The 55923-nt window shown below is 64.2% G+C and carries 59 protein-coding genes, 1 tRNA gene and 2 pseudogenes (2 of these 62 cut by a window edge); 40 read left to right on the top strand and 22 right to left on the bottom strand.

The window, feature by feature from the left end; all coding sequences use genetic code 11:
• The 5 genes and pseudogenes from AC1MH0_RS18430 to AC1MH0_RS18410 all read right to left on the bottom strand — a co-directional run.
• Window positions 1-922 (bottom strand): annotated as a pseudogene (locus tag AC1MH0_RS18430) (DUF885 family protein); its annotated part reaches 89 nt to the left of the window's first position; the annotation flags it as partial.
• A gap of 50 nt (window positions 923-972) precedes the next feature.
• On the bottom strand, window positions 973-3096 hold the full coding sequence (locus tag AC1MH0_RS18425; protein WP_480963963.1) for a prolyl oligopeptidase family serine peptidase: 2124 nt from the start codon (window positions 3094-3096) through the stop codon (window positions 973-975).
• A gap of 48 nt (window positions 3097-3144) precedes the next feature.
• Complete coding sequence (locus AC1MH0_RS18420) at window positions 3145-4155, bottom strand: DUF2891 domain-containing protein (RefSeq protein WP_480963962.1); 1011 nt, start codon at window positions 4153-4155, stop codon at window positions 3145-3147.
• A 30-nt stretch (window positions 4156-4185) separates the two neighbouring features.
• On the bottom strand, window positions 4186-4608 hold the full coding sequence (locus AC1MH0_RS18415; RefSeq protein ID WP_480963961.1) for a YybH family protein: 423 nt from the start codon (window positions 4606-4608) through the stop codon (window positions 4186-4188).
• A gap of 7 nt (window positions 4609-4615) precedes the next feature.
• Entirely contained in the window at window positions 4616-6289 is a 1674-nt protein-coding gene (locus AC1MH0_RS18410) for an EAL domain-containing protein (protein ID WP_480963960.1), read from the bottom strand.
• A 124-nt stretch (window positions 6290-6413) separates the two neighbouring features.
• On the opposite strand from AC1MH0_RS18410, the gene moaA reads away from it, so the two are divergent.
• The 3 genes from moaA (at window position 6414) to AC1MH0_RS18395 (ending at window position 8366) form a co-directional block, all read left to right on the top strand.
• Window positions 6414-7427, top strand: a complete 1014-nt coding sequence (gene moaA / locus AC1MH0_RS18405; protein WP_480963959.1) for a GTP 3',8-cyclase MoaA — start codon at window positions 6414-6416, stop codon at window positions 7425-7427.
• The gene (locus tag AC1MH0_RS18400; RefSeq protein ID WP_480963958.1) at window positions 7424-8203 is read left to right on the top strand and encodes an NAD kinase; all 780 of its coding nucleotides are present in this window, start codon (window positions 7424-7426) and stop codon (window positions 8201-8203) included. The genes moaA and AC1MH0_RS18400 overlap by 4 nt, the downstream gene beginning before the upstream one ends.
• A gap of 88 nt (window positions 8204-8291) precedes the next feature.
• A tRNA-Asn gene (locus AC1MH0_RS18395) sits at window positions 8292-8366 on the top strand.
• A gap of 81 nt (window positions 8367-8447) precedes the next feature.
• Here the strand turns inward: AC1MH0_RS18395 and AC1MH0_RS18390 are convergent.
• Window positions 8448-8600 carry a DUF3164 family protein gene (locus AC1MH0_RS18390; RefSeq protein WP_480965788.1) on the bottom strand — a complete coding sequence of 51 codons (153 nt, stop codon included), beginning with the start codon at window positions 8598-8600 and terminating at the stop codon, window positions 8448-8450.
• A gap of 179 nt (window positions 8601-8779) precedes the next feature.
• On the opposite strand from AC1MH0_RS18390, the gene AC1MH0_RS18385 reads away from it, so the two are divergent.
• The 8 genes from AC1MH0_RS18385 to AC1MH0_RS18350 all read left to right on the top strand — a co-directional run bounded on the left by AC1MH0_RS18385 (window position 8780) and on the right by AC1MH0_RS18350 (window position 16461).
• Complete coding sequence (locus AC1MH0_RS18385; RefSeq protein WP_480963957.1) at window positions 8780-9082, top strand: hypothetical protein; 303 nt, start codon at window positions 8780-8782, stop codon at window positions 9080-9082.
• 762 nt (window positions 9083-9844) lie between these two features.
• Window positions 9845-9994 carry a hypothetical protein gene (locus AC1MH0_RS18380; protein ID WP_480963956.1) on the top strand — a complete coding sequence of 50 codons (150 nt, stop codon included), beginning with the start codon at window positions 9845-9847 and terminating at the stop codon, window positions 9992-9994.
• Window positions 9995-10447: 453 nt separating this feature from the next.
• On the top strand, window positions 10448-10636 hold the full coding sequence (locus AC1MH0_RS18375; protein ID WP_480963955.1) for a hypothetical protein: 189 nt from the start codon (window positions 10448-10450) through the stop codon (window positions 10634-10636).
• 1172 nt (window positions 10637-11808) lie between these two features.
• Window positions 11809-11958, top strand: a complete 150-nt coding sequence (locus AC1MH0_RS18370; protein ID WP_480963954.1) for a hypothetical protein — start codon at window positions 11809-11811, stop codon at window positions 11956-11958.
• A 38-nt stretch (window positions 11959-11996) separates the two neighbouring features.
• Window positions 11997-12185, top strand: coding sequence for a hypothetical protein (locus tag AC1MH0_RS18365; RefSeq protein WP_480963953.1), 189 nt, complete (start codon window positions 11997-11999; stop codon window positions 12183-12185).
• A 2143-nt stretch (window positions 12186-14328) separates the two neighbouring features.
• Window positions 14329-14544, top strand: a complete 216-nt coding sequence (locus AC1MH0_RS18360; protein WP_480963952.1) for a hypothetical protein — start codon at window positions 14329-14331, stop codon at window positions 14542-14544.
• A 223-nt stretch (window positions 14545-14767) separates the two neighbouring features.
• Window positions 14768-15028, top strand: a complete 261-nt coding sequence (locus AC1MH0_RS18355; protein WP_480965810.1) for a hypothetical protein — start codon at window positions 14768-14770, stop codon at window positions 15026-15028.
• A complete protein-coding gene (locus AC1MH0_RS18350) occupies window positions 15025-16461 on the top strand; it encodes a mannitol dehydrogenase family protein (RefSeq protein WP_480963951.1) in 1437 nt (478 codons plus the stop codon). Before AC1MH0_RS18355 ends, AC1MH0_RS18350 begins: the two co-directional genes overlap by 4 nt.
• On the opposite strand, the gene AC1MH0_RS18345 is transcribed toward AC1MH0_RS18350, so the two are convergent.
• Window positions 16458-17300, bottom strand: coding sequence for an amidohydrolase family protein (locus AC1MH0_RS18345; RefSeq protein WP_480963950.1), 843 nt, complete (start codon window positions 17298-17300; stop codon window positions 16458-16460). The genes AC1MH0_RS18350 and AC1MH0_RS18345 overlap by 4 nt on opposite strands.
• Before the next feature lie 90 nt (window positions 17301-17390).
• Window positions 17391-18218, bottom strand: coding sequence for a response regulator (locus tag AC1MH0_RS18340; protein ID WP_480963949.1), 828 nt, complete (start codon window positions 18216-18218; stop codon window positions 17391-17393).
• Window positions 18219-18315: 97 nt separating this feature from the next.
• Here AC1MH0_RS18340 and AC1MH0_RS18335 point away from each other — a divergent pair, with 97 nt between their 5' ends.
• Window positions 18316-19176 (top strand): hypothetical protein, encoded by an 861-nt coding sequence (locus AC1MH0_RS18335; protein ID WP_480963948.1) that lies wholly within the window; start codon window positions 18316-18318, stop codon window positions 19174-19176.
• Window positions 19173-20273, top strand: coding sequence for a glycosyltransferase (locus tag AC1MH0_RS18330; protein ID WP_480963947.1), 1101 nt, complete (start codon window positions 19173-19175; stop codon window positions 20271-20273). Before AC1MH0_RS18335 ends, AC1MH0_RS18330 begins: the two co-directional genes overlap by 4 nt.
• Window positions 20274-20332: 59 nt before the next feature.
• Here the strand turns inward: AC1MH0_RS18330 and AC1MH0_RS18325 are convergent, their stop codons facing one another.
• Entirely contained in the window at window positions 20333-21199 is an 867-nt protein-coding gene (locus AC1MH0_RS18325; protein WP_480963946.1) for a glycosyltransferase family 2 protein, read from the bottom strand.
• Entirely contained in the window at window positions 21196-23289 is a 2094-nt protein-coding gene (locus AC1MH0_RS18320; protein WP_480963945.1) for an HAD-IIB family hydrolase, read from the bottom strand. The genes AC1MH0_RS18325 and AC1MH0_RS18320 overlap by 4 nt, the downstream gene beginning before the upstream one ends.
• 141 nt (window positions 23290-23430) lie before the next feature.
• On the opposite strand from AC1MH0_RS18320, the gene AC1MH0_RS18315 reads away from it, so the two are divergent.
• A complete protein-coding gene (locus AC1MH0_RS18315; RefSeq protein ID WP_480963944.1) occupies window positions 23431-24675 on the top strand; it encodes a glycosyltransferase family 4 protein in 1245 nt (414 codons plus the stop codon).
• Here AC1MH0_RS18315 and AC1MH0_RS18310 read toward each other — a convergent pair.
• From AC1MH0_RS18310 to AC1MH0_RS18300, 3 genes are all read right to left on the bottom strand, one after another.
• On the bottom strand, window positions 24591-25538 hold the full coding sequence (locus AC1MH0_RS18310) for a glycosyltransferase family protein (protein WP_480963943.1): 948 nt from the start codon (window positions 25536-25538) through the stop codon (window positions 24591-24593). The two genes, AC1MH0_RS18315 and AC1MH0_RS18310, sit on opposite strands and share 85 nt — an antisense overlap.
• Before the next feature lie 109 nt (window positions 25539-25647).
• Window positions 25648-27288: an inorganic phosphate transporter gene (locus AC1MH0_RS18305; RefSeq protein WP_480963942.1), complete on the bottom strand. Its 1641-nt coding sequence runs from the start codon at window positions 27286-27288 to the stop codon at window positions 25648-25650.
• 274 nt (window positions 27289-27562) lie between these two features.
• On the bottom strand, window positions 27563-27892 hold the full coding sequence (locus AC1MH0_RS18300; protein ID WP_480963941.1) for a UrcA family protein: 330 nt from the start codon (window positions 27890-27892) through the stop codon (window positions 27563-27565).
• A gap of 218 nt (window positions 27893-28110) precedes the next feature.
• Here AC1MH0_RS18300 and AC1MH0_RS18295 point away from each other — a divergent pair, with 218 nt between their 5' ends.
• Window positions 28111-30393, top strand: coding sequence for an ATP-dependent helicase (locus tag AC1MH0_RS18295; protein ID WP_480965787.1), 2283 nt, complete (start codon window positions 28111-28113; stop codon window positions 30391-30393).
• Between the two features lie 20 nt (window positions 30394-30413).
• On the opposite strand, the gene AC1MH0_RS18290 is transcribed toward AC1MH0_RS18295, so the two are convergent.
• On the bottom strand, window positions 30414-30755 hold the full coding sequence (locus AC1MH0_RS18290) for an L-rhamnose mutarotase (RefSeq protein ID WP_480963940.1): 342 nt from the start codon (window positions 30753-30755) through the stop codon (window positions 30414-30416).
• Between the two features lie 111 nt (window positions 30756-30866).
• On the opposite strand from AC1MH0_RS18290, the gene AC1MH0_RS18285 reads away from it, so the two are divergent.
• Genes AC1MH0_RS18285 through fucP form a run of 5 tightly spaced genes read left to right on the top strand, consistent with a single transcriptional unit; the run spans window position 30867 to window position 35789 of the window.
• Complete coding sequence (locus AC1MH0_RS18285) at window positions 30867-31607, top strand: SDR family oxidoreductase (RefSeq protein WP_480963939.1); 741 nt, start codon at window positions 30867-30869, stop codon at window positions 31605-31607.
• A 10-nt stretch (window positions 31608-31617) separates the two neighbouring features.
• Entirely contained in the window at window positions 31618-32463 is an 846-nt protein-coding gene (locus tag AC1MH0_RS18280; protein ID WP_480963938.1) for a fumarylacetoacetate hydrolase family protein, read from the top strand.
• Window positions 32460-33737, top strand: coding sequence for an L-fuconate dehydratase (locus AC1MH0_RS18275; RefSeq protein ID WP_480963937.1), 1278 nt, complete (start codon window positions 32460-32462; stop codon window positions 33735-33737). Before AC1MH0_RS18280 ends, AC1MH0_RS18275 begins: the two co-directional genes overlap by 4 nt.
• The gene (locus tag AC1MH0_RS18270; RefSeq protein ID WP_480963936.1) at window positions 33734-34486 is read left to right on the top strand and encodes an L-fucose dehydrogenase; all 753 of its coding nucleotides are present in this window, start codon (window positions 33734-33736) and stop codon (window positions 34484-34486) included. The genes AC1MH0_RS18275 and AC1MH0_RS18270 overlap by 4 nt, the downstream gene beginning before the upstream one ends.
• A 25-nt stretch (window positions 34487-34511) precedes the next feature.
• A complete protein-coding gene (gene fucP, locus AC1MH0_RS18265) occupies window positions 34512-35789 on the top strand; it encodes an L-fucose:H+ symporter permease (RefSeq protein ID WP_480963935.1) in 1278 nt (425 codons plus the stop codon).
• A 207-nt stretch (window positions 35790-35996) separates the two neighbouring features.
• On the opposite strand, the gene lldD is transcribed toward fucP, so the two are convergent.
• Window positions 35997-37130: an FMN-dependent L-lactate dehydrogenase LldD gene (lldD, locus tag AC1MH0_RS18260; protein WP_480963934.1), complete on the bottom strand. Its 1134-nt coding sequence runs from the start codon at window positions 37128-37130 to the stop codon at window positions 35997-35999.
• Window positions 37131-37321: 191 nt separating this feature from the next.
• On the opposite strand from lldD, the gene AC1MH0_RS18255 reads away from it, so the two are divergent.
• The 11 genes from AC1MH0_RS18255 to AC1MH0_RS18205 all read left to right on the top strand — a co-directional run bounded on the left by AC1MH0_RS18255 (window position 37322) and on the right by AC1MH0_RS18205 (window position 45803).
• Window positions 37322-38128 (top strand): IclR family transcriptional regulator, encoded by an 807-nt coding sequence (locus tag AC1MH0_RS18255; protein ID WP_480963933.1) that lies wholly within the window; start codon window positions 37322-37324, stop codon window positions 38126-38128.
• A gap of 2 nt (window positions 38129-38130) precedes the next feature.
• Entirely contained in the window at window positions 38131-38910 is a 780-nt protein-coding gene (locus AC1MH0_RS18250) for a GDSL-type esterase/lipase family protein (RefSeq protein ID WP_480963932.1), read from the top strand.
• 244 nt (window positions 38911-39154) lie between these two features.
• A complete protein-coding gene (locus AC1MH0_RS18245; RefSeq protein WP_480963931.1) occupies window positions 39155-39520 on the top strand; it encodes a hypothetical protein in 366 nt (121 codons plus the stop codon).
• A gap of 89 nt (window positions 39521-39609) precedes the next feature.
• Window positions 39610-41043 (top strand): mechanosensitive ion channel, encoded by a 1434-nt coding sequence (locus AC1MH0_RS18240; protein WP_480963930.1) that lies wholly within the window; start codon window positions 39610-39612, stop codon window positions 41041-41043.
• A gap of 33 nt (window positions 41044-41076) precedes the next feature.
• Window positions 41077-41361 (top strand): CsbD family protein, encoded by a 285-nt coding sequence (locus tag AC1MH0_RS18235; RefSeq protein WP_480963929.1) that lies wholly within the window; start codon window positions 41077-41079, stop codon window positions 41359-41361.
• Window positions 41362-41474: 113 nt separating this feature from the next.
• Window positions 41475-42338 carry an aquaporin Z gene (aqpZ, locus tag AC1MH0_RS18230; RefSeq protein ID WP_480963928.1) on the top strand — a complete coding sequence of 288 codons (864 nt, stop codon included), beginning with the start codon at window positions 41475-41477 and terminating at the stop codon, window positions 42336-42338.
• A gap of 304 nt (window positions 42339-42642) precedes the next feature.
• Window positions 42643-43842, top strand: a complete 1200-nt coding sequence (locus tag AC1MH0_RS18225; protein WP_480963927.1) for a LuxR C-terminal-related transcriptional regulator — start codon at window positions 42643-42645, stop codon at window positions 43840-43842.
• A 95-nt stretch (window positions 43843-43937) separates the two neighbouring features.
• The gene (locus AC1MH0_RS18220) at window positions 43938-44126 is read left to right on the top strand and encodes a hypothetical protein (RefSeq protein WP_480963926.1); all 189 of its coding nucleotides are present in this window, start codon (window positions 43938-43940) and stop codon (window positions 44124-44126) included.
• A gap of 16 nt (window positions 44127-44142) precedes the next feature.
• The gene (locus AC1MH0_RS18215; RefSeq protein ID WP_480963925.1) at window positions 44143-44286 is read left to right on the top strand and encodes an entericidin A/B family lipoprotein; all 144 of its coding nucleotides are present in this window, start codon (window positions 44143-44145) and stop codon (window positions 44284-44286) included.
• Between the two features lie 331 nt (window positions 44287-44617).
• Entirely contained in the window at window positions 44618-44824 is a 207-nt protein-coding gene (locus AC1MH0_RS18210; protein ID WP_480963924.1) for a hypothetical protein, read from the top strand.
• Window positions 44817-45803: a sensor domain-containing diguanylate cyclase gene (locus tag AC1MH0_RS18205; protein WP_480963923.1), complete on the top strand. Its 987-nt coding sequence runs from the start codon at window positions 44817-44819 to the stop codon at window positions 45801-45803. Before AC1MH0_RS18210 ends, AC1MH0_RS18205 begins: the two co-directional genes overlap by 8 nt.
• 39 nt (window positions 45804-45842) lie before the next feature.
• On the opposite strand, the gene AC1MH0_RS18200 is transcribed toward AC1MH0_RS18205, so the two are convergent.
• Window positions 45843-47591, bottom strand: coding sequence for a recombinase family protein (locus tag AC1MH0_RS18200; protein WP_480963922.1), 1749 nt, complete (start codon window positions 47589-47591; stop codon window positions 45843-45845).
• Between the two features lie 36 nt (window positions 47592-47627).
• A complete protein-coding gene (locus AC1MH0_RS18195) occupies window positions 47628-48167 on the bottom strand; it encodes a hypothetical protein (protein WP_480963921.1) in 540 nt (179 codons plus the stop codon).
• Window positions 48168-48251: 84 nt separating this feature from the next.
• Here AC1MH0_RS18195 and AC1MH0_RS18190 point away from each other — a divergent pair, with 84 nt between their 5' ends.
• Window positions 48252-48506 (top strand): hypothetical protein, encoded by a 255-nt coding sequence (locus AC1MH0_RS18190; protein WP_480963920.1) that lies wholly within the window; start codon window positions 48252-48254, stop codon window positions 48504-48506.
• Between the two features lie 27 nt (window positions 48507-48533).
• Here the strand turns inward: AC1MH0_RS18190 and AC1MH0_RS18185 are convergent, their stop codons facing one another.
• The 4 genes from AC1MH0_RS18185 to AC1MH0_RS18170 form a co-directional block, all read right to left on the bottom strand.
• On the bottom strand, window positions 48534-48935 hold the full coding sequence (locus AC1MH0_RS18185) for a hypothetical protein (RefSeq protein WP_480963919.1): 402 nt from the start codon (window positions 48933-48935) through the stop codon (window positions 48534-48536).
• On the bottom strand, window positions 48935-49342 hold the full coding sequence (locus AC1MH0_RS18180) for a hypothetical protein (RefSeq protein WP_480963918.1): 408 nt from the start codon (window positions 49340-49342) through the stop codon (window positions 48935-48937). Before AC1MH0_RS18180 ends, AC1MH0_RS18185 begins: the two co-directional genes overlap by 1 nt.
• Window positions 49342-49713, bottom strand: a complete 372-nt coding sequence (locus AC1MH0_RS18175) for a hypothetical protein (protein WP_480963917.1) — start codon at window positions 49711-49713, stop codon at window positions 49342-49344. The genes AC1MH0_RS18180 and AC1MH0_RS18175 overlap by 1 nt, the downstream gene beginning before the upstream one ends.
• Window positions 49714-49817: 104 nt before the next feature.
• Window positions 49818-50504, bottom strand: a complete 687-nt coding sequence (locus AC1MH0_RS18170; RefSeq protein ID WP_480963916.1) for a S24 family peptidase — start codon at window positions 50502-50504, stop codon at window positions 49818-49820.
• A gap of 98 nt (window positions 50505-50602) precedes the next feature.
• Between AC1MH0_RS18170 and AC1MH0_RS18165 the strand changes: the two genes are divergently transcribed.
• Window positions 50603-50818 (top strand): hypothetical protein, encoded by a 216-nt coding sequence (locus AC1MH0_RS18165; protein WP_480963915.1) that lies wholly within the window; start codon window positions 50603-50605, stop codon window positions 50816-50818.
• A 71-nt stretch (window positions 50819-50889) separates the two neighbouring features.
• On the opposite strand, the gene AC1MH0_RS18160 is transcribed toward AC1MH0_RS18165, so the two are convergent.
• On the bottom strand, window positions 50890-51159 hold the full coding sequence (locus AC1MH0_RS18160; RefSeq protein WP_480963914.1) for a hypothetical protein: 270 nt from the start codon (window positions 51157-51159) through the stop codon (window positions 50890-50892).
• Between the two features lie 86 nt (window positions 51160-51245).
• On the opposite strand from AC1MH0_RS18160, the gene AC1MH0_RS18155 reads away from it, so the two are divergent.
• From AC1MH0_RS18155 to AC1MH0_RS18125, 7 genes and pseudogenes are all read left to right on the top strand, one after another.
• Entirely contained in the window at window positions 51246-51440 is a 195-nt protein-coding gene (locus AC1MH0_RS18155) for a hypothetical protein (RefSeq protein ID WP_480963913.1), read from the top strand.
• The gene (locus AC1MH0_RS18150) at window positions 51433-51858 is read left to right on the top strand and encodes a hypothetical protein (RefSeq protein ID WP_480963912.1); all 426 of its coding nucleotides are present in this window, start codon (window positions 51433-51435) and stop codon (window positions 51856-51858) included. The genes AC1MH0_RS18155 and AC1MH0_RS18150 overlap by 8 nt, the downstream gene beginning before the upstream one ends.
• Window positions 51858-52154: a hypothetical protein gene (locus AC1MH0_RS18145; RefSeq protein ID WP_480963911.1), complete on the top strand. Its 297-nt coding sequence runs from the start codon at window positions 51858-51860 to the stop codon at window positions 52152-52154. Before AC1MH0_RS18150 ends, AC1MH0_RS18145 begins: the two co-directional genes overlap by 1 nt.
• The gene (locus tag AC1MH0_RS18140) at window positions 52151-52723 is read left to right on the top strand and encodes a hypothetical protein (protein ID WP_480963910.1); all 573 of its coding nucleotides are present in this window, start codon (window positions 52151-52153) and stop codon (window positions 52721-52723) included. Before AC1MH0_RS18145 ends, AC1MH0_RS18140 begins: the two co-directional genes overlap by 4 nt.
• 257 nt (window positions 52724-52980) lie before the next feature.
• Window positions 52981-53217, top strand: a pseudogene (locus AC1MH0_RS18135) (DUF2312 domain-containing protein); the annotation flags it as partial.
• Window positions 53214-53687 carry a single-stranded DNA-binding protein gene (gene ssb, locus AC1MH0_RS18130; protein ID WP_480963909.1) on the top strand — a complete coding sequence of 158 codons (474 nt, stop codon included), beginning with the start codon at window positions 53214-53216 and terminating at the stop codon, window positions 53685-53687. The pseudogene AC1MH0_RS18135 and the gene ssb, both read left to right, overlap by 4 nt.
• Window positions 53688-53775: 88 nt before the next feature.
• Window positions 53776-55923, top strand: the 5' portion of a protein-coding gene (locus AC1MH0_RS18125) for a phage/plasmid primase, P4 family (RefSeq protein WP_480963908.1). It continues 657 nt past the right edge of the window; only the first 2148 of its 2805 coding nucleotides appear in the window; it begins with the start codon at window positions 53776-53778; its stop codon lies off the right edge, out of view.

Raw genomic sequence — 55923 nt, 5'->3', positions numbered from 1 at the left:
CGAGCTGGATTGCGGCCTGTTGCTGCGCTTCGGACGGCTTGTCGGGAAGCAGCAGCGCGCCCTTTGTGGCCCCGAATATCTGGCGCGCGATCGCGTACATCTGCGCGCGCGTGTCGACGATCGCGGCCTGCGCGCGGCGCTTGATCTCGGCCCGGGTGAGGTCGGATTGCAACGCGAAGCCGAGCTTCTTGTCGTAGAGCGCCGCGCCAAGGCGGAAGTCGCCCTTCGCGCCGGGAACGAGCGTCTTGTCGAGCCAGACCTGGTGCTCGGCGACCGCCGCCTTCAGTCTCACGAGCGCGGCGTCGAACCGCTTGGCGTCCGCTGCGGACAACTCGCCCTTGTGCGGGGCGAGCATGCTCTCGGCGATGTCGACGATGCCGCTGTTCTGCTTCGCCACGGTCGTCGCGTAGATCGACGGCACGCGGGCGGGGACGATGTTCGCGCGTGCCTGGGCCAGCAACGCGGGAAGCGCCGCCATCCGCGCGGTCGCCGCGTTCAGCCGCTGCGGCCACGGCGCAAAGTCCCGCGCGGCGAGCGAATAGAGGGAGCTCCCGGCGATGTCGTTGTAGACCTGCGGGTCCCACGCCCATCCGCCGAGCGTCTCGGTATCCCAGATGTCGTAGCGCAGCGCATTGTCGAGCAGCGCCGCATCGACCTGCTCCTCACGCGACAGGGCTTTGCGGTCGATCCGCTGGAGATCGGCGAGCATCGCCTTCGAGAACGCCTCGCGCCTGGTGCGTCCTGCGGCGGACATGTCGGTGATCTGCGTGTCGAAGCGGTGATCGCCGAGCGATGTCGCCGACGACGGATTGAGGCGGGCGAGGCCATCGACATAGCGCTTCGAGAGCGACGCGAACGCGCTCGTCTCGGCTGGTGCGGCCAGCACGGGCGCAGGGATCAACGAAACGGGCAGCGCCAGCATCGCGGCGCTAAGAAACAGACGGAAATTACGCATCTTGGAATTCCTGACGATCAGCGTTGTGGCGCGAGTTGCGCGTTCAGATAGACGGTGACGAGCGCGGCGCGCTTGGCGTCCTCGATCTTGTCGGCGCCCGCCGCGTGGCCGCCTTCCGGGTTCTCGTAATAGAAGAACGGGTCGCCATACGCCTCCAGCCGCGCGGCGAATTTGCGCGCGTGGCCGGGGTGGACGCGGTCGTCTTCGGTCGAGGTGTAGATGAACGGCGTCGGGTATTTCACGCCGCGCTTCAGGTTCTGGTAGGGCGAATATTGCGAGATGAACGCCCAATCCGCGGGCTTGTCCGGGTCGCCATATTCGCCGATCCACGATGCGCCTGCCGACAGATGCGAATAGCGCTGCATGTCGAGCAGCGGCGATCCCATCACGATCGCGCCGTAGAGATCGGGCCGCTGCTCCATCGCGACGCCGACCAACAGGCCGCCGTTCGAGCGTCCCGACACCGCGATCTTGCGCTTGGCGCTGACGCCGGTCCGCACCAGATCGTCGCCGACCGCGTGGAGATCGTCATATGCCTTCTGCCGGTTCTCGCGCAGCGGCATCTGGTGCCAGCGCGGCCCGTATTCGCCGCCGCCGCGGATGTTGGCGAGCACGAACGCGTTGCCCTCCTCGACCCAGAACAGCCCGGCCGGGCCCGAGCGATAGGGCTGGTCGACGAGGTAGGTTGGCGTCTGTGCGTTACGGAACCCACCGTACGCGTGGACCAGCGCAGGCACGGGGCCCCCCCCGGATCCTGGCGCGCCCTTCTTGCGGACGAGGAAATACGGGATCTTCGTGCCATCCTTCGACGTCGCGAACCGCTGTTCGACCTGCATCTGGGACGCATCGAAGCGCGCGGGCAGCGTGTCGACGGTCACCGGCCTTGCGTTGGGGCGGACGGCATAGAGCGCGGGTGGCTTGAGGAAGCTCTCGACCATCGCGAAGGCGACGTCGTCCTTGCCCGCGGTCGCATCGAGATGGATCGTCGACGCGGTCGGCAGCGCGGACACCGACTGCGCCCATCGCCCGTCCGCGCCGCGGGTCAGCGACACCAGCCGCCCCGAGACGTCGTCCAGCATCTTCACCCACAGCACCGACTTGCTCGAATCGACCTGTTCGACCGCCTGCGTCGCGGTCGGCACCAGCACGCGCTCGATCGTCGGCGCGCGCCCTGCCAGCACGTCGGCAATGCCGTACGCGACCACCGAACCGCTCGGCATCCCGTTCCAGTCGGAGGCGAGCGTCGCGATCAGGCGCCCGTCGAGCACCGTGTTCACCACCGCATCGTCGGGCAGCGGCGACGGCACCAGGCGGCCGTCGTTGGCGACATGGCTCCGCTTCGAATGGAAGAAATCCACGTTGCGCGAGACGACGGGGTAATGTCGGTCGCCCTCCGTGAAGACGCTGGTGTCGATCCCGACGTCGTCCGCCGTCGCGCTCGTGACGATCGTCGCCGATGCGAGCGGCGTCCCGCGCTGCCAGCGCTTCACGGTCCGCGGATAGCCGGACTTGGTCAGGCTGCCAGAGCCGAAATCGGTCGCGACGTACAGCGCGTCCGGTCCCGCCCAGTTCAGCCGGGTCTTGAAGCTCGGGACGAGGAAGCCGTCCGCGACGAACTTGCCCGAGGGGATGTCGAACTCGCGTTCCTCGACCGCATCGCCGCCGCCGTTCGACAGCGCGACCATGCACCGATCATCGGATGGCGAGCGGCACGTCGCGCCCTTCCAGACCCAGCTCTTGCCCTCCGCCTTGCCGAGCGCGTCGACGTCGATCAGCTTCCGCCACACCGGCTTGCCGCTGGTGAACGACGCGAGCGAGGCGACCCGCCACAGGCCGCGCACGTTCGTCTTGTCCTGCCACAGGTTCAGCACCTGATCGCCGATGATCCGGTCGGGCGTCGCGATCTGGCGGTCTGCCTGCAACAGGTCGAGCGCACGCTGGCGATAGCGCGCATATCCGGGCTTGGCTTCGAGCGCGGCGAGCGACCGCGTGTTCCAGCGCTTCACCGTGTCGAGCGCACGCGCGCCGTGGATATCCTCTAGATACGCGTTCGGATCGGCGGCCGAGGGCGCCGCGGGCGTCTGCGCCAGCGTGGTGGTCGAAAGGGCCAGCAAGGCCAGGAACGGCAGGCGTCTTTGCATCATCACTCTCTTATCGTTCGATGATGCGACCTTAGGCAGTGCGGTCCCCTATGCCAGCCCCTTCTGGTCGGATGGGTCGGCCTCCAGCGCGAGCAGCGCGAACGTGGCCAGCCAATGCTCGCCCATATAGTCGTCGGAGAGATGCGGCAGCGCCTCGGCGAGATGCGCGTCGGCGATAGCCCGCGCGGCAGCAGGATCGGGCAACGCATCGGCGATCGTCCGCCAGCACCATGCCCGCGACAGGTTTACGCCGTCGAGATGCGCGAGGCGGCCGTCCGATCGGTCGCTGACGATGGCGGGGGAGCGAAGGCACGCCGTCGCCATACCGAACGGATCGGGGAGGAATGCCGCCAGCCACGGGGCGAACTCGGCGCCCAACACGTCCTTCATCAGCGCGGCTTCGCACAACGTCGCCGAAAGGAAATCCTCCCCACTCGGCTCGAACGGTCGATAGTCGCGATCGTCGCCATACCAGTGTCGCGCGCGCGTCACGACCAGTGCAGCGAGCGAGGCATCGTGCGTTCGCGCCCAGCGCAGCGCATGGACCAGCGCGAACGCGGTGCAGTCATGCTTCCCGCTCCGCACCGAATAGATAAGCTTCGGCAGATATGCCGCAAACCGGGCTGCGAACGCGCGTGCCAACGGCTCGACCGCCGCCGCCCAGGGCCGGTCGGGACGCAACGCCAACTCGTCGTGCAACGCGAGCAGCCATCCCCAGCCATAAGGCCGCTCGAACCCACCCGTGCCCGGACGATCGAGATATGCCACCTCGCCGGCAATCAGCGCAGGCACGAGCATTTGGTCCGCAAGAGCCTCGACCGCTGCAGCCTCGGCGATGTCCGGATACAGCCGCGCGAGCCGCATCACCTGCCACCAGCCATGCACGCAGCTGTGCCAGTCGAAACTGCCGTGGAACACCGGATGCAGCGTCCTGGGCAGCGCGAGGTCGCCGGGCCCGTCCAGCACCTGATCGAGCTTGTACGGCCATTCGCGGGTCAGATGCCCCAGCGTCAGGCCGGCAAATCGTGCTGCCGTCGCCCGGTCGAGCCGGTGTGTCATCGCGTCATCCCGCATCGTTCGTTGGACCGGTCAACTGCTGTGATCCGAAATGATCTTCCACGCGGCACCGCGACGCTCAAAGACGAGCGTCGTCATGCCCGTCTCGCTCGTCGTCGCCCCGGTCAGCGTCCACCGTGCGAACAGGATCGCATGCGCCGGGTCCAGACCACGCATCTCCAGGAACGCGAACGACAGCTTGCCGCGCACATTGCCGACGCCGCGGAAGCTCGAACGATATTTGTCGGCAATCGCCGGCTTGCCGCGGAGCAGCCCCTTCGGCGTCACGAACACCGCGTCGTCGGCGTACACCGCCATGAACCGCGCGAGTTCGCCCGCATTCCAGCCCGCCGCGCTCGCCTCCATGCTCGATCGGATCGCGGTCTCGGCCGGCGTCGCCGCGATCGCGGGCGTCGCGATCGCCATCAGCGCGAGGGGTAGCATCGTCCGTCGCATCAGTTCGTCACTCCCGCGCCATCAATTCCAGCAAGGCCGCCTCGCCGACCGGTTCGGACAGCAGGAACCCCTGGTACAGGCTGCATCCACCCGCGGCGAGCAATTCGAGCTGCGACGGCCGCTCGACGCCCTCGGCGATGACCGCGAGACCCAGCGAACGCGCCATCGTGATCGCACCGGCGACAACGACGCGGTCCCGCGCGCTGCCGTCGATGTCGCGCACCAGCGACTTGTCGATCTTGACGTAATCGAGCGGCAACGACTTCAGATAGGCAAGGCTCGAATAGCCCGTCCCGAAATCGTCGATCGCGACCCGGCACCCTGCCCCGCGCAGTTCCGCCAGCAACGCGGACGCCGCCGCCAGATCCTCGATCAGTCCGGTCTCGGTGATCTCGACGGTCAGTCGCCCGCGCGGGAACCCGCTCTCGTCGATCCGCGCCAGGAACAGCGCGGCAAACCCCGGCCGGGTGATATCCGCCGCCGTCAGGTTCAGCGACACGCGCAACGTCCCCAGCATCTCCGGCCATGCGACCGCACGCGCCAGCACCAGCCGCTGGATATGGTCCGACAACGCGATGCCCAGATCGGCACGATCGGCGGCGTCGAACAGCGTATCGGCGCCGAGCGGCCCGAGCTTGCGGTGGCTCCACCGTGCAAGGGCCTCGACCCCGGTGATCTTGCCGCTCGCGATCTCGACCTGTGGCTGCCAGCGCAGATCGATCTCGTCGCGCTCGATCGCGTGGTGGAGGTCGATCGCCAGCGCGTCGATCGGCGCGACGCCGTCGGGCAGCGCGACGTGCAGCACCGACCCGTCGCTCGCCTTCGCTTCCGCCAGCGCCTCGCTCGCGCGGCGCAGCAACGCCGCCGCATCGTCGCCCGGCTGGCGCTGCGCCACGCCGAAGCGGCACCCGAGCACGGCGCGCGTATCCGCCACCACGAACGGCCGTGCCAGCGCCGCATCCAGCGCGGTGATCGCGGCCGTCACCGCCGCGCCCGACGCTTCGATCACCAGGACGAACTCCGATCCGCCGAGCCGCGCGACCATCGCATCGACCCCGATCGCCTCGCGCGCGACCGTCTCCGCACGCAGCACGGCCGCCTCGATCAGGCTGTCGGCCGCGGGACGGCCATGCGCCGCATTGACGATGTCGAGCCGCGACAAAGCGACCAGCACCACCGCCACTGGCCGCTCCTCGGCGATACGCCTGACGATCCAGCGCCGCGCTTCGCCAGTTTCCCGGTCATATTGCGAGGCTCCCGGTATGCCCCGCCGATCGATCGCGCCGCCCGACGCGCGCGCCGCATGGCGCCCCGCGAAGCGCAGCGCCTGGACGAGTTCGCCTTCGCTTGCCGGGCTGGCCAGGAACTGCGTCGCCCCCGCGTCGAAGAATTCGCCGATAGCCTCGACATCGCCGCGCGACACCAGGACCAGCAATGCGGCTCCGTTGGTGGCGACGAGCCCGCCGAGCCGGCGCGTCGCCGACAATCCATCGTCGAGGGCGCCGCGCGCATCGATCAATGCGACTGCGGCACCGCTTGCCAGGAACCGGCTTTCCAACCCGTCATCGTCGCCCGCGACCACCGCCTGCCATCCCGCACCGGCCCCGGCGCTCGCCAAGATCTCGGTGATCTCGTCACGTTGAAGGAACGATAGTGCGAACAGCGTCGTTGCCGTCTGCATGTCTTCCATATCCGTCGCACCCCGCTCCATCGGTGCGAGCCTAGCCGCCGTATCGCCGCGCGCCAATCCAATACCAGCCGATCCGGCCTTGTTAGTGGGACACTCGCGTCCTAGCTCGGGGGAGATGACAATCGCGCCAGCCCTCGACCAGAAGCCGTTGCGCGACACGCACGGTCGCACGATCAAGTATCTGCGGATATCGGTGACCGATCGCTGCGACCTGCGCTGTCGTTATTGCATGTCCGAAAAGATGACGTTCCTGCCGCGCAGCAAACTGCTGAGCCTTGAGGAAATAGCGATCATCGCCGAGCGCTTCATCGCGCGCGGCGTGACCAAGATCCGCCTGTCGGGTGGCGAGCCGCTCGTCCGCCGCGACGTCGCCGAACTCGTCCAGCGTCTCGGTCACAATATCGGGTCCGGCTTAGAGGAGCTGACGATGACCACCAACGGCACGCGCCTCGCGCAACATGCCGAGGCGATGGTCGATGCGGGTATTCGGCGCGTCAACGTCAGCATGGACAGCCGCGATCCCGAGCGCTTCCGCTACATCACACGCCACGGCGACGTCGCCCAGGTGATCGGTGGCATCTACGCCGCCCGTGATGCCGGCTTGGCGATCAAGATCAACATGGTCGCGCTGAAGGGCTTCAACGAGGACGAGATCGCGCCGATGCTCGCATGGTGCCGCGACGAGGGCTTCGACCTGTCGTTGATCGAGACGATGCCGCTGGGCGCGATCGACGAAGACCGTACGGATCGCTTCCTGCCGCTGACCAAGGTGTTCGACGAGCTCGGCCAGCAGTTCACGCTCGCCCGCGACGCGCACAAGACCGGTGGCCCCGCGCGGTACTGGAACGTCGATGGCACGAAGACCCGGCTGGGGCTGATCTCGCCGCTGACCGCCAATTTCTGCGAGGGCTGCAACCGTGTTCGCCTGACAACCGAAGGCAAGCTCTACATGTGCCTGGGGCATGACGATCAGGTCGACCTGAAGGCAGCATTGCGCGACGGCGGCACCGCCGGCCTCGACGCGGCGATCGATGCGGGCCTGTTCGCCAAGCCCAAGGCGCACGACTTCCGCATCGGTCAGGGCGAGGGCCCGGCGGTCGCGCGCCACATGAGCGTCACCGGCGGATGAGCCGGTACGAGCGGCGGGCGCTGGTTGCGTCCAACACGCCGCCTGCTCGTGCCGCCGAAGCCGAACTCGCGGACATGGGCGAGTGGGTGTCGCCCGAGGAGGCGGACGTGATCATCGCGCTCGGCGGCGACGGCTTCATGCTGCAGACGCTGCATACGATGCTGGAGCGCCGCAAGCCGCCCGTCCCGGTGTTCGGCATGAACCTTGGGACGGTAGGCTTCCTGATGAACGAATGGCGCCATCACGGCCTCACCGACCGTCTGGAGCGCGCGAAGCCGTTCAAGGTCATCCCGCTCAGTATGACCGCGATCGGCGTCGACGGCCGCACCCACACGCTGCCCGCGATCAACGAAGTCTCGTTCCTGCGCGAGACGCGTCAGACCGCGAACCTCGAGATCACGGTGAACGACCGCGTCGTGCTTGCCGAACTCGCCTGCGACGGCATCCTGGTCGCCACCCCGGCCGGGTCGACGGCGTACAACCTTTCCGCACACGGCCCGATCCTGCCGCTCGGCTCGGGCATGGTGGCGCTGACGCCGATCAGCCCGTTCCGCCCGCGGCGCTGGCGCGGCGCGATCCTGCCCGACAAGGCGCGCATTCGTGTCCGCGTACTCGATCCCGGCAAGCGCCCCGTTTCCGCGGTCGCCGACCAGCGCGAGATCCGCGACGTCGCGCAGGTCGACATCTGTATGGACCGCGCCCGCGAACTGACCCTGCTGTTCGATCCCGAACACGCCCTCGACGACCGTATTACCATGGAGCAGTTCGTCGCCTGACCTCGGTTTATCGCGGACTTTGCATTTTTGCGGCGAAACCTGCTTGCATCGTCCGACCGGCCGTTTATAGAGCCGCCTCCGGCAACGTTCCCTGATAGCTCAGCGGTAGAGCTCTCGACTGTTAATCGAGTGGCCGTAGGTTCGAATCCTACTCAGGGAGCCATTTTCTCGCTTGCGAGGACGCCGACATTGCGCGGAGGCTTGCGAGCCTGGCGGCGCGCATGGCCGTATCACGGTCTCGCTATCAACTGCGTGCGACCAATTCCGACACGGCAAGCTGGATCTTCTTGCACCCGTCGTACGACGCCAGAGTGATGTTGCTTCTTACCGCCGATCTTGCCTGATACTGTCGGGCGAGAAGTGCCCGAAGCTCGCCTGCGCGTTCGAAGGTGTGCAGCGTGAACGTGGTTCCTCGAACCTAAAGCGCGTTGGCCTTGCCAACGATCGAGCGCACCAGTTTCACGAGCCGATTGTCCGCCTTCGCCATGGCGATCGGGACCCTGCTGGCTTGGCGTGGCTTAGATACCAAACACCGGCGCTGTGAATCGCGGCACTTCGCGCAAACCTGCAGGTTGCATGCGTTCGCCAGTGCTTCCGCCTGGTGAATTATCGACGGTAAACTCAGCCGTGTTGCCACGTGCCAATAGCTGGTATCTGCTTTGCCGAAGCTATGCAGCCTTGAACCTGACAATCGTCGAATGCCGTTTGATCGCGCTCAGCCGCCACCTTGCTCGACAAGAGTACGATGTACGCAAACAAGTTCATGCGAACAATTCTTCAGCACTGATTGCGTGGCACCCGATCAGAGCTTTCAATATTTTTGAGGAAGAGTTTTCCGCACGCGATAACTTATTTTCCTGGAATGCGTCTTTTTGCTGAGATCTACGTTTATCTTATGCGACCAACATAGGTTAGGACGCCGGATGGTTATGCCGCCGGCATGCCGTCGTGGATGCGCACAAGCCGCACCAAGCCGAAGAGTTCGGGAACGCCCTACGCTCCGCCGCCGGCGATAGCAGCGGGTGACGCGATTAACGGCCATCGGCGGAGACAATTCATGCAACCGAGACCCCTTTCGGCTGCCGGACGGCGGACGCATACACGCGTCCGGCCTCCTAGAGCCTCGTCACGACAAAAGACTTCCCGCCGGGCGACGCGGACGCGTATGCCGGCGGTTCCTAAAGTTCCTTTGACCGATAGGGGGCATTCAATATTGCGCGGCATGAGTTTTGCAATTTTGCCGACAATAATGCTATGGGCTCCAATCCTGTATTTATGTTTCCGTTAAGGGTGGCGCCCAAATAATCAGCCCCCATCGCCGCCAGCCACCGCAATCGCCAACCCGCTGGGTAGAAGATTGTTACAATAGCGTGCGCAGTAACCGCCGTAGGGGAACGTAACCGCTGCATGCCCGTATTTGACGCCAAGCAAACGGTGGCGGTCATGATATCAAACAGGCGTTCGGAACATGGCAGGCCACCCAGCAAGACTCCGCGTGACGCGCACCGTTACCCCGTTACTATCACCAGCAAACTAAGCAGCATCAGGTTCGGGCGTAGGACGGCAAAAGTAAGCGATCTTTCCCACGTCGGTTGCCGTGTGTAACTGGTTGCGACACTACCTGTCGGTGATACCGTGATCATGACGCTTCCCACCCTGGCGCCATTGCTGGCCCGGATCATCTGGTCTGACGGCGTGTCGTCAGGCCTGTTGTTTGTAAGGCCACTCAGCGCGTCGGTGTTCGGAATGATGGCAGAGCGGCACGGGCGCAGCGGCCAGATAGCGATCTAGCAGGCGGAGTGGGAACTTTCGCTCCGGATCTTCGAGAATCACTACTACGATTGCGTTACCCATGTACGTAGGGAACGCCATCGGCTGCCTGCCCCCCCACATGGATAAGTCGGCGTGCGTTGTCGTCGGATCCGCGATCTACTCGCGACTTACGCAGCAGGTAGCCGTGTTGTGAGCTTGGATCGGCTACCGTCGCCCTTCGCTTGAAGACCGCGTTGGTTGCGAACCTTCATGATCGCGGCCGCGATATCGGTGCCTAGGGAGGTCGACTGCGTCGGTCGAGACTGGAAGTAGCGTTGCACCGGCGGCAGCGCCCGTTGCGGACGACCTAGCATACCAGGCGGCCTTACTCGGAAGCCTGCGCTCTTTAACGTAGGGCGGGAGGGGACCTCAATGAGGGGAGCCCACACGGCGCGACTACGCGTTGATGTCGTTCCAATACAGGAGTGAACCATGACAGATGGCAAGCAAACCGACCCGGGCAACGCTGACTTCAAGGACACGGCGAAAAAGAGCGCCGAGGCGGGCATCGCCGACGAAAGTGCCGCATATGAGCAAGCGATCGAACGCGACGACGATAAGGTTGCCGAGGGTGAAGGGAAGTCGACAGACGACGGCAGCGGCACCAGCGAAACCGACTAAGGCACACACGGTGTCGCGGCAGGCGCAACGCCCCTTTGCACGCCGCGACGCCTGCCTTCCAGCGCGACGATCAAGACGGTACGACCAAATCGGCATCAAACTGCCGTACATCAATTCGATCACACGCATTGGGTGGTACGTCGAGAGCAATCAGGGGGAATGTAATCGATGGAAATGCCGTGGAAAGAGCAGGCAACACTAGTTCGAATGCCTGTCACCGAGCAGTCGGACGATCAATCTTGCGAGATACTGTTCGAGGGAACGCTTTTCGCGTTGGCCGTGAGGGTTCGCGATATGCAACGTTCAGATCGGCGGGGACTGCGCTTGTCCCTCCCCGATCGCCAAGTCCGGCCACATACCTTCCAGGGAGAGGCCTTGACCGCCTTGCTCGACCGGATTCCCAAGCCCGCATGAGTATCAGAACACGCGGTTGTATTTAAAGCAATCGCGCCTGGGGGGAGCGCATTTGCGGGCAGGTCTGCCCACGTCCACAGGCCGCGTCGACGTTGCGAAGCGGCAACGACGTGCGCGAGGTTTCCATGTTTTCCCTGATCGCCCTCTACTTTGATTACCGCAGAACTCGGGGATTACCGCAGAACTCGGGCCGCCGCCATTCAGGCTGAAGCGGCAGCGATTCGACGTACTCGCGCCGCTAATGACGTTGCCGCGGTCCCGGCAACCGCGACGGCAGCCTGACGGGCCGACGCGCATGACGGCCGAAGCTGTCCCGGGTAGTTATTCCCGATTTGGTGATACAGGCCGTTAGTCGGAATGAGCGTGGCCTTGCGCCGCGTTCCATATCGCGGCGTGACGCTCTCGGGTTTCTTGCGCCGTCTGTTGAGCGCGCTTCCTCTGCTCTGCCCGGCGGCGTACAACAAAAAACGCGCAGCCGGCACCGCAAACGGTGACGAGAATAGCGAGCGTCAGGGTCGTCAAAAACGGAAGCATCCTTCTTCCTTTTCCATGCATTCTTAGATGCTTAGCGCTGTAGCCCTTTCAGATTAACCCAGCATAACCGCCTGCCGGTCGCAGGCTTCGCGAGTGAAAGTGACATCGCGGTTCGAACCGCGACGAAATGACGACACGCGACCGCGACAGCCCCCGACATCGACATCGACATCGACATCGACATCGACATCGACATCGACATCGACATCGACATCGGGGCAGCAATGAAGCAGACGTCACACTGCGCTCAGGCCCTTAGCGACACTGCGGGCTTTCCCGCCTTGAACCTGCTCGGCGTGACTGTAGCATTCAACCTCGGGCATCGGCTATGCAAGTCGGCGCTGCCCGTCGACATGCGGTCGAAGTGGCCGTAGCCGCATCGATCGCTGCTGTGTCGGTCGCAAGCTAGCGAATGGCGAGCGCTGCCGTCGGACTGCAACACCGCCTCATCCGCCAGGCTACGGGGCAGGATCGTCACAGCATCGTCATGCCGAGCATCATCGTCTGGATCGAGGAGCAACAGATTGACCTGTTCGCGGCGCTCGGCACCGGGGCGACAGGCATGCATGCAACGCGGCACGCCCTTGAGAAGCTCCGATAGCGGAGCCCGGGGAATTGCCCCCTGCCTGTCGTTGGGGGGCCGACAGGCAGGGTGCGGGCATTCTCACCCGACGCGAACACGAGGTCTACGCCTCGGCTATGGTGTGGCAGCGATAGGTTGCGATCCGAATAATGCTCGGCCCTGCGGAGATCCGAAGAAGGTGCCACTGCGAGCCCCTGCTACGTGAACCTGCTTTACTGAAAGTTTTCTGTCGATGCTCGGTTCGCCGCCTCGCTCCAGTCCGACGCCGCCCGATTCGCGGTGGAACCGCTCACAACAAGCAAATGGCCCAGATGCTCCGCGGAAGCCGACCAGTCGCTGGGGCCCGTCTGTTCGATGCTCACTTTTACGTGCTTGCCCTGCACTGAAACTCGTCGCTGCATAAGTGCTCCCTCGGCAAGTCCTTAGCAACGTTCGTGAATTTCCAAAACTGCCTTACGCCCACAAGAATAATCAGGAAGAGGCTGGGGAGCGCTGCGCTCTGCCCGGGATCGAAGGAATGCGACCACGCTGATCCTGTCTGCCGATACGGCCTTACAAATGCTGGTCGAGCTCGAAAGGGCCGGGCAAGTATACCTTAAAATGCTGGCGCTCCCGCCCATGCTCATGGCACAACTAGGCAGTTCAAAAATTTGGATTCGACGAAGCTCATCATCAATCGTCACACGCCAATACAGATTGGCAAAGTCCGCAAGGGGATCTTTAACCAATGATATGATTAGATTACATCATGGTAACAGGCCTGATACTTAAGGCAGCCCCGCCACAGGGCGGTACTTTGCTATACTACGAAAGCGACGATTACGCCCCAGATTACAGCGCTTATGATTATCCCTAGTAAAATGCCGAAAACTGCCTTCGTTCGCCTTTTCATCCCGATGATCTGTCGTTGCGCTTCGATGAAATTCAGCCGCGACCTCAGGCGCACTGGCGCGGCCTTGCCTCTCCAGTCGGTCTGATAGCGAACTGTCGATTGCTCGGGCACGTGATCAGCAGGAGATTTATCCACGGTACTTTCCCGGTCAAATATGTCGGAGCTATACTCCGTAAGGCAGAGATGATGCCACGACGAGAAAATTGCCACCTGGTCGCGCAGCTTTTTGAACCTCGGCATTGGCTAGCGGCGCGATCGAGTAAAAATAGTCCGACGCACCAGGAACTCGCGCCCGGACGGTGCCAGTGGGCCGTGCTATTGCAAGTCTTTGCCGCGTCGACAAACGAGGCGAACGCCGCCTGGCGCGACCGAAGAGTGAAACTGGGCTGCGCTAGCGCCAAGCGTTCGCTCCCGAATCGGCAGTTGGATGAAGGAAGACGACGCGACCTCGACCGTCTGAGCGACACAATGAAAGGGCTCCTAAGCGCGAGCGGGTCAGAGACAGGCTATCTGCCGACCCGACTAGTCCCGGATGCTGCGAAGTCCGTACCATTCAGCCGGCAATCCCGCCGCAGCGCTACGACATGGTCCGGATGAACCCTACCCCGACGAGGAGGGGGCGCGCGGGGCGGCTTGACGTCCCTGTCTTCGAACTCGGACGGATGTCAGGGTAACGAAATGACGAACCCCGTCCTCAAACTCGACAAGCGCCATTTCCAGCGAGCCTGTCGCTATTATTTTGAGGGGCAGTCCCACACGATCAGGCAGCGTATACCTGCTACGCCAATAATGGTCATATTCGGCTTTCGGTAGAACACCAGTCACCTATCCTTGATATCCTACCGAAGGCTCTGCGCCAAACACCGAATGTTACAGTTCCGCGCGCCCCAGCCCCGTACGATCCTGACGTCTTCGATCCCAGCGAGAAATAGCCAAGGTGAGCGGCTAACGAACGTGCTTCCTGTTGGCACGCGATTTTGCGGATGCCATTTGCAAACGCGGCCTGCCTACGCGCAAAATCCAAGGTTTTGGGTCAGTGTCGCGACGGCTCCCTGAAAACCTCCAGCGGTGCTCCGCTCGTTTTCGCGCAAGTATGAACGCGAAAACTGCGGCCACGAAGACGACAGCGGCGATAAGCGTCAAGGCGATCGGCATGTGCAACATCCCTACAGCTAAGTAGCGAGGGTCTCATAGATTCCTCAGCAACGATACCTGCTTATTTCGACGAGGAAGAACCTGAATTCCAGCAGATATGCAAGCTGAGTCAGCTTGGCCGACGAAGCTATGCCAATCCTCACCAACGCGGCGAAGGCGAATTCGGCATCGAGCCTCTCGACCGTCAGTTCGGTACGCGCCGGTACGCCGAGCGCAAGGAAGAGCAAGATCGCCGATGGCGGTTTCATCATCATCGCTCTTGCCGCAATCGCGGTCGGTGGTGGCCTGTATCTCGCGATCGACGATGGCGACAATTCCGACAGCAACTAATCCTTTGGGCGGATGTCATGCACCGGTCCAATCGTCTCTCGGTGCGGCTGGTACCGTAGGGAAACACGTCCTCCGGTCGCCTAGCATTCTCGGGTTTGATAGAGACGGGGTTACCGTACCATTTGCCCGGCCGCACGACGCTTCCCTGTAGCTTAGCGCGTGCGTCATGCGCCGGTTTGAGACTATGCGGTTCTGCGCGTAGGTTGCGGGCGAAGGGTTCGGAATGGTCGATGCCGTGATAGTCCGTGCGGGCCGCAGCGCGGCGACGCTGCTGCGGGACGGCAAGGCCGGCGACCCGATAGATACTGGGCAGGCCGTGCTGACGTTGTCCCAGGCTGTCACGCGCGGCCAAGAGATCGCGCGTGACGCCATCGCCCGGCAGCGGATTTTATGGAATACGGCTATTCGATCGCGTCGAGAGACTGCTGCCGAGCGCAACGGCGAACGCGAGATCGCCATCTGGAAACGTGGAGTGACGCTTTGACACGATTGACGCTTGCGACGCTCGATCAGCTTCCGGCCGAGATTGATGGCCCGCGAGGCCGCCCTCTCCCGGCGATCGGTATCGTCCATTTCGGGCCGGGCGCATTCCACCGCGCGCATCAGGCGGCGTATATCGACGCGCTGTTGGGCGATGACCCGCGCTGGGGCATTGCGGCGGTCTCGATGCGCAGCAAGCGGACGGTCGCCGCGCTCGCCGACCAGGACGGACTGTACACGCTCGCAATTCGCGACGCGGACTCGTCCAACCGGGTGATCGGCGCGCATCGCCGGTTCCTGGGGCCCGACGACGCGGCCGAGACGCATGCGCTGCTCGCCGATCCCGCGGTCCGGCTGGTGACGTCGACCGTGACCGAGAAGGGCTATTGCCTCGCCAGTGACGGCGCGCTCGACCTGTCGCACCCCGATATCGTGCATGATCTCGCCGGGACCGCAACGCCGCGCAGTCTGGTCGGATGGCTGGTCGCCGGCCTCGCCGCGCGCCGGGAGGCTCGGATCGCGCCGTTCGTGCCGATGCCGTGCGACAATCTCGCCAACAACGGTGCCAAGCTCCACGCCGCGCTGGTCGCGTTCGCTCGCGCTACGGATCCGGACTTGGCGGACTGGATCGCAGGCGAGGTGCGCGTCCCTTCAACGATGGTCGATTCGATCACACCCGCATCCGACTCGGCACTTTACGACGACGTCGCCGAGGCGATCGGGCTCGAAGACCTCGCTGCCGTTCAGCGCGAATCCTTTGCACAGTGGGTGATCGAGGACATCGGCACGCCGCTCGGCCCCGACCTGGCCTCTGTCGGCGCAACGATCACGACCGATGTCGCGAGCTATGAGAAGGCGAAGCTGCGGATTCTCAACGGGGCGCATTCGACGCTTGCCTATGTCGGCCTGCTCCGTGGCGCGGCGAGCGTGGCGGACGCGATGAACGACGCGACACTGGCCGGGTTCGTCGATGCGATGATCCGCGACGACATCATCCCGATGCTAGCCCACACCCCCGGCCTCGACCTGGACGCCTACCGCGCCGCCGTGCTCCAGCGGTTTCGCAATCCGGTCATCGTCCACCGGCTCGACCAGATCGCGCAGGACGGTTCGCAGAAGCTGCCCTACCGGCTGGGCGACACGCTCGTTGCCAACCGCCGTGCGGGTCGCATGCCCGCCGGCGTCGTCACCGCGCTCGGCGCGTGGGTAGCGTTCCTGATGCAACGTGCCCGCGACAATACCCCGATCGTCGATCCAGCCGGCGATCGCCTCGCCTCTGCGGCACGCGATGGAACGCCGACCGAGGTCGTCGCGCGCCTGATCGATGCCGGACTGGGCTTTCCCCCCGAACTCCGCGACGACGCAGCCGCCTGGTCTGCGATCGCCGAAGCGGCGGAACGGATCAGCCGCGGCGACTGGTCGGGCGTGAACCTCTAGACCCCATAGGCCGCCCGAGCATTGCCGCCGAAGATCGCGTCCCGCGCCTCCGGGCAAGCGCGCGTGACGAACCCGTCGATCAGGTCGACGACCTGGCGATACTCGGCGGCAAGGCGGCAGACCGGCCAGTCGGAGCCGAAGATCAGGCGATCCGGCCCGAAGCATGCGAGCAGATGGTCGAGATACCGCGCGATCTGGTCCGCCGTCCACGTCGCGTGATCCGCTTCGGTGACGAGCCCGGAAATCTTGCAGTAGAGCGACGGCACCCGCGCCATTTCGACGATACCGTCCGCCCAGGGCTGCCAGCCACCGTGGGCGATGGCGGGCTTCGCACCGTGATCGAGGATCAGCCGCGGCGGCGCCGACAGCCCGTTCGCAACCAGATCGCAGAACCTGCGGACGTGGATCGCCTGGCGTGGCTTGACGAGAATATCGTAGCTGAAACCTCGCTCGACGGTCGCCCGGACCCCGCGCACGAAATCCGGTGTCAGTAGGAAGTCGTCGTCCGGTTCATCCTGAACGATATGCCGGAAACCGACCAGCCTGGACGATCCCGACCATGTTTCCAGCCGTTCGGCAATGTCGTCGGCCTGCAGATCGATCCAGCCGACCACCCACATGATCCGCGGATACGCGGAAGCAAGCTCCAGCAGCCAGCGGGTTTCAGCCTCGGTCTGCTGCGCCTGCACCGCGATACAGCCATCGATAGCCGCGGCATCGAGCATCGGCAGCAGATCGGCAGGCAAAAAATCCCGCGCGAGCACGCTCTCGGGATCGATCCAGCCGAATTCTGACCGCGAATAGGCCCAGAAATGCTGGTGCGCGTCGACACGATTCACGCGGCGATATGCGCTTGGCTAATGGGTTTTGTGTGCATCGGAGAAATGTACCGCGTCCATGCCAGCACAGCAATCGGACCGACCCAACCCCTATTTTTTGACGACCACCGGCATGAAGATATAGCCGTTGCCGCGGACGGTGCGGATGATCTCGCTCGGATCGAACGCCAGCAGTTTGCGCCGGAGCCGACTGATATTCACGTCGATGGTACGGCCCCGCGCCATGATCTCGGTCCGGCCGGACCGCGCGATCACGTCGTCGCGCGTATGAACCGTCTGCGGTTCCGAGACGAACACGTTGAGCAGTTGATACTCGCCATCGGTAAGCCGGACGATCGCGCCGTCCGGTGCGTGCAGCAGGCGCATCCGGCAGTCGAGCATCCAGCCGGCGAACGCGAACGTCCCGTTCACTCCCCCATGCAGGGCGTCGACGACCGCGGGAACGTCGGGTGGCGTCACGCCGGTCCCGCGACGCCGCAGGACCGAACGTATCCGCGCGAGGATCTCACGCGGACTGGAGGGTTTCGTCACATAATCGTCGGCGCCCAGTTCCAACGCGACCACCCGGTCCACCTCTCCGCCGAGCGCGGAGAACATGATCACCCCCGGCGCCGCAGCCCCTTGCGGCAGCGTACGCAAGACCGAAAGTCCGTCTTCCCCGGGCATCATCATGTCGAGGACGATCAGGTCGCAGGGTGATCGCCCCAGTCGGGCCCGCAATGCCGCCCCGCTTTCCACGGCCTCGACCTGAAGCCCGTGATCGAGGAGAAACTCGACGAGCAGTTCGCGCAGGCGCGGATCGTCGTCGACGATGACGATCCGGGCGGCCGCCGGTTGCAGGGTCTCGCTGGTGTTAAACGCGTTCCCGTCGGGAACGTACGAAGCAGGGCCGGGCAAGCCGTGATGGTTCGCGATCATGGCGGCCGCATGGACCCGGCGTTTGTCCGGTATATTTCCGAATACCACCGCGATCGTCGAAGCGGTTCCCCGTCACGCTGCGAGGTGGGATAGTTGTATGAAAGGCCAGTCGGCGCTAGCGGCAGTCCCCATGTCGATCGCCGCCAAACCGCATGTTAAAACCTTGAACTGGCTTCAGCCTTTGCCGGGCTTGCGGATCGTCAAACGCGGCGACGTGCCGATCACGCGAGTCCAGGTTTACGGCCAGCGCTGCAGCGGGACCAATCTCGTCACGCGGGCCATTGAAGCCAACATGCCGAGCGTGACGATCACCGAGGAATTCGGCTTCAAGCACTGGTTCGTGCCGCCGCAGACGTTGTTCGTGAAGGATACGCTGGTGCTGGTCGTCGCGCGCGATGCGTTCGACTGGACCCGTAGCCTTCACCGCCAGCCATGGCACGCGCACCCGGACCTCAAGGCGCAGCCGTTCGACGTGTTCATCCGCAGCCAGTGGCATAGTTATTGGGACGATCATTTCGGTCCCATCGAGCCGGGGCATCCGATGCAGGGCGACGAGATGCTGCACGAGCGCGATCCGGAAACCGGCGAACGCTTCGCCAATTGCATCGCCAAGCGCACCGCGAAACTTCGCCATTGGGTGTCGCTGACCAACCGCACGCACAACATCGCGTTGCTGGGCTATGATGCGTTCGCGCGCGCGCCGTCGGCGTTCGTCGAGGCGTTGTCCGAGGCGACCGGGATTGCACGGCGCGAAGAATATGTGCCGATCACCAGCTACAAGGGGCAAGGCTATGCGCCTTATGTTCCGACGGCTTATCCCGAACTCGCGCCTGCTGATGCCGAACACATCACCGCGTGGCTTGATCCCGAGGTCGAGGCGGCATTCGGACTAAGCGCGAACTATGCTGATCGATATCAATCGCCATCGGAGGCCGGATCGGTACAACGTTCGGCATGACCAAGCCGATCACGTTCTTCATCCACCACCAGGGTCGCGGCCACGCCAACCGTGCGATGGCGATCATCCGCGAACTGCCTGCCGAGCGCGCGGTGACGATCCTGACCGCCAAGCCGTCGCTGTTCGACGGGTTCGAGCGACCGATCACGATCGCCGCGCTACCCGACATGATTGGCGCGCCGGTGCCGACGCCGGGGCTGTTCGCTCAGGCGACGCCCGAGGTGATGCACTGCGTCCCGCTAGGGGTCGCGAAGACGCGCGCGACGATGCGGACGATCATCGACCATCTCGACGACGTCGATCCGGCGCTGTTCGTGGTCGACGTTTCCGCCGAGATCGCGCTGCTGGCCCGGATCGCAAGCGTGCCCGCGATCAGCATCCGGATGCACGGCGACCGCCTCGATCCCGGTCATTTGGGTGCATACCAGGCGAGCGTCGGCCTGCTCGCGCCGTTCGGCGAGGCGCTCGAACAGGCGGACACGCCGGACTGGGTCCGCGCCAACACGTGCTACGCCGGCGGCCTGTGCACGACCGTCGACCCCGTCCCGACCAAGGCCGAGGCGCGTGCGAAACTCGGCCTCGATCCGACCAAGGAAATCATCGTCGTCCTCACCGGCGGCGGCGGCGCGGGCACGCCCTACGCGCCGTTGACGATGGCGGCGCGCGCGGTGCCGGATGCGCTGTGGCTGGTGCTCGGGCCGGTCCACCGCGAGGGGCATGAGACGGACTTCGGCAATCTCGTCGAGCTCGGCTGGGTGCCCGGCGTCACCGACCACATCGCCGCCGCCGACGTCGTCATCGCATCGGCCGGCGACAACACGGTGCACGAGATCGCACGCGTCGGCCGGCCTTATGTCTGCGCGCCCGAATGGCGGTATTTCGGTGAACAGACCCGCAAGGCGGAACGTCTCGCAGAGCTTGGCGCGGCGGTCGCGCTGCCGTCATGGCCGGGGGCGCTGGCACCGTGGCGGGGGATACTCGACGTCGCGAAGGCGCTCGATCCTGTCGCGCTCGCCGACCTGTACGACGCGGATGCAGCCAAGGTTGCCGCTGACTATCTGGAAGGACTGGCGGTCTCGCTTTGGGCGCCCGCTTAGAGATCGAGCGCTAGTCGATCCTCCCCCGCCGGGGGAGGATCGAAACGTTGCGCCGCATCTCAGCTGAACAAAACCTCCAGCGGCATTTTCGACGCGGCCACCTCTTCCGCGGTCGGGCCCCGCAGCACCGTAATCGTATCCGCGTTCCACGCGATCAGCCCGCGCTCGGCGAAATGCCCCAGCCAATAGTCCATGCACCACCGCCCCCATGTCGCGCGAAACAGCCGCGCGTTGCGGATGATCGCGTCGAAATGCTGGTACGCGGGCGTGTGGACGACATGATGCTGGTGATACGCCCGCGCGCCGCCGACCCACCACATCGGCACGCCGGTGCGCTCGAGCCGCGCGGCGAAGTCGGTTTCCTCACCGCCATAGCCGAAATAGCGCTCGTCCATTCCCCCTGCCCGCGCCCAGTCCGCCGCGGAGATCGCGAACGACAGGCCCCAGAGCTCGCCATGGCTCGGCGTCGGCCGTATTTCTTCGGACGCTATCGCTGGCTTGGCCGGGTGACGCAGGCCGACCCGGTCGAGCACGTCCCAGTCCAGCCCGGCATCCAGTGCGCCGGCAGGGAGATACAGCACCTCGCCCAACCGAATACCGCCCGGCTCGATCGCCGTAGCCGCATAGCGCTTGACCAACGTCGGCGCAGGGACGCAATCGACGTCCAGGAATATCAGTTGATCTCCACTTGCTGTCGCCGCCGCATGGTTGCGCGCCGCCGCCAGCGGCATCGCGTCGCCCTCGACGAACACCGCGCGCACTGGAAAGTCGGTCGGCGGGAGATCGGCGTGCGGCGCATCCTGCATGTACGCGATCACGAGTTCGTCCGGCTTGCGCGTCGATGCGTTGAGGCCGGCGATCAGGTTCACCAGATGCGCGCGGCGTCCGCGCACCAGCGTCAGCACGCTGACCGTCGAGGACGTCACGATGCTTTCCTGATACCCTCAACGTCGATCCCGGCGGCGGCATCGCGGAAGAACGCCACGCCTTCGATCACGCCGCGCGCGTGATGGCCGATCGCGACATAGCCGTGCGCCAGGTCCGCTCGCGATCCCAAACCGTCCGAATAATTGCCGACGATGATCGCATGACGCGACGACCGCAACATCTCGATGTCGTTGCCGCTGTCGCCCGCGACGATCACCTGCCGCGGTTCGAGACCGAGGCGGCGGCGGACGTGCTCGACCGCCGTACCCTTCGACGCGGCATGTGGCAGGATGTCGAGATAGCGGCCATGGCTCTGGATGATCGAGCAGCTATGCCCGTGTTCCGCCAGCAGCGCGCGCACCCGCTCGGCCGCCGCCATGTCGCCATCGGCGAAATAGCTGAGCTTGAACCGGCGCTGTTCGAGCGGGCTTTGCGGCGTCAGGCCGGCATGTTGCCCGATCAGCGCGGCAACCGCCTCGCGGTCCCAACCGGCGGCGATGATCCCGTCCCATTCGGTATCGCGGTCGTATACCGCCCCGCGCACCGTCCGGTAATAGATCTCCGAGCCGACTGAGGTGATCAGGATTTCCGGCCGTGGCGCATCATGCTGCCCGAGTACCGCCATCGCGCTGTGGAAGCTGCGCCCGGTCGCGATCGCGAACGCGACATCGGTCTGCGCGTCGTGCCACGCGGTGAAATCGTCGACGCCCTTGGCACAACCGAGCAGCGTTCCGTCGATATCAGACACCAGCAACAATTCCGGCTTCCGGTCCGTGACCGCAGGCGCGGCGTTCACGACCTCTGCGAGCAACCCGGTATAAAGCTGTACGTGGCGGTCCCAGTCATAGGCGCGGATCGCTACCGATCCTGCCGCTGAGTAGCGCGACCACAATGCCGGATCGTCTAGTATCTTCAGGATCGCATCGGTGATGGCGCTAGGCGAACGCGGATCGACGAGAATGCCGTTGCCGCAGGTCTCGACGATGTCGTTCGGCCCACCGCTGTCGGTCGCGACCACGGGCAACCCGCTCGCCGCCGCTTCGAGCAGGGTCAGGCCGAACGGTTCGTTAAGCGCCGGATTGACGAACACGCCGCGCCGGGTGCGGGCATGAGCATAGACCGCGGCGATGTCGTCCGGTCGGTGCTGTTTCGGATAGGCGACCTTGCCGTACAAATCGTAGCGGTCGATCAACTGGAGCAGTTCAGCGATGTTGTCGCGGATCTCGGGTTCCAACGTCGCACTGTCGTCGCGCGTGCCCGCCAGGATCACGAGGTTCGCCGCGGCCTGAAGCGCGGGTGACCGGCCATAAGCGTGGACGAGCGCCGCAAGGTTCTTCTTCGTCACCGGGCGCGCAATCGCGAGGATTGCCGGCTTGGCGGGATCGTCGAGGAACCGGTTGATCAGCGCATCGACGCGAGTATCGGTGCTGCAGTTCGCGAATTGCTTGAGATCGCTACCCGGCGCGAACACGCGGATGCGGCCGGGATCATACGCATCATAATCGGCATACTGGACTTCAGCCTCGTCGCGCGACGACGCAATGATTGCGGCCGCTCCGGCGATGGCTTCTTCCTCGATCGCGATCCGGCGATCGAGACCCGCGGTTTCCGTACACTCACGATCGAACGCGGCCAGCTTCACCCGGCCGAGCGAATGCGCCGTGAAGACATAGGGAATGCCCGTCCGTGCAGACACACGCGCCGCGATCAGTCCGGCATCGGCATAATGCGCGTGCATGACGTCGGGCGCGCGATCGAGCGTGGCGATATGCGCGACAAGCGCTTCGACCAAGCTGTCATGCTCGGTCCACAGGTCTTCCTTGACGAGATACGCATCGGACGCAGTCAGCAATCGGACGATACGCGTCGTGCCGTCGATCGTCTCGATCGGCTCGGCATAGCATTCGGCATACGCCGCATGATGGAATGCACGGGTAACGATTTCCATCCGGTCGATCGCCGGATTGCGGCCGCTGGCAGCGACGAGATCGAGAAGGTACCGGATATGGCCCCCGGTATCCGCGGTGATTCCGTATTCGACGTCGGTTGCGCGTAAACACCCCTGCAACGCGATATGTAGTACGAACACCCTTCCCCCGTTCATCTGCAATTCACGTAAGGAACCGCTCACGGGGTTGCCGAGTTCCGGGCCGATGATACTTTACATGCCGGTATTGACGCAGGTTATTACGTTCCCTGCGGCGCTTCGCTCGCTCGTTGATCGATCGCTGTGAGGATCGCTCTACTCACCTGGGCCTATCCTCCTGAAAAGAGCGGACTTACTCGCGCCGCGCGAGAGATTGCACAATCGTTGGCACAATCTGGCAACGACGTCTGTGTCTTCACTATGGACCGGCGCAAAGACAGCCACGACGGCCGGGTATCGGTCGTCGGCTGTGGTCTGCGCGAGGGATCGTTCGCCGCGCGCCTCCGCAAGATTGCGGGAATTGGGCACCTCGTCGCGCCGTTCGCATATCGCCGAGCGGTTGCTCGCGAGCACCGTCGCGAGCCGTTCGACGTGGTCGAGGCGACCAACTGGTATGCGCCAGGACTGGCGATCGCACTCACCGGTCCTGCGCCGTTGGTTACGCGAAACTCGACCCCGGCAGCGACCTCGGCGGAGACGGTAACGAGCCTCCGCGACCGGTTCGATCGGCGTGCGGCCATGCTCGCGGAGCGGATCGCAGCGCGGTTCAGCAAGACGCTGATCTCCAACACGCAGCTTCACGGCGAGAAGATCGCAGCATTGTACGGTGTCGAGGCCCCCGGGCCGGTCGCGCGCCACGCGGTCATCGGCCTCAGCCTGCCACCGGAGATCGTGGCCCGAGGAACGGCTGCAGCCCATCCCGACGATATCCCCGAGGACCAGCCGATCGAACTGCTGTTCGTCGGACGTGACGAGCACCGCAAGGGGTTCGATGCCTTGATCATGGCGCTGAGGATCCTCGCCCGGCGCGCCGATGCCGGGATGCGCGATTTCCGCCTCACGATTGTTGGCGTTCACGCGGACGATGTGAAGGCGCTTCCGTCCACCGCGCGCACGCGGCTGCAGTGCCATCACCGTGTCGACGAACCGACGTTGCACGACCTGATGAGCGCGGCGCACGTCATCGTGGCACCCTCGCGCTACGAGAGCTTCGGCCTTGTGTACCAGGAAGCGATGATGTTCGGCCGACCGGTCGTCGCCTGCGCCGAGGACCCGAGCGCGCGGCTGTTCATCGGTGAAAGCGGCGCCGGGTTGCTGGCCGAGACCTGCACCGGCGACGACCTGGCCACGCAGGTCCAGCGGCTGATCGAGGACCCGGCTTTGCGTGCACACTACGCCGCAGCGAGTCGCGACGCCTCGGGGATGTTCACGCGCGATACCCTGTCCGCGCAGACGACCGCGGTTTATCGCACCGCGACAGGATCGAAGGGGGCGAGCAGCAACGCCTCGTCCTCGGGCCTACCCGCGCCGGTCGACATCGCCTCGTAGATTCGCGTCCGCTCGCGCACGCGCTCGCCGTCGAGCCGATGTTCGAGCGCACCGGCCAGCGCCAGCGAGGTTTCGACGAACGGTACGACCGGGCGCTCGTGGACGCGGCCGGCAAAGCGGATGTCGCTTCGGTTGAGCCGGTACTGGATGTCCGGAAAGGATGCGGACTGTACGCCATCGACGAGATTGCGGCGTGGCAGGCCGAGCGACCGCAACCCGTCACGATCCGCCGCCGCGACCAGCCAGCCGAGTGCGTCCAGCAAGGCCGCGTCGGGACTCTCGTCGGTGTCGATCTGCAACACCCAGCGGGTCTGCATCGCGTCCTGCAAACGGTTGCGTTGCGCGGCGAAATCACCCGCAAGGGCGTGGTGAGCGACCTCGATCCACGGGAGTCGTGCTGCGAGTTCGCTCGCTTCGTCTTCGGTGGCGTCGAGCAGTATCACGATGCGGGTAAACGCCGTGCTGTATCTCGTGGCGATGTCGACGATGTCGTTAGCGTCGGCGGGCCGCGCCATGATGCCGAGGCCTATTGCGTGTGGCAAGGTCGTCGCGGGAGTCGAATGCGCTCGACCGGGACCGTAATCCGGGGGAAAACGTACGGAGCCGTCAGCGAGATCGATGGGTTCGACTTCGAAGCCGAACCGCCAGGCCGCATTCCGCAATCCCGCCGGATCGAGCCTCCAGCGCTCGGCCGGATCGCGCTCCAGATCCACCAGCCCACTTTCGAGCCGTGCGACAATGTCATGCGCCACCGCACCGATTTCGCTTACGTCGCGGACCAGCAGGCGGCAGTGGCTACATTCGCACCAGTCTTCGCGCGCGAGCCAGTCCCAATTCCCGCATATCGAGCATCGTAATTGCATCGTTCCCGCAACCCTCAGCGGACTGAAGCTGTTCCCGCACCTCACTGGCATCGGGCCTATCCCGACGAACCGCCGTCACCCTGACGAAGGTCAGGAGGACGGATCGCGCTCAATATCCCAGCGAATGCGCTACCGTCAGCAGCAACCAGTACAGCCCGCCCGACAGCAGCATCGCCACCGGCAGGGTCATCACCCAGGCCAGCGCCATGTTCATGACCGTCCGCCGCTGCAACCCGGCGCCATTGGCGACGCTCGCGCCGGCAACACCCGACGACAGGATGTGCGTGGTCGACACCGGCATGCCGAATCGAACCGCCAGCAGGATCGTCGCCGCCGCGACCAGTTCGGCCGACGCGCCCATGCCGTAGGTCAAATGCGTCTTGCCGATCCGCTCACCCACAGTGACGACGATCCGCTTCCACCCGACCATCGTGCCCAAGCCCAGCGCGAGCGCGACGGTGACCTTCACCCAGGTCGGGATATAGCGCGTGCCTTGCTCAAGCCCGCTATTGTAGCTCTTGAGCGTCGTGATCTCCTGCACCGTGAACCGGCTTTGCGCGGCTTTGTCCTCGGCGATCAGCTTGGTCGTATCGAGCACGAGGTACATGTCGTTGCGTAGGTTCGGGGTCGCCGCGGCGGGCACCTTGCCGAGCGAGCCATAACCCTCGATCCGGCTCGACACGTCGTCCGACAGCGTCGCCAGCGCGGCATAGATGACCGGGTCGGCGACGTGCTTGGTCTTCAGAGCCTGCGTGACCTGCGCCCGCGAGGTGGCGACGTCGGCCGGCGCACCATTGGCATGCGCGCGGTAGGCGGCCGATGCGGCCTGCGCCGACTGCACGAATGCGGGCATCGCGCTCTCGGGCATCGTCCGGTTGAGCGCATAGGCGGTCGGCGCGCAGCCGATCAGGATGAGCATGATCAGGCCCATCCCCTTTTGCCCGTCGTTGCTGCCGTGCGCGAAGCTGACCGCGGTGCAGGTGCCGATCAGCAGCGCACGGATGCCGCGCGGCGGTGGCGTCTGGCCTTCCGGCGCCTCGTACAGTTTCTTGTCGTGCAGGAAGAGTTTCATCACGAGCAGCAGCAACAGCGCACCGACGAACCCAATGATCGGGCTGAATGCGAGCGCGGAAAGGACTTTCCAGACCTGCACCATGTCGACGCCCGACGTGCCATCCGCACCGCCGCCGTTGATGATCTGGTTGGCGAGGCCGACGCCGAGGATCGAGCCGATCAGTGCGTGGCTCGACGAATTGGGCAGCCCCGCCGCCCAGGTCGCGAGGTTCCAGACGATCGCCGCGAGCAGCAGCGCGAAGATCATCGCGAACCCGCCGACGCTGCCGACGTTGAGGATAAGGTCGACCGGCAGCAGCGTCACGATCGAATACGCCACCGCGCCCGACGACAGCATCACGCCGAGGAAGTTGAAGAACCCCGACCACACGACCGCGAGCGGCGCGGGCATCGAATGCGTGTAGATGACGGTCGCGACTGCGTTGGCGGTGTCGTGGAATCCGTTCACGAACTCGAAACCAAGCGCGATCAGCAGCGCCAGCGCGAGGAACGCGAACGCCCCGCCCGCCAGGCTCTCGCCGACCTGCGCGGTGTCGAACGCGATGCTGAACCCGGCATAGGCAAGCCCGCCGATCAGCACGGCGAGGAATATCCACCGCCCCGCCGGGTGCAGCGAATGGTCGAGCTTGGGACCGGTGTGCGGCATCGACGCCTTCGCGCTCGAATCAGCCGTCATCGCGTCTGGTGCAAATGTGGAGGTTGCCATGGGAATGTGCAGTCGGCCCTTACGATGACAATCTTATGACAGATACAAATCAAGCGACGCTTCGGCCTGATATGGGACGCCGCCTTATCGATCCTCCCCCGCCAGGGGGGAGGTGGCACCGAAGGTGACGGAGGGGGTGAACACGGCACAGCGGTTTCCCCTGACCTCCCCCTCCATCCGGCAAGCGTCAGCAAGCTCTCCCTCGTGGGAAAGATCGTTCGCGGGAACGCGTCGCCTCAAGCCCTCAGCGTACCGCACCGATGCTGGCGAGTTGCGTCCCGCTCCGCCCGAACAGCGCGGCCATCTTCACGTCCGCATCGGCGGTCATTTCCTTGCGGCACTGGTGCGCATCGGCGAGCGCATCGAGACCGCTGGTACGCGGCTGGCACGCACTGGCGATCGCCGATCGCAGCCGACGCTGGAATGCGGACCGCCCTGCGTCGTTGGACAGATCGAGGCCCGCACGCGATACGCGCACCGACACCGGCTCACGCACGGAACTGGCCGACGCGGCCGTGGAAAACAGGCACGCTCCGACGATCGCCGCCGAAGCGACGCTGATGAAAAGCTTCATGATGATGTTCCTCAAATGGTCCTGCGGTCCGCAAGGCTATGCCTGCGGGCGACGGCGCCAGCGCGTCGGGACACCTTTCTGGGTGCGGCATCTCCGACCACGAACCACGTCGCTGCGCATCCCCTAGGCGCGGTTCGTGACATCTGCGCGACGGTTTGGCAACGTTTCAAAGGTTGCCCGATCGGCCCCCGTTCCCTACCTGTTCACCGGTGAACCAGATCGCCCAAACGTCCGCGCCGCAAGCAGAACCGCCTTATCTCCGCGGCCTCAATCCGCCGCAGCGCGAGGCGGTGCTGACCACCGACGGCCCAGTCCTGATCATCGCCGGCGCCGGCACCGGCAAGACCGCGGCGCTGACCGCTCGGCTCGCGCACCTGATCTTTACCAAGAAGGCATGGCCGTCCGAAATCCTGAGCGTCACCTTCACCAACAAGGCCGCGCGCGAGATGCGCGAGCGGGTCGGTCGGCTGGTCGGCGATGCGGTCGAGGGCATGCCGTGGCTTGGCACCTTCCACGCGATCGCGGCGAAGATGCTGCGCCGCCATGCCGAACTGGTCGGGCTGCAATCGAACTTCACGATCCTCGATACCGACGACCAGTTGCGTTTGCTCAAGCAGCTGATCCTCGCCGCCGACATCGACGAAAAGCGCTTCCCGACGCGCAGCCTCGCCGGGCTGATCGACCAGTGGAAGAACAAGGGCCTCGTCCCCGCCGATATCGATGCGGGCGAGAGCGAGCGTTACGCCAACGGCCGCGGCGGCGAGCTGTACCAGCAATACCAGACGCGGCTGATCGCGCTCAACGCGTGCGATTTCGGCGACCTGCTGCTCCACATGCTGGTGATCCTGAAGACGCACCGCGACGTGCTCGCCCAGTATCAGCAGCGCTTCAAATACATCATGGTCGACGAGTATCAGGACACCAACTCGTCGCAATATCTCTGGCTGCGGCTGCTCGCGCAGGAGCGCAAGAATATCGCCTGCGTCGGCGACGACGACCAGTCGATCTATTCGTGGCGCGGCGCGCAGGTCGAGAACATCCTGAAGTTCGAGCGCGACTTCCCCGGCGCGAAGGTCATCCGCCTCGAACAGAATTACCGCAGCACGCCGCACATCCTCGGCGCCGCGTCGGGCGTGATCGCCAACAACGGCGGGCGGCTCGGCAAGCAGCTCTGGACCGAGCGTGACGTCGGCGAGAAGGTGAAGGTCATCGGCGTCTGGGACGGCCCTGAGGAAGCGCGGCGGGTTGGCGAGGAGATCGACATCGTCCGCCGCTCGGGCAAGAGCCTCGACGAGGTGGCGATCCTGGTCCGCGCGCAGCACCAGACGCGTGAGTTCGAGGACCGCTTCATCGCGATCGGCATGCCGTACAAGATCGTCGGCGGCTTCCGCTTCTACGAACGCGCCGAAATCCGCGACGCGCTGGCGTACCTCCGCGTGGTCAACCAGCCCGCGGACGACCTCGCCTTCGAACGCATCGTCAACGTCCCCAAGCGTGGCCTCGGCGACAAGGCGGTCGCGCGCATCCACCAGCTCGCGCGCGCCACCGGTACGCCGCTGACCACCGCCGCCGCGCGCATCCTCGACACCGACGAACTGACCGGGGCTGCGAAGAAATCGCTCGGCCGGCTGGTCGGCGACATCGCGCGCTGGCGCGACATGGCGACCAGCCTGCCGCACGCCGAACTCGCGCGGCAGTTGCTCGACGAGAGCGGCTACACCGCGATGTACCAGGCCGAGAAATCGGTCGAGGCCACCGGCCGCCTGGAGAACCTCAGCGAGCTCGTCCGCGCGATGGAGGAGTACGACTCACTTGGCGCGTTCCTCGAACACGTGTCGCTGGTGATGGACAACGAGGGCGGCGCGCAGGATCCGCAGGTCACGATCATGACCATCCACGCCGCCAAGGGGCTCGAATACGACACGGTGTTCCTGGTCGGCTGGGAGGAGGGCCTGTTCCCGTCGCAGCGCTCGCTCGACGAAGGCGGCGTGAAGAGCCTGGAGGAGGAACGCCGCCTCGCCTATGTCGCGATAACCCGTGCCCGGCGACTGGCGGTCATCATCCACGCCGCCAACCGCCGCATCTACGGCCAGTGGAACTCGTCGATCCCCTCGCGCTTCGTCGCCGAACTCCCCGCCGAACACATCGACACGGAAACCACGATGTCCGGCGGCGCGAGCCTTTGGCAAGCCAACTGGTCCGACCGGGCCGATCCGTTCGCAGATGTCGCTCGTGGCACGGGCCGAGGCCCCGGCTGGCAACGCGCGTCGGGCACCGGCAGCACTTTCTCCACCAAGCCCGCCCGCGTCGTCGAAAGCCGGTCGAGCGCGATCAGCCTAGGCAACAAGGGCCGTGACGATCTCTCGCTCGGCATGCGCGTGTTCCACCAGAAGTTCGGCTATGGGCTGATTGCAGAGATCGAAGGCAACAAGCTGGAGATCGACTTCGAACAGTCCGGCCGCAAGCGCGTGATGGACAGTTTCGTGACGCTCACGCCTTAACGGCATCAACCGGAAAAAGATCAGCCGGCGGCCTGGTCCGCGAGCGAGAAGATCCGCTCCATCACCGCCCATTTCGGCCCGTCCGCAGCGATCGGCTTCTGATAAACGTCCATCGCCGTCTCCCAGGACGCGACGACCGGCTGCAACGCTGGGTCGGCCGCGCGTGGAAAATCGTCTTCGACCTCCGCGATCATCACGAGCCGGTCGGCCACCTGCCAGATCTCCATCTCTCGATAGCCCCGCTGGACGATGTCGCGCACGACCTCGGGCCACACGGCGCCCGGCGCGTGGCGTTCGCGATAGGCGGCGATCAGGGCTGCGTCATCAGCGAGGTCCAGCGCGGTCACGATGCGATACGTCACGGAAATTCCTTCGATACGGCGTACTACCGCGACCATAGCGCCGCCGCCCCTTTTCAAAAGTCACTTTGACTAATAAAACCAACGAAACGCACAACACGCGCAGGAGATGGAATGAGACTGTCCGGCAAGACCGCGGTAGTGACCGCGGCGGCACAAGGCATCGGCCGCGCCACCGCCGAACGCTTCCGCGACGAGGGCGCACGGGTCTTCGCACTCGACCGCGACGACGATGCGCTGCAGGCGATCGACGGCGTCGACCGTCTCGTCGTCGACTTGCTCGACGCAAGCGCGATCGCCGCTTTGCCCGCAACGATCGGCGACATCGACATTCTCGCCAACGTCGCCGGCTTCGTTGCAGCGGGCGACATCCTGCAAGGCAGCGACGACGACTGGATGCTGTCGTTCGACCTCAACGTCCACGCGATGCACCGCATGACCCGCGCGTTCCTGCCCGGCATGCTCGCGCGCGGCGGCGGTGCGATCGTCAACATGAGCAGCATCGCGTCGAGCGTGAAGGGCATCCCCAACCGCTACGCCTACGGCGCATCGAAGGCAGCGGTAATCGGCCTGACCAAGGCCGTGGCAGCCGATTTCGTCGGCCGCGGAATTCGCTGCAACTGCGTGTGCCCCGGCACGATCGAGACCCCTTCCCTCCGCGAACGCATTGTCTCGCAGGCGGGAACGCAGGGCATTTCGGTCAGCGAGGCCGACGCGGCGTTCGTCGCGCGCCAGCCGATGGGCCGGCTGGGACGCGCCGAAGAGATCGCCGCGCTGTTCCTGTATCTCGCCAGCGACGAATCGAGCTTCACCACCGGCGCGGTCCACGTGATCGACGGCGGCTGGGTCAACTAAGGATCATCCGATGAAATTATTGCGTTACGGCCCGCGCGGCCAGGAAAAGCCCGGCATCCTCGATCAGGACGGCGCGATCCGCGCGCTGCCCGCGGACCTTGGCGATCTCGCCGGTAACCTGTTGTCGCCCGAAGGGCTGGCGAAGATCGCAGCGCTCGACGTGACGACCTTGCCCAAGGTCGACGGCGCGCCGCGGATCGGGCCGTGCGTCACGCGGACCGGCAAGTTCATCTGCATCGGCCTGAACTATTCGGACCACGCCGCCGAGAGCAACATGGCCCTCCCCGCCGAGCCGGTCGTGTTCAACAAGTGGACCAGCGCGATCCAGGGCCCGAACGACGATGTCGAGATCCCGCGTGGCTCGGAGAAGACCGACTGGGAAGTCGAACTCGGCGTCGTCATCGGTACGCCCGGCCGCAACATCGCCAAGGAAGACGCGCTGTCGCACGTCGCCGGCTATTGCGTCGTCCACGACGTGTCCGAGCGTGCGTTCCAGCTCGAGCGTGGCGGCACGTGGGACAAGGGCAAGGGCTGCGATACGTTCGGGCCGATCGGCCCCTGGCTCGTTACCACGGACGAGGTCGGCGATCCCCAAAAGCTGGGCCTCTGGCTCGAAGTCGACGGCCATCGCTATCAGGACGGCACGACCGCGAACATGATCTTCGACGTCGCGACGATCGTTTCCTACCTCAGCGACTTCTGCACGCTCGAGGCGGGCGACATTATCTCGACCGGTACGCCGAAGGGCGTCGGCCTGGGCCAGAAGCCACCGGTGTATCTGCGTGCGGGCCAGACGGTACGGCTCGGCATCGAGGGCCTCGGCGAACAGACGCAGACGATGGTCGCCGCCGCATGACGACCATCACTGGTCTGCGCACGATCGACCTTCGTTTCCCGACCAGCGCGGGGCTCGACGGGTCGGACGCGATGAACCCCGATCCGGACTACTCGGCCGCCTATGTCGTGCTGGAGACGGATACGGACGGACTCGAAGGCCACGGCCTGACCTTCACGATCGGCCGCGGCAACGACATCTGCGTCGCGGCGATCGAGGCGATGCGGCATCTCGTCATCGGGCTCGACCTCGACTGGATCATCGAGAATCCTGGGCGGATGTGGCGGCATCTGACCGGGGACAGCCAGTTGCGCTGGATCGGCCCCGACAAGGGCGCGATCCACCTCGCGACCGGCGCTGTCGTGAACGCAATCTGGGACCTGTGGGCCAAGGCGGTCGGCAAGCCCGTCTGGCGGCTCGTCGCGGAGATGACGCCGGAGGAATTGGTCCGCACGATCGACTTCCGATACCTGACCGACGCGATCACGCCGGAAGACGCGATCACGCTGCTGACGAACCGCGCGGCGGGCAAGGCCGAGCGGATCGCCGATCTCGAAGCGACCGGCTTCCCTTGCTACACCACGTCCGCGGGCTGGCTCGGCTATCCCGACGAGAAACTGCGTCGGCTCGCGCAGGAGGCGGTCGATGCCGGCTTCGACTATATCAAGCTGAAGGTCGGTCGCGATCTGGAGGACGATATCCGCCGCCTGACGATCGCGCGCGAGGTGCTCGGGCCCGACCGCAAGCTGATGATCGATGCGAACCAGGTGTGGGACGTCCCGCAGGCGATCGAATGGGTCAACGCGCTCGCCTTCGCCAAACCGTGGTTCATCGAGGAACCGACCAGCCCCGACGATATCCTCGGCCACCAGGCGATCCGCGAAGCGATCGGCGAGGTGAAGGTCGCGACCGGCGAGATGTGCCAGAACCGGATCATGTTCAAACAGTTCATGGCGGCAGGTGCGATCGACGTCGTGCAGATCGACAGCTGCCGTCTGGGCGGCGTCAACGAGGTGCTGGCGGTGCTGTTGCTCGCGGCCCGGTACGACCTGCCGGTCTGTCCGCATGCCGGCGGCGTCGGCTTGTGCGAATACGTCCAGCATCTCTCGATGATCGACTATCTCTGCTTCTCCGGGACCAAGGACGGGCGCGTGATCGAGTATGTCGACCATCTCCACGAGCATTTCGTCGACCCCTGCGTGATCCGTGACGCAGCCTACATGCCGCCGACGCTGCCAGGCTATTCGATCGAGATGAAGCCGCAGTCGCTGATCGACTATCGGTTCGCCGGGTGAAGCTCGGGCTCGACGGCAAGGTCGTGATCGTCACGGGTGGCGGGGCCGGTATCGGCCTCGCCATCGCGCGGGGGTTGCCCGAGGAAGGCGCAATCCCGGTGATCGTGTCGCGGAGCGCGCCCGAGGACTTCGCGGCCGAGCACCTGTTCGTCGCGACCGAATTGTCCGACGATGATGCGTGCGCGGCGGCGGTCGAGGCGGCGGTCGCGCGCTATGGCCGGATCGACGGGCTGGTGAACAACGCCGGCGCCAACGACAATATCGGGCTCGGCCGGACGCCGGCTGAGTTTCGCGCCTCGCTAGACCAGAACCTCGTCCATTATTTCGCGATGGCGCATCACGCGGTGCCGCATCTGCGCAAGACCGGCGGCGCGATCGTCAACATCTCGTCGAAGACCGCGGTCACCGGCCAGGGTGACACCAGCGCGTATGCCGCCGCCAAGGGCGCGCAACTCGCGCTGACCCGTGAATGGGCGGTCGCCCTGCGCGGCGACGGGATTCGCGTCAACGCGGTGATCCCCGCCGAGGTGATGACGCCGCTCTACCAGCGCTGGATCGACAGTTTCGATGATCCGCAGGCGAAGCTCGACGGCATCGTCGCGCGCATCCCGCTCGGCCACCGCATGACAGAAGATCGCGAGATCGCAGACACGGTGGTGTTCTTGCTCTCCGACCGGGCAAGCCACACGACCGGGCAGTGGCTCTATGTCGATGGCGGCTATACCCATCTCGATCGCGCGATAGACTAACAAAAAACATAATCAGGAGTGGATCATGAGCGGAACGACCGCCGACAGGAAATATGTGCCGGCGATCGTGCTGACGGTCGCGCTGTTCTTCCTCTGGGGGATGGCGAACAACCTCAACGACATCCTGATTGCGCAGTTCAAGAAGGCGTTCACGCTCACCGACTTCCAGACCAGCTTCGTCCAACAGGCCTTCTACATGGGCTATTTCCTGCTCGCGGTGCCGGCCGCGCTGGTGACGCGGGCAAAGGGCTACAAGACCGCGATCGTCACCGGGCTGGTGCTGTATGCGGCGGGTGCGCTGCTCTTCTATCCCGCGGCGCATTACGGGGAGTATCTGTATTTCCTCGCCGCGCTGTTCGTGATCGCGTGTGGGCTGGCGTTCCTCGAAACGTCGGCGAACCCGCTGATGACCGAACTGGGCGACCCGACGACCGCGGCCAAACGGCTCAATTGGGCGCAGGCGGCCAACCCCGTCGGGACCGTCGCGGGCGTGTTGATCGGCAAGTATTTCATCCTGTCGGCAATCGTCCACGACGAGAGCGCGGTCGCGGCGATGAGCCCGGCGGCGCGCGAGGCCTTCTATCGCAGCGAAGTCGTCGCGGTGCAGACGCCCTATCTGGTGATCGGCCTGGTCGTGCTGCTGTTCGCGGTCGCCGCCGCGGTGATCCGCTTTCCCGAGCATCGCGCGGAAGAGACCGTCGGCACACCGTCGCGGTTCGTCGACGTGTTCCGCCATCCGCGGTTGATCTTCGCGACGGTGACACAATTCTTCTACGTCGGCGCGCAAGTCGGCATTTGGAGCTATACGATCCGCTACGCGCAGGCGAACGTCCCCGGCATGGCCGAGCACGATGCCGCGGATTACCTCTTCGCCAGCCTCGTGTTGTTCGGGATCGGCCGGCTCGCGGGCACCGCGCTGATGGACCGGATCGCGCCCCCTCGCCTGCTTGCGATCTTCGCGGTCGTGAGCGCGCTGCTGGCGAGCGTCGCCGGGCTCGTCGGCGGGCAGGTCGGGCTGTACGCGCTGGTGCTCGCCAGCCTGTTCATGTCGATCCAGTTCCCGACGATCTTCGCGCTCGGCATGGACGGGCTGGGCCCGCTCCGTCGCGCGGGCGCCTCGCTGATCATCATGGCGATCATCGGCGGCGCGGTGCTGACCGGGCTGATGGGGCATATCTCCGACCTCGCCGGGATCGATACCGCGATGCTCGTGCCGGCCGTGTGCTTCCTGGTGGTACTGGCGTTCGCGATGAAGGCCGGGCGGACGCTGTCGGGGGATGTCGTGCAGCCGACGATCCACTGAGCTCTGTATCGAGGCACTGGGGAGCTCGCAGGACCTCCCGATGTTGCCACCACCCCGGCGAAGGCCGGGGCCCAGTTGGGGGGGACGGAGGTAACTAGGGACCGTCCTACATTATGACGACCTTTCCAACTGGGCCCCGGCCTTCGCCGGGGTGGTTAACTTAAGCAGCGTGCGTGAGTGTGAAGCGAGCCTTGAGAGGCTCCGCTTTCAGACCAGAATTCCCCGGTCGATCTCCGCAATCGACCGCACCCCCGTCAGCGCCATCGCCACCCGCATCTCCCGCTCGATCAGCGTCAGCAACTGGGTCACCCCCGCCTCGCCCCGCGCCGCCAGCGCATACAGCCACGCCCGGCCGAGCAGCACGCCGTCCGCCCCCAGCGCCAGCATCCGCACCACGTCGAGCCCCGACCGCACGCCCGAATCCGCCAGCACCGTCAGCTGTCCCTTCACCGCCTCCGCGATCGCCGGCAGCGCCGCCGCGCTCGACAGCACGCCGTCGAGTTGCCGGCCGCCATGGTTCGACACGACGATCCCGTCCGCACCGATCGCCGCCGCCTCGCGCGCGTCATCCGGATCGAGGATGCCCTTGATGATCAGCGGCCCGTCCCAACCGTCGCGGATCCACTCCAGGTCCTTCCACGCGATCGACGGATCGAAATTGCTGCCGAGCCAGCCCATGTAATCGTTCAGCCCACTCGCCTTGCCCAGCACCGGCTCCAGATTGCCGAGCTGGTGCGGCCGCCCGTGCAAGCCCACGTCCCACGCCCAGCGGGGACGCCCCATCGCCTGCAACATCCGGCGCAGTGGCGCGCGCGGCCCCGACATTCCCGAATGCTGATCGCGGTAGCGCGCGCCCGGCACCGGCATGTCGACCGTGAACACCAGTGCCTTCGCGCCTCCCGCCTTCGCGGTCGCCAACAGATCACGCATGAACGCCCGGTCGCGGATGACGTAGAGCTGGAACCAGGTCGGCCCGGTCGGCGCCGCCTTCACTACCTCGCCGAGCGAACAAAGCGACACCGTCGACAGGCAGAACGGCACCCCTGCGGCATGCGCGGCCCGCGCCGCCTGAGTCTCGCCGCGGCGATGGTACATGCCCGCGATCCCGACCGGCCCGAGCCCGACCGGCAACGCCTGGTGCTGGCCGAACAGCGTCGTCGAGAGGTCGAGGTCGGACACATCGCGCAACACCCGCTGGCGCAGCGCGATCCCCGACAGGTCGCTCACGTTGCGCGCGAGCGTCGCCTCCGCATAGGAACCACCGTCGGCATAATCGAACAGGAACCGCGGCAGTCGCTTGCGTGCAGCCTCGCGGAAATCGAGCGTCGAGGCGATCGTCATGCGGCATCTCCAATAGTTGGCGCATCGATCCCGAGGCCGCGGCGTACGGCTGTCCCTAGCAAGCGAGCGTCCCCGCCACCAACTTTCAGATATGAAAGATTGTTGTGTCGACCCCGCGCGCTTGCGGCATAAGGATCGCGCTTACAATCACGATCGCCTCCGCCATGCCGCCTCGCCCTCCGCCGCCGTCTTTGCCAGATACCAACAGCGCCAGTCCGCGCGTGTATTCTGCGCCCGCACTGGAGAAGGCGATCGACATCATCGAACTTCTCGCGCGCGAGCCGAACGGCCTGACGGTCAGCGAAATCGCTGCCCGCCTGTCACGGTCGATCAGCGAACTCTTCCGCGTGATCGTCGTGCTCGACCGGCGTCGCTGGCTGCGCAAAGACCCCGCCAGCGACCGCTACCGCGTAACCTACCAGTTGCTCGAAACCGCCCACCGCGCGACCCCGGCGCAGGAACTGACGCACGTCGCCGCGCCCCTAATGCAGGCGCTTTCCGCGATCGCGGTGCAATCCTGTCATCTCGTCGTCGTCAACGGCACCTCCGGGCTGATCATTCTCCGGCAGGAAAGCCCCGGCCCGACCGGTTTCGCCGTCCGGCTCGGTACCAGCATAGCCCTGGCGACCAACTGCTCGGGTCACGTCCTCCTCGCGTTCATGGCGGCCGACGCACGATCCGCCATCCTCGATAAAACGACGGATCGAGCAACCCGCGTCGCGCTCGATGCACCGTTCGCCGAGATCCGCGAGCGCGGCTATGAATCGATCCGCAGTGCCCGGATGAGCGGTGTCTCCGACATCAGCTGCCCGATCTTCGGCTATGACGGCCATATCGTCGCCGCACTGACCATTCCGTTCCTCGAGGTCATCGACGAGACCCCGCATATTTCCGCGGACGAAGCGCTGGTTGCGCTGAAGCGAATTGCGACGGAGATTTCGCAGGCGCTTGGCTGGTACGCGCCGAGCGAGACCGCCATCGAACATGAAAGGTCATAGCCATGAACCGCCTCCTCCTGCCGCTCGCTACCCTTCTTCTCGGGACGACGGCACCCGTCGTGGCGCGGCAGGTCGCGACCGCACCGATAGTCCCTGTCGCCCGTCTGGATCTGAAATGGTGGGCCGATCGGCATGCGGCCGTCCTCGCTACGCTTGCCCGGCACCCCGATCCCTCCGTCGTGCTGATCGGCGACTCGATTACCAACAATTACGACAAGGCCACCCCGCCGGACGAGAATTTCGCGCCGATCTGGGCAACCTTCTACGCACCGCGCAAAGCGCTGAACCTCGGCTTCAGCGGGGACATGACCGACAATGTCTTGTGGCGCCTTCGCCACGGCGAGGTCGCGGGTATCCATCCCAAAGCGGTCGTGCTGCTGATCGGCACCAACGATACCAATGCCGCCGGCCGAACCGCGACACAGACCCAGGCCGGGATCGAGGCGGTGGTAGACGACCTCAAGAACCGCCTGCCAAAAGCGAAGATCCTGCTGCTCGGACTGTTGCCAACCGGAATTTCTCCCGCGAAATCGGCTACCGATGCGGCGATCAACACGTCTCTCGCACGGCGTTATGCAGCCGATCCCCGCGTCGGCTTTCTCGATATCGGCGCGGTCTTTCGCAGACCCGACGGCACCTTGAACGACGCGCTGTTCTACGATCCCCGCATGCCGCAGCCTGCAAAGCCACTCCACCCGGACACGCGTGGCCAGCGGATGATGGCCGAAGCGATCGAACCGACGCTGGCCAAGCTGATCGGCGATCGTCCCCGGCGTCGATGACCGTGATGCGCGCCATCGCTACCGCGACCGTTCCGCTGCCCAGGTTCGAGGCGCATCCACACGATCGGGCAAGCGCGGTCCCGCGCTAAGCCGACGATCGTCGATCGCTGCATAGTATTTATCTACCTGATCACTGGTTAACAATACTAGAAACTTTTAAATGAATTGAAGGGTTTGGCGCTTGGGATCGTTGGATCGCGGCCATCCCGGCCCGATCGCTTGGCCCCTACCGAGAGGGGCTTTCATGACTCAGCGTCCTAGTTTTCCACGTATTGCCGCAATCTTCGTCGTCGGCGCTACGACGATGTCGTTGGCAGCGTGCGTCAATCCGTCGGCGAAAATCGCGACCTCACTGGAGGGTTACGGTTTCCAGCCTGCGCAGTCGCAGTGCGTCGGCGACCGGCTCGAGGCAAACCTGTCGCTTGGTCAACTCCAGCAACTCGGCCGCGCGGCCAAGGCATCGCGCGCGGGTGACACGACGCCGGGTCGCCTGACGGTCAGCGACTTCGTTCGCGTATCGGGCCAGGTCAAGGATCCCAAAGTACCGCTCGAGGTCGGCAAGGCCGCTGCTGCATGCGGCATCCTGACCGACCCGGCATCACCGCTCTAATCCGGAACCGCGGCACCGCCCCCCAAAGGCGCACGGTGCCGCGCAACGGCAGACGTCAGGCCCCGTAGAGGGTTTCAAGGGACACAATCATGCAAGACGTAACCTACGCGGGCGATACGGTCGTATCGAACACGCGCGATTTTGGGGCGCAAGCCTGGAGCTATGTCGAGATCTGGACGCCGCGGATCATCGCGGCGCTGCTCATCCTTTTGGTCGGGTGGGCGATCGCCCGCGCGGTGAAGTGGGGCGTCGCCAAGCTCGTCAACAAGACGCCGCTCGCGATCCACGCCAACGAGCCGAACGCAAACCCGCGCAACCCGACCACGATCGGCGCGCAGGTCGGTGATGCCGCCTATTGGGTGGTCCTCCTGATCGCGCTGTTCCTCGCGACGCAGCCACTGGGTCTCGCCGGCGCAACCGGTCCGCTCGGCGACATGCTGCAGGGCTTCGGCCGGGCGGTACCGCGCATCATCGGCGCCGGGCTGATCTTCTTCCTGGGCTATGTGCTCGCGAAGGTCGCCAAGAAGGCGGTCGAGGCGGTCATCACGGCCAGCCATGTCGAGCGTTTCTCGACCCATGTCGGTGCCGCCACGCCAGCCGATCCGACGATGCTGCCACGCACCATCGGCAGCATCGTGTTCGCGCTGATCATCATTCCGGTTTCGATCGCGGCGCTCGACACGCTGAACATCGCGGCGATCTCGCAGCCGGCAACCGCCATGCTGCGCATCATCCTCGACGCCATCCCGCACGTCATCGCCGCCGGCATGATCCTGGCCGTCGCCTATGTCATCGCCAAGTTCGCGTCGCGTCTGTTGACGCAGTTCCTGGCAACGACCGGCTTCGACCGGACGATCGGTTCGATCGGCATCTTCGGCAACACGGAAAACCGCGAGCTCGGCACCACCGGCCAGTCGACCGGTCCGTCGTTCGTGCCATCTAAGACCGTCGGCACCGGCGCGTTCGTCGCAATCCTCGTCTTCGGTTTGATGGAAGCGTTCCGCCAGCTGAACTTCGCCTATGGCTCGCAGATCATGGCCGAGGTGCTGACGCTGTTCGGGCAGGTCGTGTTCGGTGCGATCATCATCTTCGCATCGGTCGTCATCGCCCGCTTCGTGGCGCACGCGATCGAGCGTAACGGCGACCAGGGCACGCGCGTTGCCGCCCCCGTCGTGCGGATCGCGATCATCGTGCTCGGCACCGCTATCGGTCTGCGCTTCATGGGTCTGGCGGACGACATCATCAACATGGCGTTCGGGCTGCTGCTCGGTGCGATCGCGGTGGCCTTCGCCCTCGCATTCGGTCTGGGCGGTCGTGACGCGGCGGGGAATGCCGTCAAGCGCATGCTGGATGGCGCCAAGTCGACCGACGACACCTCGAACCCCGGTCGGGCGATCAACGGAGACCGTACGGAGACGGCGCCTTTCGGCATAGCTCCGACGGACCGTCAGTCGGACAGCAATCTCGACCGTCAGGACGACCGTGACGACAGGCAGGGCTCTACCGACCGCCCCCTGATCTGATCTTCGTCTAGCCATGAAAACAAAGGAATGCTAATGAACATCGATACCCTTGCCGGCACGGCAAACAACGCCAACGGCAAGCTCAAGAAAACGCTTGGCGGCGCGCTCGGCGACAAGTCGGTGCAAGGCGAAGGCGCGGCGGATCAGCTTGGTGGTACCATCCAGAAGACGGTCGGACAGGCCAAGGACGTCGTCGAGGACAATATCCGTCCGCTGATCGACTATGTCCGCCAATTCGCGAAGGAACGCCCGTTAACCGCCGCGGCTGTGGCTGGCGTGCTCGGTATCGCGGTCTTCAACACCCTGCGCGGCAAGTAATCCGCCAGGGAGACCGCCTCGAATAGCGGGTGGGGGCAGTGATCGCCGTGCCCCGCCCGCGATCCCCAAGACCGACAGGCGCTCGTCGATGCGCCCGATGAAGGCGTAAAGACATGGTCGATAGTCCCTACCTAAAGCGCGTTCCAAAGATCGGCACGTCCGCCGATCTGCCCGCTCGCCCTCGCAGCATCGCTACGGCCCGGCGGTTGGCAGCGGAAGTTATCGGGACGTTCTGGCTGGTCCTGGGCGGTTGTGGTGCTGCCGTACTCGCAGCAGGCACGGGCGTTCCCGGCACGATCGGCATGGCTGGCGTGGCCTTGGCATTCGGCCTTACAGTATTCACGATGGCGTTTGCCGTCGGTTTCATCTCGGGTGGCCACTTCAATCCGGCCGTTAGTGTGGGCTTGACGGTGGCCGGGCGGTTTCCCGCCCGCGACTTGCCGGGCTACGTCATTGCCCAAGTCATCGGTGGCATATTGGGCAGCGCGGCGCTTGCTGCTCTGGCGACGGGTACCGCAGGGTTCGATCTGGTCGGCAGCGGGTTCGCCGCGAATGGCTATGGCGTGCATTCTCCGGGCGGATACAGCGCGGCAACCGCGTTCCTCGCCGAAGCACTACTGACCGCCGGGTTCCTGACCGTCATTCTCGGCGCCACCGATGAACGCTCTCCTGCGGCATTTGCGCCGCTGTCCATCGGTTTGGCACTGACCTTGATCCACCTCATCTCGATCCCGATCGACAATACGTCGGTGAACCCGGCGCGCAGCACCGGTCCTGCACTGTTCGTCGGTGGGTGGGCGCTATCGCAGCTGTGGCTGTTCTGGATTGCGCCGCTGAGCGGTGCCGCCGTTGCTGGGCTTCTTGGTCGCTGGCTGTTTGCGCATACCGATGAAGACCAATCGCCTGGACCGATCGGAGACACCCCGGTCGAGATGATGGTGGCGGATGATCGTGGTGCCGTGTCGCGTGAAGTATGAATGGATAGATGAGTTTATGGAGCTAATTGTATATCTATCGTGATACAGTGCGCACTTTACTATTAAACTTATAGTCTATTTTGATCTATCCAAATAGCACGAACCTACTGTTTGAACCGATCTGTGGTTAATAGAACCAATTTTAGGTGATATTTAGTCAATACCGTTTCTGCTATCTGTAGTACAGATAGCGAACTTCTAAACAGGTTCGAAAGTATCAAAATGGGGCATTGTTCGAGTGACAGATTATTCACATCATCTATCGAGCAATTTACGCGTATCTTCGTGACGGCGAGGGGCGACCATGACGAACGACTGCTTGGATATCTTCACACGAACTGATCACTCCCTGGCGGAGACGGTGTGGCATGCGCCCGACAATGCAACACGCCTTGAATGCTCCCTCGAGTCGAACCCGGCTCCCGCCATCGTCTGTAGTTTGCGCGATCTGCGTTACGTCATGGTCAATCGCAGCTTCCTCGCACTGACGGACAGCACGGATGACGATTGGCTGAGGCGTTCGATGTACGAGCGGGATATTTTCAACGGCTCAGCGGACCGTGCACTGGCAAGGCACGCGCTCATCGCGGCGCAAACGATTCCGCAACTCCAGACGGACCTGATGCTGTCCGACGGGACATGCCGGCGCGTGATCGTTGCAGGTCAGCCGGTGACCGTCGCCGGCCAACCCTGCATGCTGTTTACCCTGACGGACATCGAGGCATGGCAGGAAACCGAACGCCGCCATGATCAGCTTCTAACAGGCATCGAAACCGCGTTTGCGAGCTCGTCGGCGTGCATGATGATCATCGACAAGGCCGACCGCATGGTCAAGGTCGCGAACGAGAGTCTCTGCTCCCTGATCGGCTATCCACCCGACGAGCTAGCCGGTCGATCAGCCGACGACATCGATATCTGGCCCTCGGGACTGGCGTCGGGCGTGGTCCGTGCCAAGTGCGGACATTTCCTCGAATGCAACGTCTCCGAAGCCACCATCCTGATATCCGATCGAAGCTACTCTCTATGGACGTTTCAGGACGTCACCGACCGTCGGATAGACGAGCGAAATCTAGCCGCCGCGATCGAAGCGACTATCTCGGAGTCGAGGTGGCTCAGTCACGCCATATTGGACAATCTGGCGCTTCGGGCCGAACCGGCGTGCGACATCGTCCCCTCAGGCCTGAACGAGCTGACCGCGCGCGAACGCGATGTCCTTGCGTTGATTTGCCAGGGGATGGACGACAAGACGATGGCGCGCACGCTGAACGTAAGCGGCAACACGGTCCGAAACCACGTCGCGCGCGTCTACAGCAAGATCGGCGTCAATCGCAGGGTTGCGGCGGCTGCCTGGGCCCGTGCCCGCGGGTTCGACACGGGAGGCGATCGGAGGACGCTGCTCCCCCCACGGTCGACACGATATAGCGCCCGACGCAACCACATGGACGCATGTACCGGGCCAGCCGGGACAGGCCAGCCTCTCGACAGGACCGGAGTACCCTGTTGAAAATACTAAAGCATTGATACAACGCGATCTATTGCAGTCGCTTCGCTCACGCTAGATCGTCGGAGCTGACAAAACCAAGTAGAGAATGGCCGCGCATGAGTAATGATACCGATGACTCTGCTGGCAAAGCCAAGGTCTCGGTCGCGGAGGCTATTCTCAAGATTTCGGGAGCTGCGGTGCCCGAAGCCGGTACCGACGTTGCCGCCACCACCGCTGGTACCGTGAAATCTCAACCAACAATCAGCCGCGCTCGCCGCGCTGGTACGATCCACCTCAAACACTGAACGAGGAAGACCAAGTATGAAGAATGCATTTGCACTGGCACTGGTTGCTACGGGGTTGGCGCTGGCCGGCTGTCACACGGTCAACGGCGTTGGCAAAGACGTGAAGTCCGCTGGAACGGCGGTATCGAAGGCATCGGGCGAAAACGGCTCGAAGAAATAAAAATCTTAGCCGTTTGCTAAAGTAAGCGGATACCTCACGGCCCATTCAGCCCTAGCGACAACGGCTCGCGGTATCGAATAGTCGGAGATCTTGGGATGCCCTGCCAATCTTCTGATTCGGCAGGGCATTTTCTTTCGGAAGCGATAAACCGTCACGAGCGGCGTGAGGCCCTGGTAAGCGGACGACTCGACGGAATAGCGAGCGGACGTCACCGCTTCGTGGTGTTGCCCAACCAGCGCGTTTGAGCTCTGTTAACCGTTCCGCTGTAAAGACTCGGCACCGCGAGGAAAGGCCGAAAGTGCGCATCGATCAACTCCAGCCTACCCCCAGCGTGGCCGAACCACTCGAGATACCCGCCGAACTGTTGGCTAGCGTACACCGCCACCAAGCCCATCTCGCCGAACTGATCGCCAGCTTGCGCGCGGCCGGGCTTGGCGAGGATCTTGTCGATGCGAGCATACGCACGCTGGTAGACAGCTATGCCGACGACCTGACCGTTGCGATCCGTGCGATGATGAAGGCACCCGCTCATGGATGACGCCCTGTTGCTCGACGACGACGGCAGGGTCGCGGCCTTGCGTCGTCTCGACGTGCTCGACACCGCGGTCGAAGAGCCGTTCGAGAAGATCGTCACGCTCGTCCGCACGGTCCTGGCGGTGCCCATGGCAACCGTGACGCTCGTCGACCGTGATCGTCAGTGGTTCAAGGCGCGACGCGGCGTGGACCAGAGCGAAACGCCTCGCGCCGTATCCTTCTGCACGCATACGATCCAGCAGCGTGACCCGTTGGTCATCGAAAACGTCCTGGACGACCCGAGATTCACCGACAGCCCACTTGTCGTGGGCCCTCCGTATGTGCGCAGCTATGCGGGCGTTCCCCTACGTACGCCCGACGGGTATAACATCGGAGCGCTGTGCGCGATGGATACCAGGGCAAGACGGTTCAGCCCCGCGGACATCGCGATCCTCAGCAATTTCGCGAACATCGTTTGTGACGAGCTCGAATTGCGGCTGATCGCACAAGTCGATCATCTTACAGGGGCGCTGACCCGGCGTGGCTTCGTCGACCAGGCGCAACGCGAAATGGAACGCACGCTTCGGTACGGGCGGGCGAGCTCGCTGGTCATGATCGACGTCGACCATTTCAAGCGAGTGAACGATACCCACGGACACGCGATCGGTGATCACGTGCTGAGGCAGTTCGCCAGCATCGCCGAAACGACGTTACGCCCGTGCGATCTGTTCGGTCGCCTGGGCGGGGAGGAATTCGCGCTCCTGATGCCCGAAACTACAGGAGCAGCAGCCCTCGTCGTGGCCGAGCGACTCCGAAAGAACATAGCCGAGCATCCGATGGCGATCCCCGGCGGCGGGGCGATACACGTAACGGCGAGCTTTGGTGTCGCTGAACTATCTGCGTCCTTCGCCACGTTCACCGCGTGGCTCGAACGGGCCGACACGATGCTGTACGCAGCAAAGTCGGGCGGCAGAAACCGTGCGCAACTCGCCGAGTCTATGTAACTCATCCGGCGTGATCGCTCTCACGCACAAATATCTTGCTTACGAAACGCCCCCGGCCGCACTGCTCGCTACAGCCTGCCTCACCTCTCCGATCAACCATAGTCTCGCGATAGCGGGAAGAATTGGAGCGGGTGAAGGGAACGCGCCGCAAGCAGTCATCCGTTCCGACGCTGGCATTGCGCCGGCCAGTGCCAGCATCGACGCGAGGCGCCCCTGTACCTCGATCTCGACGCCACGCTTGGTTGGGTGCGGCGTGATGACAATGTGGTCGATCAGCTCGCGTAACGCGGGGATAGCGGCATCGCGTGCCAAGGGGTCGACCAGAGCTTGATCTAAATGCTCGACCTGCCGGCGGTAGTCGGCTGCGATCGCCGGATGCAGCGCGACCACCGGTAGCGCCTCGATCTCCAGAAGCTCGGCGGCGGCGCGGTCCCGATCAGCGCGGGCCTGCGCCAAAGCGTCCTTCACTTCCGCGAATTCAGCGCCGCCACCCGAGATCGCAGCTACCAGCCTTTCGATTTTAGCATTCGCCTCCGCGACTTTGCGATCCAACTTGCCGCTGGATCGGCGAGCGTCGATGGATCGCCGTGCATGCTCGCTGTGATATTCGCGAACGAACATGGCAACGAGTTCGGGATCGAGCATGCGTTCGCGCAGCCCGGATAGGACGCGATCCTCGAATGTCGCAGTGATAATTTGGCGATTGTTCGTGCAGCTGCCGTCTGCCTTGTGCTTGGTGCATCCCCACCGGTCGGTGCCAATGACGATCCAGCCTTGGCCGCAGACCCCGCACGTTGCCAAGCCAGACAGCATGCGGCGCGGGCGTACGCAGCGTGCCGGCTTCAGCCCTTCGAACGTCTCGCGGCGCCCCTGCACCTCGTCCCAGAGCGCATGCGGCACGATGCGCAGATGCGGTACTTCTTCGGTCTGCCATTCCGATGGCGGGTTAGGTCGGATGCGGACGTTTCGGGTCACTGGCTCGACGACCTTGCTAGTCCGGTTGTGGACCAGGCGACCAACATAGAGTTCGTTGCGGAGTATACCGTTGCCACGTGTCGCGTCGCCGTTGATCGTAGACGCTCGCCAGTGCGAGCCGCGCGGGCCTGCGATGCCTTCGGCGTTCAGCGCGGCTGCGATCGTGCGAGCCGACCGCCCGGTTGCAAACTCTTCGAAGATTCTGCGCACGATGTCGGCCTGATCGGCGTCAACCTCCCGCAGACCACGGACCGGACGTCCTGCGGCGTCGATCCGATTGGCCGTCCTGTAACCGAAGGCCAGCCCGGCAGGGGACCTGCCCGATGCAACCGTTCCGCGCTGGCCCCGTTTGATCTTGGCGCCCAGTTCCTTGCGAAACTGCGCATCCATAAGCCCCTTGAAGGTGCCGGCAATCTCCGTCACCTCGCCGTCAGACAGCGTGAACAGACGTGTGCCAGCAAAGGACAGCCGGTCGCGGATCGCGAAGCTGTCGCCCTGATGCCGTGCGATGCGATCGGTCGATTCAGCCAAGACTTGATCGACACCGCCGCGCTCCACGCGGGCCATCATGGCGTGAAGGCCGGGGCGCTGCATCTCGCCGATGCCCGCAGCACCGCTGATCGCGTAATCGGTGAAGATCTCGACGATCGACCAGCCCTCGCGCTCAGCGCGCTCGCGACATACCGCGATCTGGTCGTCGATCGAGCGGCTATTCTGTAGCTGGCTTGAAAATCGCGCGTAGATGACCGTCCGCACTGTCATGTTCCTTCTTTCGGCTGGCCGCATAGTCCCGAGCGGCGGCGGCGCGCGCAAGCGCCTTCACGATTGCGATCAATGCGGGATCGTGCTTCATGCCGCCACCCTCTGCTGCTCGACATAGCCCATGTTGCGTAGCTGCTGGTTGACCATCGTGATGAAGCGCCGGCCCTCGTAGCGCGGGCGCTGCTGCCACCAGAGCATGGCCTCCAGCGCGGCTGCGTAGCTCTCCCAGTGCAGGTACGGCACGATCCGCTGCGATCGGGTGTCGTGCGCGTCGTGGATGGCCCATAGCTCGCTCAGCGACAGCGCTGCGACGGCGCGTCCGTATTCGGCGACTATAGCGGCCTGCATGTGATCGCGACGCCTCACGGCACCAGCCAGCGCGGCTGTGAGGCTGTCGATCTTCTCGGCGTTCGTTGCGCCATCGACAGGCGGCAGTTCCATGCGGGCGAAGTGCTTCCAGTCGACGGCGATCGCGGTTGAGATCCGCAGCCGTGTCGTCGCATCATCGGCCGACAGCTTGCCAGCTTCGACCAACGCCGGATCGCCTTCCGCCCGGTTCTTTCGGACGTCATCGGCGACCAGCGCCATCTCGGCATAGGCGTAGATGAAGCGGGGACGCTCGGTCATGCCCGCTTTCCATCTCGATGTAGATCAATTTGCAAAAAGCGTTTCGCTGGTAGAACGAGCACACGTTTAGGGGGAAGGATAGCGATGGACGTTCCGTGGAATGAACAGGCAACCATGGTGCGGATGGCCGGCAAGTCACACACTGGTGCTGCCGAGGACGTCGAGGTCCTGTTCGAGGGGCCGCTCCGGGATATGGCCAAACGCGCGAAAGCGATGACGCATTCGGAAAGGCGGCGTTTGCGCATCTCACTGCCGGATAGACGGGTGCGACCGCATAGTTTCCAAGACGGGGCTATCGATGCACTGATCGAGGCACTGCCGCTGGCGGAGGCAAGGTGACGGAAGGCCGTCATGCTGCCTTCTCCATCAGCGGGCCTCCCGATCGAACTTGCTGACGGCAAAGCCGAGCCAGAACGGCCCGACCATGATCGCCACGCCGCTAGTGTCGCCGGTGATCAGCTCGACGCCGATCGCGAAGAACGTTGGCGCGAACCCGAGGACTACGCCGCCTGCATGGTTCTGGGTGGCACGGAAGAACGTGCGCACCGACCATTTGACCTGGGCGTCCATGCTTACGACGACACGCCGCGGCGATTTGCCACCGGCATTGCGCGCGGCTTCACGGACGATCGCCGCCAGCCATACCTGGCCGTCCTCGTGCATCTCGTCCCATTCGCAGGCGGCGTAGTTATGGATGACCGGAGGGCTGTCGACGATATGCTGCGCGGTTTGCATATCCGCGGCGGTCGGGGGAACGAATGGCGACATCAGCCCTGCCCTCCCGCACGTGCAAGCGACAGGATCGGGCGGATCTCTTCCTGCTCGGTGAAATCGAGCATCCAGCCACGCTCGTACCCGTGTTCACGCGCCCACGCGCCGAACACGGCGTTGAGGCGGCGAGACAGATCAGCGCAATGGTCCTCGCGCCAGTAGATAGGTCCGGCCTCACCGTCTTCGCCGTAGTTTTCCTCGTTCGCGTCATCGAACGCGAGCGTGACCGAGGTGACAGCGGGGTCGAAGATGTCCAGCTTGTTGGTGGAAGCGATGCCCAGACCAATCCAGAATGCCTCGCCCTTCGCCCAGAACCGGCCCTTCTCGATCGCTTCCGCTCGCGTTTCGCTACCGCCGAACCAATACTCGGCATCGATCTCGGATGCGAAATACCAGCGCGCCATCAGAGCGCGCCTTTGAGCCAAGCGGCGATCAGGCCGGCGAGGACAACTATGACGATCGCGAGCGGCGTTACAATGAAGAGGAGGCTAAACCTGCGATCCTCGGCGATCTGATCTGGGTGTGGGAGCGGCAAATCCGCGCGCATCGTGACTTCGTCATTACGCCACCGCTGAACCCGGTTCGACATGTCAGACGATGCCGGGCGCTCCGCCATCAGGGCGGTGCCGAAGTCGCCGAACTCGCGCGCGCCGATGTGAGCGCGCAGGGTGCGTGGCGTGCCAGCGAACGCTGGGGCCGGATGATCGAGGGGGATTAGGAAGACGTCGAACGAGCATGCTGGTTCGTTCGGACGGGGCTTGGTGACGGCGCGCATTCGCAACTCCCATCGGGCGGGTTGCCCTGATGGACGCAACTAGTAGGACGCGTCCTACAGTGTCAATGCAAAAGTAGGACCTGTCCTATTGAAGGCACTAATGCCTATGTTCGCCTTCCAATGAAAATTACTCGGGCGACGATGTTGACCAGATCGGCCGGTTCCTCATCCGGCGGTACGTTGGGATTGTCAGAAAGAATAACAATCCGGTCACCCTTAACTCGTAACCGTTTGATTTGCCCAATATCTCCAACCGTGAACGCCCATAGCGCATCCTGCACAGATACACGGCGTTGCGATCTGTCTAGAAGGACGATGTCGCCGTCGTGTATTGTGGGCTCCATGCTGTCACCACTGCCTCTAGCCCAAGTTAACATTGCGGGTGGTGAGTGAGTGATTGCCTTCAGCCAGATTTTAGGGAAACGGATCAAATCGACCTGAACCGGACTATCGGTGAAAGTCGCCCCCATGCCATACGATAGGTCGATCTGCTGCACTTCCACCAGATCGTCGTCGACTGACGTTTGGTGTGATGATGGAATATCGGGTAATCTAGGCCCGTGAACCAGAGTGACGAGCGTCTCAGGTACAAGTCCAAGAACGATCTCAACTGCGCGCAGCGTTCTTGGTTCGGGCTTCTTGCTCTTGCCCCGCTCGATGTCCCACAGCGGCTTGCCGGACGTCTTCAAGCGCTCCCGTAAAATCTTATCTAAATGATCGCGGGCTTTGCCACTCTGATCGACCGCTGCTTTCACCGCAGCTTGCAAGGGTGTTTGTTCGAGTTCGGACATGTAGGAACCTTCCCACATTTCCCGGCTCGCTAGAACGCTAGGACGCATCCTACTTTACCCGCTTGACGGTAGGACACGTCCTACGTAAGCCATGGTTCATGGATACGCCACTTCCTCCACTGCCCGAAGCAATCGAAGCGTTCTTGGCGCTGAACAATATGGCTCCGGTGACGTTCGGCAGACTCGCAGCCAAAGACCCGCATTTTGTCCGAGACATTCGCGGCGGTCGGCGTGCGTGGCCGGAAACGGACGCAAAAATCCGCGCCTTCATGGCAGGATATGACCCCTTCGATGCCGAGCAGGTGTCCGCATGATTTACCATCACGCGGACACGGTATCGGAGGTGACGCAAGTTTCCGTTGCCCCCCATGATTGGGTCGGAGTCTCAGGCCTCGGAAGACCCGCCGACACCGGACATATGCTTTCGCTCATCCCGGAGCTGCATGCCTCGGACGATCGCAGCCTCGTAGTCACCGGCTGCGGCATCGATGCCAGCGGAATAGTCCGGGAAGATGCGCTTAGCTTCCCGCGTCGCGTCGGCCATGAGCTTCCGGATGTTGTCGGGATCGGCTCGATCCCACTGGATAAGGCGAATGAGGTTGGTGGCCTCGTAGGCGTAACTGAATGCAAAGCGACCTGCGGCAATCTCGTCCAAGTCGATACTCCTTCGTCGGTGTGTGGAAACACGACGATAGCCGGACGGGGAGAGGTCGCAAACCTCTCCCCCGATGGGCGCTGTTTGTGAGCGCCCGGTTCACCATAGAACAGGTCGCTGAAATTGAGCGCCTCGCCGATGAGCGCGCAGCCCGCCTGATCAGCATCGCCTTGCGCGGTGCGCACGAGCGGATTGCCGAAGCAATCGGCGGTTCGGTCGTGCTGCTGCCTGTTGTCCATGCCCATCGCATTACGGAAGAAGGATCACGCCATCATGGCTGACGTTCGCCATCTCGCGCAGGATGTCGCCGAGCGGCAGATGAACATGTTCGTTATGTTCGTCGGCCAGACGCGCGCGGTAAACTACCCGGCGCTAGCTGAAGCTACCAAGATCCCGCTGTCAACGCTGCGCACCTACGCAGCGGGCGCAGCCATGCCGATTCACGCGCTGCTCGCGCTTTCGCAGCATCTGCCTGCGGCGGCGATCGACATGCTGACCGAGCCGGCCGGCAAACGCCTGATCGATACGGAACGAAGCGAGACCAACTGGGATGCTCTGGCCGCGAAAACTTGCGGTCTGACATTCGAGATCTGCGACGCGCGCAGCGATGGGCAGATCGATCATGTCGAAGAGGCGCGGCTTCGCGCCACGGCGCGCGCGCTCGCGGCCGAACTCACCAGCGCAGCGGAGGGAAAGTGATGACGACGAAGCGGCTTTTGCGCCTGGGTGTGCGCGTACCGAACGAAGGTGCCCGCCGCCTGGCGCAATGGATCATGCAGGAGCCGGTCGGTACGCTCGACAAGCTGCTGCGCAAAGTGGGCATTGGCCAGATCACGATGGATCGAATGATGGCGGGAGAGATCACACCCGCTGCCGACATCGGCCACCAGATCTTCGCGTTCACCCGTTGCGCCGTGACGATCAACGACTGGGATCGGTCTCCGTACGGCGGTTGGTTCGAGATCGGCAGCGAGCCCATGCGGAGGGCCGCGTGATCTCTGTGGCGACTTTGCAGCTGCTCGCCGAACATGACGAAGCGCCCGGCATCGTCGCTAGTCCGGCACGGATCGATGCGTGGATGGAAGTCGCCAAGAAAGGCGACGTGTTCCTCTACGCCACTCGAGCCTGCCTGCCGGTAAATTCTGCCGGGGCAAAGCACATGCGAGCGCTTGCTAGTCGCGGCCTCGTCGTGCTGACCCGCCCGCGATCGATGCTCGATCCCACCGTATTCAACTATCGGGCGCACCGAACCGGCGAGCCGACCGCTTTGACGCGTCTTGCCCGGCCGGTGCTGGTCGCGCCGTCCGCAAAACTCGTCGACGACGAGGCGGCGACTGTTGACGCATTGTTTCCGGTTTTAGAGCGGTTTGCGCAGCACGGTCGGCCCTGTCCCACCGACAAGCAGCTAGCTGCTAAGGCCCTGCTGACCGAGACTGCCGTGAAGCATGGAATCGAGGCGATGGTAGCGGCGCACCTGATCAAGGTTTTGGGCTGTGCAGCGCCGACATATCGCCGCATCCTCATCGTCGGTACCGGTGCAATTACTGGTCTGGCACGCGCATGAAGCAGAAGCTCGATACGCAGGTCGCCGCGGCTGTCGGTGCCATGCTCGTCGACCGCTACGAGATCACCCTGGAGGACGTCGCCGAGCATCTGCCGGGACATATTCGCGCTGCCGGTCCGTCGCTCAAGTCAATGACGAAGGCGCTCGCCGGTGCCGGCTGGATTGCTGACCGGAGGGATGGTGGCAGTGTCGTTTACGTCCCGCCCCACCCCGAAGGCGAGGAAGGCCTCGACCCCCGCCACAACGGCTTCGAGGGTGGCGCAGTCGCCGCTGACGAGGTCCGCCTTCTAATCGAGCGGGCTGAGCGCCTGATCGAAGAGAAGAAGGGCATCGCGGACAACATCAAGGACGTCATGGCGGAGGCAAAGGGCCGTGGATACGACCCTAGCGCCCTCCAGGACATCATCAAATTGCGGGCGAAGAAGCCCGAGGAACAGCACGAGCGGCAGGCGATCCTTGAGGTCTACCTCCGCGCATTGGGAATGATGTCATGAGCAGCGTGAACAAGATTATCCTCGTCGGCCACCTCGGCAAGGATCCGGAGGCGCGCAGCTTCCAGAACGGTGGCGAGATCGTGAACATGAGCCTCGCGACGTCCGAGCGCTGGAAGGACCGCGTGTCGGGCGAGCAGAAGGAACGGACCGAGTGGCACAACATCGTCGTCATGAACGACGGGCTTGTGAAGGTCGCCAAGCAGTACCTGCGCAAGGGCGCGAAGGTTTACATCGAGGGCGCCCTGCGGACCCGTAAGTGGCAAGACAACGCCGGTAACGATCGCTGGTCGACCGAGATCGTACTGGGCGCGTTCAACTCAACGCTCGTGCTGCTCGATCGCCGCGAGGCCGACCCCGGCCGCACCGACTATTCCAGCTATGGCGACACTCGTGGCGGTGCTGCCGGCTCCAGCGCTGGCGGTTCGCGCGGCGGCTCGATCGACGATCTGGACGACGACGTGCCGTTCTAACGGTCGAGACGTCGCGCCGCTGGCAGACCGGTATCGGTCGTCTGCCGCCAATTTGCCGGGGGCATGATCTGTGAGCGTTTCCACTTCGTTGCCGTCTCACCTTGAGGCGGCGCTGTCTTTCGCGCGTCGTGGCTGGCCCGTGTTCCCGTGCTCGGTCACGAACAAGCGCCCTCTCGTGCCGCAGGACCGTGACGCGGCAGGCAAGCCGATCAAGGGATCGGGCGGCGTTTCGAGGGCGACGTGTGACGAGGATCAGATCCTTGCCTGGTGGCGCAAGTGGCCCAAGGCCATGATCGGCGTGTCGGTCGGCAAGGCGAATCTGATCGTGGTCGATTTCGACCCGCGCATAGATCGATCCACCGGCGAAGAATGGACGCTGGAGCAGCTGAAGGCCGATCTCGAAGAACAGATCGGCTGCGCGCTGCCAACCAGCCTTGCCGTGCGCACACCCTCAGGCGGCGTGCACGTCTATTTCCAGATGCCCGAGGGCGACCCGATCGGGAACCGCGGTAACCTGCCCGATCATATCGATGTCCGCGGCCTAGGCGGCTACACCATCGTACCGCCAAGCCATTGCGAGGGCGATGCCAAGAATGCCACCGGTACGTATCGCTGGCTGCGCGGCGACGCAAACGCCAAGATCGTCGCGATGCCAGCCGAGCTGGTCGCGGTGTTGCGGTCATCGACGGGCAAGCGCAAGGCCGACCCGGCTGATGCCACCGCGTCCGCATACGTCCCGCGCGATGTCTTCCCGGTCGACGTCGACGCGCGCCACAAGCGGTACGCGCAGATCGCGCTTCAGGAAGAGATGGACGAACTCGCGGCTACTCCGGTCGGCGGTGGCCGATGGGGCGGACGCAACGCCGGGATCTATCACTCGGCTATGAAGATGGGCGGTCTCGTCATGGCGGGCGCGATCGCCGAGGGCTTCGTGCGGGCCGGCCTCGAATCGGTCGTACGCGCCATGCCGCAGAACGACGACTTGGCTGGCGCACTGAAGGCGATCGACAACGGCTTCGCCAATGCAAAGCCCCGTGATCTCGGCGCCGTAGGCGCGCAGACGGCGCGCGGTCGCGATAGCGGCCGGTCCGCATCCTCTTCGTTGTACGCGCCCGAGGTTCCGCCGCTCGATGCCTATGCCGAGGACGTCGGGCGGTTCGAACCCGCACCCGGCGAAGATGAATTTTCCGAGCCCTTCCAAAACGGAACCATCAGCCCCGCGGCACAGGCTGGGGGGTCAGGGGGGCGCATTGCGCCGGCCAAGGACGAAGCGCTGGATCGCCAATGCGCGGTGTTGGCGACCACGGACCTCGGCAATGCGGAACGATTCAGGGCGCGGCATGCGTGGCGTTTCCGCTTCTGCAACGAACTCGGGTGGTTCGTATGGGACAACCGGCGTTGGGAGTTGCTGTCCGAGGAAAAGGACAAGATCCCCGGCAAGGTCAGTCTCGCCGTCTTCGACACCGTACGGTCGATCCGGCACGAGGCCGACCTCGTCATGGCCAGTGGCCTGAAGGAAGAGCTTCCCGAGCACGCAACGGACGAGCAGCGCGCCGCCACGCTGGACTTCATCGTCCGGTGGAAGGGCAGCGGCGATAACAAGGTGCCGATCTACTACAGCGACATGCTGCGCGACCATGCGAAGTCAAGCGAGGGATCGCAGCGGCTGGGATGCATCGCCGGACTGGTGAAGTCGTTCATCGACGTCTCGATCCGCGCCGACGCCATGGACGCGGACCGGATGGCCGTGAACCTGCTCAACGGTACGCTGCGACTGACGCAGGAGGGCAAGCGGTGGACGATGGTCGAGGGTGTCCTCAAGCCGATCACAATGGGCACGCGATGGGGGATGCGGCTGGATAAGCACCGTCCCGAAGACCTGATCAGCAAGATCGCCAACGTCGTGTTCGATCCGAAGGCGACCAGCCCGGAATACGACAAGTTCCTCGCAGTCGTGCAACCAGACGAGAAGATGCGGCGCTTCCTCCACCAGTGGGGCGGCCTGAGCGTGACCGGGGACATCAGCGAACAGAAGCTGGCGTTCTTTCACGGCAAGGGCCGCAACGGCAAGTCGACGCTCGTGGACGCCTGGAGCTACATTGCCGGGGACTATGGTGGATCGGTCGGGATCGAGACGTTCCTCGACCAGGGCCGTGGTCGCAAGGGCGGTGAGGCAACGCCGGATCTTGCCCGCCTGCCCGGTATCCGGTTCCTGCGCACGTCTGAGCCCGAGAAG

This window comes from Sphingomonas sp. AP28 (assembly GCF_056680455.1).
This window is presented reverse-complemented; position numbering and strand designations above follow the sequence as displayed.

Coding starts and splice junctions, on each gene's coding strand:
- AC1MH0_RS18225 (WP_480963927.1), top strand. CDS start 42,643: ATGACGAACGACTGCTTGGATATCTTCACACGAACTGATCACTCCCTG.
- AC1MH0_RS18410 (WP_480963960.1), bottom strand. CDS start 6,289: ATGCAGACGGCAACGACGCTGTTCGCACTATCGTTCCTTCAACGTGAC.
- AC1MH0_RS18305 (WP_480963942.1), bottom strand. CDS start 27,288: ATGACGGCTGATTCGAGCGCGAAGGCGTCGATGCCGCACACCGGTCCC.
- AC1MH0_RS18330 (WP_480963947.1), top strand. CDS start 19,173: ATGACCAAGCCGATCACGTTCTTCATCCACCACCAGGGTCGCGGCCAC.
- AC1MH0_RS18175 (WP_480963917.1), bottom strand. CDS start 49,713: ATGCGCGCCGTCACCAAGCCCCGTCCGAACGAACCAGCATGCTCGTTC.
- AC1MH0_RS18185 (WP_480963919.1), bottom strand. CDS start 48,935: ATGTCGCCATTCGTTCCCCCGACCGCCGCGGATATGCAAACCGCGCAG.
- AC1MH0_RS18235 (WP_480963929.1), top strand. CDS start 41,077: ATGAACATCGATACCCTTGCCGGCACGGCAAACAACGCCAACGGCAAG.
- AC1MH0_RS18170 (WP_480963916.1), bottom strand. CDS start 50,504: ATGTCCGAACTCGAACAAACACCCTTGCAAGCTGCGGTGAAAGCAGCG.
- AC1MH0_RS18355 (WP_480965810.1), top strand. CDS start 14,768: ATGGTCGATGCCGTGATAGTCCGTGCGGGCCGCAGCGCGGCGACGCTG.
- AC1MH0_RS18385 (WP_480963957.1), top strand. CDS start 8,780: ATGCGTTCGCCAGTGCTTCCGCCTGGTGAATTATCGACGGTAAACTCA.
- AC1MH0_RS18220 (WP_480963926.1), top strand. CDS start 43,938: ATGAGTAATGATACCGATGACTCTGCTGGCAAAGCCAAGGTCTCGGTC.
- AC1MH0_RS18205 (WP_480963923.1), top strand. CDS start 44,817: ATGGATGACGCCCTGTTGCTCGACGACGACGGCAGGGTCGCGGCCTTG.
- AC1MH0_RS18380 (WP_480963956.1), top strand. CDS start 9,845: ATGACGCTTCCCACCCTGGCGCCATTGCTGGCCCGGATCATCTGGTCT.
- lldD (WP_480963934.1), bottom strand. CDS start 37,130: ATGACGATCGCCTCGACGCTCGATTTCCGCGAGGCTGCACGCAAGCGA.
- AC1MH0_RS18240 (WP_480963930.1), top strand. CDS start 39,610: ATGCAAGACGTAACCTACGCGGGCGATACGGTCGTATCGAACACGCGC.
- AC1MH0_RS18280 (WP_480963938.1), top strand. CDS start 31,618: ATGAAATTATTGCGTTACGGCCCGCGCGGCCAGGAAAAGCCCGGCATC.
- AC1MH0_RS18275 (WP_480963937.1), top strand. CDS start 32,460: ATGACGACCATCACTGGTCTGCGCACGATCGACCTTCGTTTCCCGACC.
- AC1MH0_RS18150 (WP_480963912.1), top strand. CDS start 51,433: ATGGCTGACGTTCGCCATCTCGCGCAGGATGTCGCCGAGCGGCAGATG.
- AC1MH0_RS18370 (WP_480963954.1), top strand. CDS start 11,809: ATGAAGCAGACGTCACACTGCGCTCAGGCCCTTAGCGACACTGCGGGC.
- AC1MH0_RS18400 (WP_480963958.1), top strand. CDS start 7,424: ATGAGCCGGTACGAGCGGCGGGCGCTGGTTGCGTCCAACACGCCGCCT.
- AC1MH0_RS18335 (WP_480963948.1), top strand. CDS start 18,316: ATGAAAGGCCAGTCGGCGCTAGCGGCAGTCCCCATGTCGATCGCCGCC.
- AC1MH0_RS18375 (WP_480963955.1), top strand. CDS start 10,448: ATGACAGATGGCAAGCAAACCGACCCGGGCAACGCTGACTTCAAGGAC.
- AC1MH0_RS18340 (WP_480963949.1), bottom strand. CDS start 18,218: ATGATCGCGAACCATCACGGCTTGCCCGGCCCTGCTTCGTACGTTCCC.
- AC1MH0_RS18180 (WP_480963918.1), bottom strand. CDS start 49,342: ATGGCGCGCTGGTATTTCGCATCCGAGATCGATGCCGAGTATTGGTTC.
- AC1MH0_RS18165 (WP_480963915.1), top strand. CDS start 50,603: ATGGATACGCCACTTCCTCCACTGCCCGAAGCAATCGAAGCGTTCTTG.
- AC1MH0_RS18285 (WP_480963939.1), top strand. CDS start 30,867: ATGAGACTGTCCGGCAAGACCGCGGTAGTGACCGCGGCGGCACAAGGC.
- aqpZ (WP_480963928.1), top strand. CDS start 41,475: ATGGTCGATAGTCCCTACCTAAAGCGCGTTCCAAAGATCGGCACGTCC.
- AC1MH0_RS18310 (WP_480963943.1), bottom strand. CDS start 25,538: ATGCAATTACGATGCTCGATATGCGGGAATTGGGACTGGCTCGCGCGC.
- AC1MH0_RS18190 (WP_480963920.1), top strand. CDS start 48,252: ATGGACGTTCCGTGGAATGAACAGGCAACCATGGTGCGGATGGCCGGC.
- ssb (WP_480963909.1), top strand. CDS start 53,214: ATGAGCAGCGTGAACAAGATTATCCTCGTCGGCCACCTCGGCAAGGAT.
- AC1MH0_RS18245 (WP_480963931.1), top strand. CDS start 39,155: ATGACTCAGCGTCCTAGTTTTCCACGTATTGCCGCAATCTTCGTCGTC.
- AC1MH0_RS18425 (WP_480963963.1), bottom strand. CDS start 3,096: ATGCAAAGACGCCTGCCGTTCCTGGCCTTGCTGGCCCTTTCGACCACC.
- AC1MH0_RS18300 (WP_480963941.1), bottom strand. CDS start 27,892: ATGAAGCTTTTCATCAGCGTCGCTTCGGCGGCGATCGTCGGAGCGTGC.
- fucP (WP_480963935.1), top strand. CDS start 34,512: ATGAGCGGAACGACCGCCGACAGGAAATATGTGCCGGCGATCGTGCTG.
- AC1MH0_RS18195 (WP_480963921.1), bottom strand. CDS start 48,167: ATGACCGAGCGTCCCCGCTTCATCTACGCCTATGCCGAGATGGCGCTG.
- AC1MH0_RS18215 (WP_480963925.1), top strand. CDS start 44,143: ATGAAGAATGCATTTGCACTGGCACTGGTTGCTACGGGGTTGGCGCTG.
- AC1MH0_RS18250 (WP_480963932.1), top strand. CDS start 38,131: ATGAACCGCCTCCTCCTGCCGCTCGCTACCCTTCTTCTCGGGACGACG.
- moaA (WP_480963959.1), top strand. CDS start 6,414: ATGACAATCGCGCCAGCCCTCGACCAGAAGCCGTTGCGCGACACGCAC.
- AC1MH0_RS18365 (WP_480963953.1), top strand. CDS start 11,997: ATGGCGAGCGCTGCCGTCGGACTGCAACACCGCCTCATCCGCCAGGCT.
- AC1MH0_RS18420 (WP_480963962.1), bottom strand. CDS start 4,155: ATGACACACCGGCTCGACCGGGCGACGGCAGCACGATTTGCCGGCCTG.
- AC1MH0_RS18145 (WP_480963911.1), top strand. CDS start 51,858: ATGACGACGAAGCGGCTTTTGCGCCTGGGTGTGCGCGTACCGAACGAA.
- AC1MH0_RS18415 (WP_480963961.1), bottom strand. CDS start 4,608: ATGCGACGGACGATGCTACCCCTCGCGCTGATGGCGATCGCGACGCCC.